The following is a 57,671-nucleotide window of genomic DNA, read 5'->3' as shown; positions in this document are numbered from 1 at the left end:
CGCCCGCCGACGCGCACACCGTGGCCTCGGTCGGGCCGTACGCGTTGACCATGCGGCGCCCTGCCGACCAGCGTTCCACCAGGTCGGCGGGGCACGTCTCGCCCGCCACGGCCAGCGAGACCAGGCCGGGCAGCGTGGCCCGCGGCGGCAGGGCGGCCAGCACCGACGGCGGCAGGGTGGCGTGGGTGACGCGCTGTGCGGCGATCAGTTCCTCCAGGCCCGCACCCGGCAGCAGCCGCTCCCCCGGTGCCATGACCAGGGCGGCGCCCGCCAGCCACGTCACGCACATCTCGGAGACCGACGCGTCGAAGCTGGGCGAGGCGAACTGGAGCACCCGGCTCTGCCCCGTCACCGCGAACCGCTCGGCCTGCGCGGCCGCCAGCGCGGCGAGGCCGGTGTGGGCGACGACGACGCCCTTGGGCGTGCCCGTCGAGCCGGAGGTGTGGATCACGTACGCGGGGTGGGCCGGGCGCAGCGTGGTCGCGGGGGCGGTGTCCGGGTACGCGGACAGGTCCCGGCGCATCGTCTCGGCGTCCAGGACGAGGACGGGCGCGGTGTCGGCCAGGACGAAGGCGCGCCGCTCGGCGGGGTAGTCCGGGTCCACGGGTACGTACGCGCCGCCTGCCTTCAGGACGGCGAGCAGCGCGACCGCCAGCTCCACCGAGCGCGGCAGCACCACGGCCACCAGCGTCTCCGGGCCGACGCCCTGGCCGGTCAGCCAGTGGGCCAGGCGGTTGGCGCGCGAGTCCAGTCCGGCGTACGAGAGGGCGGTGTCCTCGAAGACCAGCGCGGTGGCGTCCGGCGTGCGGGCCACCTGCTCGGCGAACAGTTCGGGCAGCGTGGCGTGCCGGACCGCGGGCCGGACGGCCGACGCGTCCCGGCGCAGCCGGTCGTGTTCCTCGGTGGTCAGCACGTCGAGGTGGGCGAGGGGCACGTCCGGTGTGGCGGCGGCCGTCTCCAGGACGCGGACGAGCTGGGTGGCGAGGGTGGCGACCGTGGAGGCGTCGAAGAGGTCGGTGCTGTACTCGACGAAACCGTCCAGGCCGAGCGGTTCGCCCTGCGGGCCCTGGCGCTCCCAGAGGCTGAAGAAGAGGTCGTACTTGGCGGTGCCGGTGCTGAGCAGTTCGGCGCGGGTGCGGACGCCGAGCCGGTCGAAGCCGCCTTCGGGGGCGTTCTGTACGGCGGCGACCACCTGGAACAGGGGCTGCCGGCCCGCGGACCGCACCGGGTTGAGGGCTTCCACCAGTTGCTCGAACGGCAGGTCCTGGTGGGACCAGGCGGCCAGGTCGGTGTCGCGGACGCGGCGCAGCAGGTCGCGGAAGGTCGGGTTGCCGGAGGTGTCCGTGCGCAGCACGAGGGTGTTGACGAAGAAGCCCACCAGGTCGTCCAGGGCCTGGTCGGTGCGGCCCGCGACGGGGCTGCCGACCGGGATGTCGGTGCCGGCGCCGAGGCGGGTGAGCAGGGCCGCCAGGCCCGCCTGCACGATCATGAACAGGCTGGTGCCGGTGTCGCGTGCCAGGGCGTGCAGGTTCTGGTGCAGTGCGGCGGGCAGTGTCAGGCCGAGCGCGTCGCCCCGGTACGTCGCGCGCCGGGGGCGCGGGCGGTCGTACGGGAGCGCGATCTCTTCGGGGGTGCCGTTCAGCTGCCGTGTCCAATAAGCGAGTTCCCGCGCTTGGACACTGTCCGGGTCCTCGGGGTCGCCGAGGAACTCGCGCTGCCAGAGGGTGTAATCGGCGTACTGGACCGGCAGCGGCGCCCACTGCGGTGCCCGGCCCTGGCGGCGCGCGTCGTACGCCGCCGCCAGGTCGCGCGAGAGCGGCGCCGCCGACCAGCCGTCACCGGCGATGTGGTGCAGCAACAGCAGCAGCACGTGCTCGTCGGGCGCGACCTGGAACAGCGTGGCCCGCAGCGGCAGTTCGGCGGCGATGTCGAAGGCGTGGCGGGTGGCCTCGTGGAGCAGGCGCCGTACGTCGTCGGGACCGGTCCGCACCACGGAGAAGACGGGCGGCAGGCCGGCCAGGTCCTCGGGGGCGAGGACGACCTGGTGCGGGGTGCCGGTGGCCGTCTCGTGGAAGACGGTGCGCAGGCTCTCGTGCCGGGCGAGCAGGTCGCCGAGCGCGGCGCGCAGCGCGTCGTGGTCCAGTTCGCCGGACAGGTGCAGCGCCGTCGGGACGTTGTACGTGGCGCTCGGGCCTTCCAGCCGGTGCAGGAACCACAGGCGGCGCTGGGCGTACGACAGCGGCAGCACGTCGGGGCGCGGCTGCGGCCGCAGGGCCGGGCGGTCCCCGGAGGCGGCGGCGTCGACGTGCGCGGCGAGCGCGGCGACCGTGGGCGCCTCGAACACGGCGGTGATCGGGAGGTCCACGTCCAGGGTGGTGCGGATGCGGCCGATCAGGCGGGTGGCGAGCAGCGAGTGGCCGCCCAGGGTGAAGAAGTTGTCGTCGATGCCGACCCGCGGCACGCCGAGGAGGTCGGCGTACAGCTCGCACAGCACGCCCTCGCGCGGGGTGCGCGGTGCCCGGCCGCCGGCCCCGTCGCCGAGGCGGGCCGGGTCGGGTGCGGGCAGCGCGGCGCGGTCGACCTTGCCGTTGGGCGTCAGGGGCAGGGCGTCCAGCGCGACGAGGGCGGACGGGACGAGGTGGGCGGGCAGCCGGTCGCGCAGGTGCCGGTGGAGGTCGGTGACCAGGGCGGCGGTGGTCAGGGCCGCGCCGGGGTCGGTGGTGTGGTCCGCGAGGGGGCCGGTGAGGTCGCCGGCGGGGCGGCAGAGGCCGACGGGGACCGCCGAGGCGAGGTCCTCCTGCGGCGCGAAGAGCACGTCGTACTGGCCTTCCGGGCTCTCCGGTGCCCAGGTGGCGGCCGTCCACAGGCCGAGGCGGGCACCCAGTGCGGTGAGCTGTTCCGGTTCGGCTCCGAGGGCGGCGGCTTCGGTGGCGGCCAGCCGGGCGCGGGCCTCGGTCAGCGGCAGGCCCGCCGTCACGGCGGCCGCGGCCGCCGCCTCGCCCGCCAGGCGCGGGTTGGGCACGCCGGTCAGCCGCAGCCGCTGTCCGGGCCGGTCGCGCAGGGCCTGTTCGAGGCCGGCTGCGTCGGTGACGTCGCGGCCCCAGGCCAGGGCCGGGACGTCGGCGAAGGAGACCGTGCGGGCCGGCCGCTTGTGCAGCACGACGTCGTAGCGGTGGCGGGTCAGCTCGTTGTGGTGGCGGGTGCCCTTGAGCTGGAGGCCGGTGCCGGTCACGTCCGGCAGTGCGGCGGGCAGGGCGGCGAAGAAGTCCGGGTCGACCAGGAGTTCCTTCTCCAGCCGGACGCTCTGGTCGATCGTCGCGGCGAGGGCGGCCGGCTCCGTACCGGTGCCGGCGCGGTGCAGCTCGACGGCCGTACGGAAGAGCCGGAGCAGGCGCCGGTTGCGGAGGTCGCCGACGAAGACCCGGCCGCCGGGGGCCAGCAGGCCGACGGCGTTGCGCAGGACGCGCAGGAAGTAGGCGGCGTTGGGGAAGTACTGGGTGACCGAGTTGATCACGATGGTGTCGAAGTACCCGGTGGGCAGTCCGTCGGTCACGTCGGCGGGCCGGCAGCTCAGCTCGACCTTGCCGGCCAGCTCCGGTACGGCGGCGACCTGGCGGCGCAGCCGCTCGACGGCGGGGGCGGAGAAGTCCGCGCCCCAGTACGCCTCGCAGGCGGGCGCCACCCGCGACAGCAGCAGGCCGCTGCCGACGCCCATCTCCAGCACCCGGCGGGGCCGGAGGTCGAGGATGCGCCGTACGGTCTCGGCGCGCCAGTCGCGCATCTCCTCGACGGGGAGGGGGGTGCCGTCGTAGCTGCTGTTCCAGCCGCTGAAGTCCTCGCCGAACGGCGGCTCGTCGTCCTGGGCCTTGGCGCCGTCGGCGTAGACCAGGTCGTGCATCTCCTGCCACTCGCCGACCTGGTGGGCGTCGTCCCCGGCGTCCGGCGCGGGGCCGTCGGACGGGACGACGTAAGCGACCAGGCGTACGTCGCCGGGGCGGTCCTCGCGGGCGGCGACCACGGCCTGGCCGACCGCCGGGTGGGCGCCGAGCACCTGCTCGACCTCGCCCGGCTCCACGCGGTGGCCGCGCACCTTGACCTGGTCGTCGGCGCGGCCGACGAACTCCAGCCCGCCGTCGTCCCGGCGGCGCACCACATCGCCGGTGCGGTACATCCGCGCGCCCGCCGGGCCGAACGGGCAGGCCACGAACCGCTCCGCGGTCAGCGCGGCGCGCCCGAGGTAGCCGCGGGCCAGGCCGCTGCCGGTGACGTACAGCTCGCCGGTGGCGCCGTCCGGCACCGGGCGCAGTGCCGCGTCGAGGACGTACAGGCGTACGTCGGCGATCGGTGTGCCGAGCGCGGGCACCACGCGGCCGGACAGCGGCTCGCCCACCGTCGCGCACACCGTGGTCTCCGTCGGGCCGTACGCGTTGACCAGGCGGCGGCCGGCCGACCAGCGTTCGACCACGTCCGGCGGGCAGGCCTCGCCCGCCACCGTCAGCGTGGTGATCTCCGGGAGGGTGGTGTGCGGCGGGAGCGCCGCCAGCACGGACGGCGGCAGCGTGGCGTGCGTGACGCGCTGCTCGGCGATCAGTTCCGCGAGGCCGGCGCCGGGCAGCAGGCGGGCGGCGGGCGCCATGACGAGGGCGGCGCCGGTCAGCCAGGCGACGCAGATCTCCGCCACCGACGCGTCGAAGCTGGGCGAGGCGAACTGCAGGACACGGCTCCCGGACGTCACCCCGAACCGCTCGGCGTGCGCGGCGGCCAGTCCGGCGAGGCCCGCGTGGGAGACGACGACGCCCTTCGGGACGCCCGTCGAGCCGGACGTGTGGATGACGTACGCGGCGTGGTGCGGGGTGAGCCGCACGGCGGGGCCGGTCGTGGGGTGGCCGGACAGGTCGCGGGGCAGGGTCTCCTCGTCGAGGACGAGGACGGGGGCCGCGTCGTCGAGGAGGAAGTCCCGGCGCGCCCGCGGGTACTCCGGGTCGACGGGTACGTACACGCCGCCCGCCTTCAGGACGGCGAGCAGCGCCACCGCCAGCTCGGCCGAGCGCGGCAGGACCAGCGCCACCCGGGTCTCCGGGCCGACACCCCGTTCGGCGAGCCAGTGCGCCAGGCGGGCGGCCCGTGCGTCCAGTTCGCGGTAGGACAGCTGTGTGTCCTCGAAGACCAGCGCCGTGGCGTCCGGGGTGCGCGCCGCCTGCCGGGCGAACAGGTCCGGGAAGGGCTCAGCGGCAACTGCCGCCTGCGTCATGTCGTTCACTGGTCCTCCACTCGTCGGCCGGCGCCTGGAGCGGGCCGTTCACAAGGTGCGAAAGCGCTGATGGGGGTGGGTTGCCCGGACCGTGGCCGCACTGGAAAGGTGCTCCCCGTGACAGGGACGGGCGGACCGCCGTCGGCGGTGGTGGCGGGCACGGACGAGGTGCTGGGGGCGGTCCCGGCGTACGAGCGGCTGCTCACCGCCGTGGAGCGGCGGCGCGCCGACGCGTTCCTGGCCCCGGCCCCGCGGGCCGACTTCGTCGCCGCGCACGTCCTGGTGCGGCTCTGCGCTGCCCGGCTGCTGGGCCGGCCGGCGGACTCCCTCGTACTGGAACAGCGGTGCCCCGGCTGCGGCTCGGACGAGCACGGCAGGCCGGGTCTCGCCGGGCTGCCGCAGGTGTCCGTGAGCCTGTCGCACACCACGGGCGTGGTGGCCGCGGCGGCGGGCCTCGCGCCGGTCGGCGTGGACGTGGAGCGGCGGACGCTGCCGGACAGTGTGCGGGGCGCGGCGGGCCGGGTGCTGAGCGCGGCCGAGCGGGCGGCGATGCGCGGACACGCCGACCCGGACGCGTACTTCCTGCGCCAGTGGGTCCGCAAGGAGTGCTTCGTCAAGCTGGGCCGGGCCACGCTGGGCGGGCTGGCCGCCGTGGACCTGTCGGGGCTGCCCGACGGTAGCGGCGGTCCGTCGCCCGGCCCGTCCCGCCACGGCGACCTGTACGTCCTCGACCACACGGACCCGCGCCGGGACGCGGTCGCCGCCGTGGTGAGCACGGCGCGGCCCCGGATCGGCGCGGCGGTCCCGCCAACCGATCCGGCACACCCCGCTGACCTGGGCCGGAGCATCTGACCGCGGCCCCTCACGCCAGCAGCTCGGCGAGCCGCTGCCGGTTCAGCTTGCCGTTGTCGTTGTGCGGCAGCTCCTCCAGGCGCCGGATGCGGCGCGGCACCATGTGCAGCGGTACGTGCTGCCGCAGCCAGTGGCTGAACTCGTGCGCCCGCATCTCCTTGCCCAGGTAGGCCGCCAGCAGCCGCACCTCGTCCTTGACCTTGACGACCACCACGGCCGCCTCGCTCACCTCGGGGTGGCGCCGCATCGCGGCCTCCACCTCGCCCAGCTCCACCCGGTGCCCCATGATCTTGACCTGGTTGTCCAGCCGACCGCGGTGCACCAGCAGGCCGTCCTCCCGGCGGACCCGGTCGCCGGTGCGGTACCAGTGGGCGCGGGTGAGCGGGCCGGTGCCGTCGTACGGTTCGGCGGGCGCGCCCGGCTCGTAGCGGACGAACCGCCCTGCGTTGTCGGCCGGGTCCAGGTAGCCGTCGAAGCGCTGGGCGCCGCGGACGCACAGTTCGCCGTCGTCGCAGGGCTGCCCCTGCTCGTCCAGGAGGACGGCTTCCATGTGCGGGTACGGCTGCCCGATGGGCACCGTGCCGTTGGTGCTGGCCGCCGCGGCGGACCCGCCGCCGGGGAGTTCGTGGTCGGTGCAGGTGATGGTCAGTTCGGTCGGCCCGTACAGGTTGTGGATGCGGCTGCCGGGCGCGACCTCGTGCCAGCGCGCGGTCAGCCGGGCGGTGACCGGCTCCGCGCTGAAGCAGCTGTGGCGCAGCGTGGTGACCTGGCCGGACGGCAGGTTGCCGTACCGCTCGGCGGTGGTGACCAGCGACGGTACGGAGAACCAGTGGGTGAGGCGGCGGCGTACCACGTAGTCCACGGGCCGGTACAGCTCGTCCTGGTCCGGTACGACGACGGTGGCGCCGGAGCCCCAGGCGACGAACAGGTCGTACACGGACGGGTCGAAGGTGAGGCCGAAGGTCTGCGACATGCGGCAGCCGGGGCCCGCCTCGTAGCGCGCGATGTTGTACGCCACGTACGGGGAGACGTTGCGGTGGCGGATCGGCACGCCCTTCGGACGGCCGGTCGAGCCGGAGGTGAACAGCAGGTACGCCTCGCGCTCCGGGTCGCCGTGGTGGGCGGGCAGTGCGTCGGCGGACGGCTCCGGGAGACCGGCGCCGTCCGCCGGTACGACGGTCACGGCGGGCCGGAAGTCCGCCGGCAGGCCGGTGAACGTGTCGCGGTGCTCCTCGCCGACGAGGACGGCGCCGACCCCGGCACGGCGCGCGATGTCGAGGTTGCGGGGCAGTGGGTGGTCGGCGTTGAGCGGCACGGCGGAGGAGCCGAGGCGCTGCACGGCCAGGTACGCGACGTACGCGGCCACCGTCCGGGAGGCGACCAGGGCGATCCGGGCCGGCGGGCGCACGGTGCCGCCGGTGGCGGGCTGCTCGTCGAGGACGCGGGCCGCCAGGGCCAGCGCCCTGCGGTGCAGTTCGCCGTAGGTCAGGGTGTGCCCGCCCAGTTCGAGGGCCGGGGCGTGCGGCCACCGGCGGGCGGAGTCGGCGAACCACTGGTAGAGGGTGCGGTCTTCCAAGGCGGGCTCCACGGGGACGGACGCGGCGGGAATGGGCTCGGCGGGGGAAGGCGGAAGGTGTGGTGCGGGGGCGCCGCCCGCTGCGGGCGGGTGGCTCACGGGGCGGCCCCCGCCGGTGCGTCCGGGGCCGCGGCGCGCTGCTCCAGGGCCGCACCCCTCCGTACGACGGGGCGCGCGACCACCGCGAACAGCAGCAGCACACCGGCGCCGGCCGCCACGTACGGGACGTTGACCTGGACCAGCTTGGCGAGCGCGCCGCCCGCCAGCGCGCCCAGCGGGATGGTGCCGGTGCCGATGAGCCGGTAGACGCCGTTGAGCCGGCCGAGCCGGTCGGGCGGGGTGGTGGCCTGGCGGAAGGAGACGGTCAGCGCCTGGTAGACGGCGGCGCCGAGGGCCATGACGGCGAAGCAGGCGGCCGCGACGAGCGCGTGCCGCACCAGGCCGGTGAGCAGCATCGCGACGCCCATCAGCACCATGCCGCCGAGCGCGGCCGGGAAGGTGCCGAACCGGCCGGCCAGCCGCGCGTTGAGCAGCCCGCCGACGATGCCGCCGAGCGCGCCGACGGCCAGGAACACGCCGAAGGCGGCTTCCGGCAGGCCCAGCCACCGTACGACGTAGAGGACTTCGAGCGTTCCGGTGACGCCCATGAAGAAGTTCAGCGCGCCGAGCATGCCCGCGAGCGTGGCCAGCAGCCGGTCGGCGCGGAGCAGCCGCATCCCGTCCAGCAGCATGGTGCGCCGGCGCGGTGCGTCACTCTTCCCCGTGCGGCCGGCGGACGCCCCGGGGTAACGCGGCAGCGTGGCCAGCAGGGCCACGCCCAGCAGGAAGGACACCCCGTCGATCAGGAACGGCAGTCCGGCGCCGGCGACGAAGGCCAGGCTGCCGAGCGGCTGCCCGGCGGAGTCGCGGAAGATCAGCTGGGCCACGTGCAGCCGCCCGTTGGCGGCGGCCAGCCGGCCGGTGTCCACCACCATCGGCAGGTACGACTGGGAGGCGATGACGTGCACCGTCTCGCCCAGCCCGAGCACCACCGCCACCGCGCAGACCACCGGCAGGCTCACCACGCCGGTGACCACCGTCAGCGTGAGGACCAGGACCGCGGCCGCGCGCATCAGGTCGACGCCGATCAGCAGCGCGCGCCGGTCGGCCAGGTCGGCCCAGACGCCGGCCAGCGGCGACAGCAGCAGCGGCAGCCAGTTGGCGACCGTCACCAGGGAGATCAGCAGCGGGTCGGTGGTGAGCGAGAGGGCGAGCAGCGGCAGGGCGGTCAGCCGTACGCCGTCGCCCAGTGCGGAGACCGCGGTGGAGGCCCACAGCCGCGCGAAGGCGCCGCGGCCGGCGCCGGCCGTCATGCCCACGGTTGCCCGGCGGCGTCGCCGGACCACAGGGCGGGGCCGGTCACGGTGAGTGTGGCGGGGGCGGGCTGCCGCTGCGGGACCAGGTGCAGGCGCTGGATGTCCGCCGGGGCCTCCGTGTCCGCCGCGCGGCCGTCCTGGCAGGCGCAGGGCTTGGAGTTGAAGCCCGCGAAGCGGTACGCGACCTCCATGATCCGGTTGCGTTCGGTGCGCCGGAAGTCGGCCTCCAGGTGCACCCCGGCCCGGGCGGCCCGGTCGGCGGTCCAGCGCAGCAGCTGCGTACCGATGCCGAAGTTGACCACCCGGCAGGAGGTGGCGAGCAGCTTCAGCCGCCAGCTGCCCGGCTGTCGCTCCAGCAGGACCACGCCGACCGCGCCGTGCGAACCGAAGCGGTCCTCGACGGTGGTGATCAGCACCTCGTGGTCCGGGTCGGTGAGCAGGACGCGCAGGTCGGCGTCCGAGTAGGGCACGCCGGTGGCGTTCATCTGGCTGGTGCGCAGGGTCAGTTCCTCGACGCGGGCGAGGTCGTCCCGGTCGGCGCGGGCGATGCGCATCCGCATGTCCAGGGAGCGCAGGAAGTCCTCGTCCGGGCCGTTGAACTCGCTCTGCGCGGCCTCGCGCCGGAACTTCTCCTGGTACATGGCCCGGCGGCGGCGGGCGTCGCTGGTGACGGTGGGCGCGAAGTCCGGCAGGTCCGGCAGGCCGGCCGCTTCCGGGGCGTCGTAGCAGCGGACGTCCGGCAGGTGGTACGTCACCTCGGCGCGCTCGGTGTGCTGGTCGTCGATGAAGGCGATGGTGTTCTGCGCGAAGTTCAGCTGCTCGGCGACGGCGCGTACGGCGTCGGACTTGCGGCCCCAGCCGATGTGCGGCAGCACGAAGTACTCGGCGACGCCGAGGCTTTCGAGGCGGGCCCAGGCGTCGTCGTACTCGTTGCGGCTGGCCACCGACTGGAGGATGCCGCGCTCGTCGAGGGCCTGGAGCGTCTTCAGGACGCCGGGCCGCAGGGCCAGTTCGTCGTTCTCCAGCAGGGTGCCCTGCCACAGGGTGTTGTCCAGGTCCCAGACCAGGCACTTCACCGCGGGGAGCGCGTCCGTCCCGGCCGCGTCCGTGGTGGGTGTGGTCTCCGTCGCCGTGCTGCCCGCCATGCCGGTCATACCTCCCAGAGGGTCACGGCCCAGGCCGCGACGGGGCTGTTGTTCAGGACGAGGACGAGGTCGCCGGGCGCCAGTTCGCCGCGGGACAGCAGCCGGTCCAGGTTGAGCACCACGTCCATGGCGCCCGTGTGGCCGTACGCCTGGAGGTGTTCGGCGCACACCGGGTGGACCGGCAGGCCGAGCAGGGTCTCGTAGAACTGGTAGGCCGGTGCGGTGACGTTCTGCATGAGGGTGGCGGCGACCTGCCGCCGTTCCACGCCCGCGTCCTCCAGCACCTCACCGACCAGGCGCTTGAGGTGCTGCTGGCTGTGCAGGGCCAGTTCGAAGCGGTAGCGGTCGGCGGAGCTGACCTCCTCGCGCCACTCGTACCAGGGGGCGTTCTTGTAGTCGACCTGGAGGAGGTCGTGGAACCGGCCGTCGGTGTGCTGGCGGTGGGCGCGCAGGACGGGGCGGCCGCCGCGTACCAGGGTCATGGCGAAGGCGCCGTCGCCGACGACGGTGACCGGGTGGCGCACCCGGTCCAGGGCGACCGGGCGGCTGGCGTGCGTGATCATGACGGACTGCCGGGCCGGGTCGGCGACGAGCAGGTCCCTGGCGAGCGCCCAGGCCGCGCTGGAGCCCGTACAGCCCAGGCCGTCCAGCACGAAGGAGAAGGCCCGGGTGAGCCCGGCCTCGTGGGCGACCTGGCCGGAGCCGGAGCCGAGCAGCACCTCGGGGGCGCGGGCGCCGACCACCACCAGGACGTCCGGGTCCGGGGCCGCCGGGTCCTGCGCGCGCAGGCCGCGTACGGCCTGGGCGGCGAGCGCGGCGGGCGTCGTCCCGTCGGCGAACCGGCCGACCGTGCGGATGCCGCAGTCGCGCGCGAACTCGGCCTCCTCGCGCGGCAGTCCGGCGATCTCGTCCAGCTTCTCGACGGGTACCAGCTCGTCGGGCAGGAGGCAGTGCACGGCCCCCACCCCGACGGCCGTGTCCGTGCTGCTGCCCGTGTCCGTCGTCGTCATCCCCGGCCCGTCCGTACGTGGTCCGCGAGGAGCAGCTGGCTGATCTCCGTGCTGCCCTCGATGATCTCCATGAGTTTGGCGTCGCGGTAGGCCCGCGCCACCGGGTGGCCGTCGCGCGCCCCGCGGGAGGCCAGCACCTGGACGGCCGTGGCGGCGCCCTGGGTGGCTTCCCGGGAGGCGACGTACTTGGCGACGACGGCCTGGGTGCCCAACTCCGGCCGGTTCTCGTCCCAGCAGGCGCTGGCGTGCTCGCAGCAGCGCAGCGCGACCTGTTCGGCGACGGTCAGTTCGGCCAGGTGCCGGGCGACGAGCTGGTGGTCGGCGAGCGGCTTGCCGAACTGTTCCCGGGTGCGCGCGTGCGCCGCCGCGCTGTCCACGCACGCGCGCAGGATGCCCGCGCAGCCCCAGGCGACCGAGAGCCGCCCGTAGGTCAGCGCGGCGGTGGCGAGCAGGGCGACCGGCAGGCCCGCGCCGGACAGCAGGTGGTCCGCCGGTACGCGGACGTCGTCGAGGTGCACGTCGGCGTGGCCGGCGGCCCGGCAGCCCGTCGGGTCCGGCACCCGCTCGACGCGGACGCCCGGCGCGTCGGCCGGTACGACCACCACGGCCGCGCCGGAGCCGTACGTCCCGAAGACCACCAGCAGGCTCGCGTAGGCGGCGCCGGTCACCCAGACCTTCGCGCCGGTGACGCGCACGGTGTCCCCGTCGCGGCGGATCTCCGTGCGCATCGCCGACAGGTCGCTGCCCGCGCCGCTCTCGGAGAACGCGACACCGGCCGTCCCACCCCCGGTGAGCCGGGGCAGGAACGTGCCGCGCTGCACGGCGGTGCCGAAGCGCTGCACGGTCCAGGCGGCCATGCCCTGCGAGGTCATCAACGAGCGCAGGGAGCTGCACAGCGACCCGGCGTGCGCGGTCAGCTCGCCGTTGGCGCGGCTGTCCAGGCCCAGTCCGCCGTGTTCCGTGGCGACCTGCGCGCACAGCAGGCCGCGCCGGGACGCCTCGCGTACCGTCTCCGCGGGGATCCGGCCGGTCAGGTCCCACTCCCCGGCGCGGTCGCCGACGAGCTCGCCCAGCGCGGCGCGGGCGTCCGCGGTCGCCCGTGCCGTCACTGCCCCGCCGCTCCCGCGCCGCGCAGCCGCTGGACCAGCGCGGTGATGGCGGGCACGGTACGGAAGTTGTCCAGGGTCAGGTCGTCGCCCTCGACGGTGACCTGGAACTCCTGCTCGACGTGCTGGAGCAGTTCCAGGGAGAACAGCGAGGAGAACGCGCCGGAGGCGAACAGGTCCTGGTCCACGGCCCAGTCGCCGCCGGTGCGGGAGCTGAGGAACGCCACCAGACGCTGCTGTACGTCCTCGGTGCCGGCCGCCGGGCCGGTCTGGTTGTCGACGGTGGTCATGCGCGCGTTCCTCCGTAGGAGTAGAAGCCGTTGCCGGTCTTGTGGCCGAAGTCGCCGGCCCGCACCTTGTCCAGGAGCAGGTCGCAGGCGAGGTATCCGTCGTCGCCGGTGCGGTCGTGCAGCACCTTGAGGGTGTCGACGATGTTGTCCAGGCCGATCAGGTCCGCGGTGGCCAGCGGCCCCGTACGGTGCCCGAAGCAGCCGGTGAAGACGCGGTCCACGTTCTCGGCGGAGGCGCGGCCCTCGGCGACCAGCCGGGCCGCGTCGTTGATCACCCGCATCAGGATGCGGTTGGAGACGAAGCCGGGGCCGTCGCCGACGACGATGGCCTCCCGGTCCAGGGCGGCCAGCAGCCGGTCCAGCGCGGCCATCGCCGCGTCGCCGGTGCGCGGGCCGCGGATCACCTCGACCGCCCTGATGAGGTAGGGCGGGTTCATGAAGTGGGTGCCGACGACGTCCGCCGGGTGCTGGGTCCAGCCCGCCAGCTCGTCGACCGGTACGGCCGAGGTGTTGGAGGCGATCAGCGTGCCGGGGCGGACCGCCGCCGAGATCGCGCCGAGCGCCTTGACCTTGGCGTCGGTGGTCTCGGTGACCGCCTCGACGACGGCCGCCGCGGTGTCCAGCTGGTCGTAGGAGGTGCTCAGGGTCAGCTCGCCCTCCGGCCCCTTGGGCAGCTTGCCCAGCATCCTGGCGTGCCGCAGCTGCTGGCGGACCCTGCCGAGGGCGCGCTCCAGCTGGTCGTCGGACACGTCGATCAGCAGCACCGGGAGGCCGCGGCCCACGGCGAGCGTGGCCAGCGCGGTGCCCATGACCCCGGCGCCGACGACGGCCAGCCGGCCGTCGCCCCATCCGTCGTCCATCGTCGTCCCGTCCGTCGTCCCGTCGGTGGTCACTGGGTCAGGCGCCTTCCGTCACATCGGTCAACAAGGCCGTGAAGGTGGGGTGTGCGGCGAGGTGGCGCAGGGCCAGCAGGGCCCGTTCACCGTCCAGGCGGGGGTCCAGGCCGCGCTCGCGCAGCCACGGCCCCCACAGCCGGGCTTCCACGTCCACCCGCGGTGTGTCCAGGTCGTGGGTCTCGTACAGGGCCATGGTCGAGAGCACCGGGTCGCCGGTCTCCAGCGCCCGCCGGCCCGCCAGGCGCGCCCACTCCGCGACCGGTACGCCGCGGGTCGGCACGCCCAGCGCGCCCAGTTCGGCGAAGAGCGCGGCGAGGGTGGTGGTCCGTTCGCCGACCATGTGGTAGGCACGGCCCGCCGAGCCGGGTTCCCGGCCGAGCTGGACGACGGCGCGGGCCACCAGGTCGACGGGCGCCACCGGCAGCGGCATGTCGTCGGCCGGGTGGGCGCCGACGGCCAGGCAGGCGGCGACCAGCCGCCAGAGCATGTCGAGGTCGTTGCAGGCGCCGGTGGTGGTGTCGCCGCCGATCAGGCCGGGGCGGAAGACCCGTACCCGCATGCCGTCCCGTTCGGCCTGGTCCAGGAGGCGTTCGCTGACCCACTTGGAGATGCCGTAGCCGCCGGCCTCGGGGTCCAGGGGCTGTTCTCGGCGTTCCAGCAGCCGGCCTTCGGAACCGAGGGCCTGGCCGCAGGCGGCGAGGGTGGAGATGTAGCTGATGTCGGTGATGCCGTGGCGGCGCATCCAGCCGAGCAGGTGGTACGTGGCCAGGGTGTTGGCCGGGCGCAGCACCTCGTACGGCTCGGTGAAGACGACGTGGGCGCCGCAGTGCACGACGTGGCCGGTGCGGCGGGCCAGTTCGCCGTCGCGGTAGGTCTCGCACACCTGGGCGGCGTCGCGCAGGTCGCCGGGGACGATGTGCACCCGCGCCGGGTCGGGTTCGGGGAGCCGGAAGCGGGCGGCGGCCTCGCGCAGGCGCCGGCGGCCGTGCTCCTCGCCGTCGGCGCGGACCAGGCAGTAGACGCGGCTGTCGCGGTAGCCGGGGTCCGTGAGGAGTTCGTGCAGCAGGAAGGCGCCGACGAAGCCGGTGGCGCCGGTGAGCAGCACGTCCGTGCCGGGCGGGGTGGCGCGCGGTGCCAGGGGCGGCAGTTCGAGGGCCAGGTCGGCGTCGATGAGGGCGGCGTCCGGCGCGGCGCCCGCCGCCTCTGCCGGTCCGCCGTCCGTACGGTCCGACGCGCCGCGGATCGCCTCGGCGACGCGGGCGACGGTGGCCTGGCTGCCGCCGGTGCGGTGCAGGTTGAGGAGTGTGCCGTAACGCTCCTGCACTTCCAGGGTCATGCGCAGGCCGAGCAGGGACGTGCCGCCGAGGGAGCCGAAGGTGTCGTGCGGGCCGATGCCTGCGGTGCCGAACAGTTCCTCCCAGAGGGCGATCAGTTCGCCTTCGAGACCGGCGGGCCGGCCGGCGGGCGCGCTCGGCCGGGCGGGCTCCTGGTACGCGGCGCCCGGCACGTCGAACACCGAGTCGTCCAGCGCCGAGCAGCGGCGCCGGGTGAACGGGTACGTGGGCAGCGTGACGCGCCGGCCCGTCCCGTCGTCGAGCGCGCGGGCGTCCACCGGGACGCCGTGCAGCCAGGCGTCCGCGAGGGCCGCGGCGATCCGGTCCCCGGGGTCGGTGCCGTCCTCCGCCGGGACCACGTGCCGGCCGGGGCCGCTCTCCCCCTCGCCGACGACGATCAGGTAGGCATCGGCGGGCAGCGCGGCGGGCACGGTGTCGTACTGCTCGGTACGGCGGCCGAGTGCCGCCAGCAGCGCGGCGCGCAGCTCCTCGGCCCGCTCGCCGGCCGCCGTGACGGCCAGGACGGGGCGGCGCGCCTCGGTACGGACCGTGCGGGCGGCGGGCGGCCGGGGCAGGCGCAGGGCGGCGGCCAGCTTGTCGGGGGCCGCGGTGACCACCCGGCGTTCGGTGAAGTCCTGCCGCCCGACGCGCAGGGTGTGGGCGATGTCCCCCGGCGCGGCGCGGTCCTGGTCGATCTCGTCGGCCAGGCCGCGGGAGAGCGCGTCCAGCTCGGTACGCGTCCGCGCGGAGAGCTGGAGCCGGACGACGGGCCGGGCGGGCGCGGACGGGCGTACCGGCTCCGGCGGCGGGGCGAGGACGACGGAGGCGTTGGCGCCGCCCAGGCCCATCGAGTTCACCAGCACCCGGCGGCCGGCGTCGGTGCACCGCTCCAGCTCGGTGGGGACGCGGAACGGGCTGTCGGCCAGCACGCCGGGATCCCGGGCGTGCTCGAACATCGGGTGCGGTACGAGGTGGCCGGTGCGCACGACGTGAATGGCTTTGATCAGGCCGGCGATGCCGGCGGCCGACCCGGCGTGCCCGATGTTGGCCTTGACCGTGCCGAGCGCGCAGTGGTTGCGGTCGGACGGGCGGGCGCCCGCCGCGCGCAGGCCGTCGATGAGGCCGCGCAGTTCGACCTGGTCGCCCAGGGGCGTGCCGGAGCCGTGTGCCTCGGCGTAGCGCAGGTCGGCCGGGTCGGTGCCGGCCACCGTGAGCGCGGCGGAGACGACCGAGGCCAGGCCGTCCGGGCTGGGGGCGGTGAAGCCGGGCCGGTGGGCGCCGTCGTTGCCGACCGCGCTGCCGCCGATCACCGCGAGGACCGGGTCGCCGTCGGCCAGCGCGTCGGCCAGGCGGCGCAGCACGACGACGCCGATGCCGGAGCCCGCGCCCGTACCGGTGGAGCGGATGTCGAAGGCCCGGCAGAAGCCGTCCTCGGACAGCACGCCGCCGGGCTGGTACCGGTAGCCCACGGACGGGTACGACAGTCCGCTGCCGCCCGCCAGGGCGATGTCGCACTCCTCCGACAGCAGGCTGAGGACCGCGTAGTGCACGGCGGTCAGCGAGGAGGAACAGGCGGTCTGCACGGCCGGCGAGGGGCCGCGCAGGCCGAGCTTGTAGGAGACCCGGGGCGCCATGAAGTCGATGCCGCCGCCCAGTTGGAGCGTCAGGTCGTCGAAGGCGGCCGGTCCTTCCGTACGGGCGCGGGCGTACTGGAGGAGGGTGTTGTACGAGCTGTTGCTCGCCCCGGCGAAGACACCGACCTGCGGTCCGTGCGCACCGTTCGGCAGGTGCCCGGCCCGCTCCAGGCCCTCCCGGCACGCCTCCAGGAAGAGGCGCTGCTGCGGGTCGATCAGCTCGGCCTCGACGGGGGTGTAGCCGAAGAACTCGGCGGCGAACAGCTCCGGGTCCTCGATCCAGCCGGACCGGGTCACGAAGCCCGGCGCGGCGGCCGTCTGTGCGGACACACCGCAGCGGCGCAGGTCCTCGGCGGGGATGTCCCGGAGCGAGACCACGCCCTTGTCGAGGTTGCTCCAGAACTCCTCCGGGGTCGCGGCCTCCGGGAACCGGCAGCCGACGCCCACCACCGCTACGGCGGTCTCGCTGTTCATCGCGCGGCGGACCCTTCCGGCTGCTGCGGGCCGGTGGCGCCCGCGGCGTCCGTACGGCCGCGGCGGGCACTGCCGAGCAGCCGGCCGCGGCCCGCCGGGGCCGCCGGGGCCGGTGCCTCGGGCTCGTACGACGGGTCCAGCAGCCGTGCCTGCGCGCGCACCGTGTCGTGCCGGAACAGCTCGGCGACCTCCAGCTCGCGCCCGGTCTGGTCGGACAGCTCGTCGCTGAGCATCACCAGCAGCATCGAGTTGCCGCCCGCTTCGAAGAAGCCGGTGTCCAGGGGCGCTTCGTCGATGCCCAGCACGTCCTGCCACGCCTGGCGGACGAGCTGGAGCGGGTCAGCGGGTATGGACGCGCTGTCTTCGGGGTTCACCACGGGGGCCTCCGGGAGGGTTTCGGATTCAGACACGCCGCGCCGCCGCGGTGTCGAAGAACGCGCGGGAACGGGCCATCGCCCGGCCGACCTTGTCGTACGCGTTCTCCGGGTCGGCGAACGGGCCGACCTCGACGCCGATCCATCCGGCGCCGACGGCGAGCAGCTGTTCGGTGAAGGCGGCCATGTCCGCGACGCCCTCGCCCGGCACCAGGTGCTCGTGGAAGGTGCCGTTGGAGTCGGAGTAGTCCACGCTGTTGACGCGGCCGGCCAGCCGGCCCACCTCGGACGCGGCCACTCCGGCGACGACCAGGTGCGAGACGTCGACATTGGCCTGGAGGGCCGGGGAGCCGACGTCGTCCAGCAGCCGTACGAGGTCGTCGACGTCGGTGACGAGGGAGGTCTCCATCGGCTCGGGCTTGACGCTGAGCGCGATGCCGCGCGCCTCGGCGTGGTCCGCGAGGCGGCGGACCGAGGCGGCCAGCAGCTGCCACTGGGCCTCCTCGGGCCACATGGCGCGCCAGAACCAGTCGCCGAGAAGCACTTTCATGACCTCGCCGCCGAGTTCCCGGGTGAGATCGATGTGCGCCTCGGCGCGCTGGAGGTGGAATTCCCGTACGGCATCACGGAAATCACTGAGCCCGAAGGCATGACATGCCGTCAGGCTGATCGGCAGGCCCACCGCGTCCGCGTCGTCACGGAATTGCCGCAGCCGTTCCGGCTTCAGTTCCATCGCCTCTTCGACGATGCAGATCCATTCGGCGCCCAGCTCGGCGGCGGCCCGCCACGCGTCCTTGCCCTGGTACGGGGAACCGTAGAACGCCTGGTCCACCAGCAGCCCGAGGCTTACTTGACTGGTCATGGATGGTTCCGCTCCTAGTCGGTGCGCGTCCCGGCAACTGGCCGGAAGGGCTTCGGTCTTCTTCCGCGGAAAGGACCCGGCGCGAGAATTCCGTCGTCCGCAGGGGTGGTCGTGCCGTGACGGGCGCGCCGGACGGGTGCGGGGCGGCGTGTTCCTGCCGCGCCGCGCACCGGCGCGTGTGCCGTCCGCCGCCGTTTCCGGCGCGGCACGGCCCGCTCACGGGGCTGGTCGGCTGTCGGTGTTCCGGTGGGAGAAGTCCGGCCCGGGGTCCGCTACGCGGCGGTGACCGCCGGGCGGTGCGGTGGTGCGGTGCGGCGGCCGGCAGCACACCGGATCGCGCCGTCGAAGCGGGCGGCGGCGCTCGCCACCGCGTCCGCTCTCTCGTTGCTTGCCATCATTTCGCGCCCCCGTCGGCCAACGATCCTGACGACCTGTTCCGGACCGGTCGAACACGGGGATGCTAGCACGCGGTCCGGTGCGCGCCCTATGCCGAAATGTCACCCGATGCCGTTGTGTCCAGCCCTGTAATCGCAGGTCAGCATGGGTAGTTGGACGAAGCGACCGAAAGCGGGAGCGGGCGGCCCGAAGGGGGTGGCGGCGCTGCCCGGGCGGCGTGGACAGCCCGGCGGCGCACGCCCGGCGGACACGGCGCGGCGGCCGTCCGCGCGCGGTCGGCGCCCGCGCGCGGCTCCCGGGAACGGGCGCCGGGCACAGCCCCCTTCGGGACACGGTGAGTTGCTACTGTGAAAACGCGGAGCGGCCGCAGGGGCGACTCCGGCCGACCGGGCCACGGAGCCCAAGGAGCAGGGGGAATCCATGCCGAGCCGCATCATGCTGAGTCCGGCTGACACAGCGACGCTGGACCTCACGGATCCGCGTACGCACGCCGAGTACGACCTGAGCGAGGTCTGGCGCCACCTGCGCAGGACGCAGCCGTTCTACTGGCATCCTTCCGTCGGCGGATCCCCGGGTTTCTGGGTCGTTTCCCGGCACGCCGATGTCTCCGAAATCTACCGGGACGACAAACGGTTCACCTCGGAGAAGGGAAATGTCCTCACCACGCTGCTGATGGGCGGGGATTCCGCGGCGGGCATGATGGCCGCGGTGACGGACGGACCGCGGCACTCCGACATCCGCAAGATTCTGCTCAAGGCGTTCTCGCCGCGCGCGCTGGAAGGCGTGGTGGACCATATCGAGCAGTCCACCCGCGCGCTGCTCCGCGCGGCGGTCGCCCGCGAGGAATGCGACTTCGCCCGGGACGTGGCGGCCGACATCCCGCTCACCGCCATCTGCGACCTGATGGGCGTGCCCGAGGCGGACCGCGCCAAGGTGCTGGAACTGACCGCGACGGCGCTCGGCAACGACGGCGCCGCCCAGTCACCCGCCGCCGCGTGGCAGGCCCGCAACGACATCCTGGCGTACTTCGGCACCCTGGCCGAGGAGCGCCGCAAGAACCCGGGCAGCGACGCGATCAGCGTGCTGGCCACCGGTCTCGTCGAGGGCCGGCCGCTGACCATGGACGAGATCGTGGTCAACTGCTACAGCCTGATCATCGGCGGTGACGAGACCAGCCGGATGTCGATGACCGGCGGGGTGCTCGCGCTCGTCGAACACCCCGCGCAGTGGCAGGCGCTGAAGAGCGGCGAGGTGGACATCCCCACCGCCGTCGACGAGATCCTGCGCTGGACGACGCCCGCGCTGCACTTCGGCCGTACGGCGCTGGAGGACGTCCCGGTCGGCGGGCAGGGGCAGGTGATCAGGGCCGGCGACGTCGTCACGCTGTGGAACGACTCGGCCAACATGGACGAGGAGGTCTTCGAGGCCCCGGAGCGGTTCCTGCTCGGCCGCACCCCCAACAAGCACCTGTCCTTCGGGTACGGCCCGCACTTCTGCCTCGGCGCCTACCTGGGCCGGGCGGAGATCGCCGCCATGCTGACCGGGCTGCGCGAGACCGTCGCCTCGGTGGAACTGCGCGGCGACATCCGCCGCAACTACTCCAACCTGCTGAGCGGCGTCACCAGCCTCCCGGTCGCCCTGCGGCCGGAATGAGACCGCGACCGGGTGCCCGGCCTTCCGGCCGGGCACCCGGTCGCCGAAGTGTGCTCCGCCCGCCCGGCGCACTGCCGGGGCAGGGACGGGAAGGCCCGGCTCAGCCGTCGAGGCGGACCGGCAGCGACTCGATCCCGTACACGATCGACAGCTTGCGGAACGCCAGCTCCTCGGGCCGCACCGCGAGCCGCATGGCGGGGAACCGCCGCACCAGCGCGGGGTAGGCGGCGCGCAGCTCCATCTTGGCCAGCTCGGCGCCGACGCAGCGGTGGATGCCGTAGCCGAACGCGAGGTGCGAGGGCACGTTGCGGGACGGGTCGAAGCGCTCCATGTCGGGTCCGAGCTTGCCGTCCCGGTCGGCGCCGCTCAGCGAGCACAGCACCACGTCCCCCTTGGAGATCGGCACGCCGGCGATCTCCAGGTCCTCCCGGGCGAACCGGGGGAAGGCCACCTGGACGACGGTGAGGTAGCGCAGCAGCTCCTCCACGTAACGCTCGGCCGCCTCGTCGTCGTCCTTGAGGGCCGCGAAGTGCGAGGGGTCCTGGAGCAGCACCAGGGCGCCCAGCGCCAGCATGCTCGCGGTCGTCTCGAAGCCGCCGGTCAGTACGCCGTCGGCCAGGCCCGCCAGCTCCTCGTCGCTGACCGAGTCGCCGTGCTCCTTGACGATCATGCCGAGCAGTCCGTCGCCCGGGTTCTGGCGCTGCTTCTTGACCACCTCACGGAAATACTGGAGCGATTCCGATATGGCGCCGAAGGACGCGTTGGCGCCGCTGAAAAGGTCGAAGCGGGCGGCGCTCAGCCGCTCGAAGTCGGCGCGGTCCTCGTAGGGCACCCCGAGGAGTTCGCAGATGACCAGCGACGGAATGGGCAGGGCGAAGTGCTCCACGATGTCGACCGGGTCGCCGGAGCAGCCGGCCTTCTCCATGGCGTCCAGCCGCTCCTCCACGATCTCGTGGATGCGGGGCGTGAGCCGGCTGAGGCGGCGCATGGTGAATTCGGGGGTCAGCAGCCGGCGCAGCCGGGTGTGCACCGGCGGGTCGGCGAAACCGAGGCCGCCGGGGTTCTGGTCGGTGCTGGCGCCGGCCTGTCCGATGAGGTTGGTGAAGTCGGAGCTGAAGGCGGTGCCCTTGCCCAGGACGGCCTTGACCTCGTCGTAACCGGTGACCAGCCACACATTGGCGGCTATCGGCACCGGCAGCTTGCTGATGGGCTCCTTCTCCCGCACCGCCGCCAGCTCGCCCACCGGGTCCAGTCCGTCCCGCCGCAGCGGCATCAGCACGGACTCGGGCAGGAAAGACATCCGCGACAGGTCGAAGCCCTTCTTGCGGGTCCTTGCCATATACAGGCGCCCGGCCCAGGCGATGATCCGGGAACGGAGAGTCGTCATGACGCTAATACTGCCTTTCGTCGAGGGGGACGGTCACCCGCCCTCGGCGGGCCCCGGTGAGGGCTGCCGAACGCCGGGACATCCGCTCGGCGTTCGCGGATGTGACGTGCGCCATGAACCGGTCGGCCGCATCCAGCGTGACGAGCTCAGCCTTGTACATATGTGTGCGCGTGGTCTGAGGGCGAGTTTACAAACTGCCATTGCGCGCAATCACGGAACAACCCCTGTTCGCCCCCTAGGGGCTCCCCCGGAGGCCGCCGGAGCGGGGCCCCGCCCGCACCGGCCGGACCCGCCCGCGGGCCGGTCGGCGACCGTGGCGCGAGGCGCCGCCGGAGCGCTGGGAGCGGTGGACGTCATGGGCGAAAGCCAACCGTACGCGGGGGTATGCGGCCCACCGGTTCCGTCATGGGCGAACGAGGCAACCCGTGCGCCGCGTATCGCGTCCGCCCCGCCCGAGCACCACCCGGCCCGCCCGTCCGGGACGCCGCCCGGCACCATCCGGCACTGCCCGGCACCCCCCGGCACCGGCGATCCGTGCCCGCCCGGCCCCGCGATCGTGCCCGCCCGGCCCTCCGGGCGGAGCGGCGCCCGGCCCGTTCGCCCGGCCGCCGTACCCGTGGGCCCCTTGCGCCCCGCCCGCGCCCGCGCCCCGTACGCCCGCACCCCCCTGCTCCGCCCGGCCGCCGACCGCCGGCCGGCGCCCACCACACTCCCCACCCACCAGCCCGACATAAAGGACATATGCCTCAACGCTTGCTACGTTGCCTGTCATGACCGCAACCACGGCGGACGCTCCCCCGCCGGGCCTGAGGACGCCCCGGCGCCGGGGCACCGAGCTGGCCCTGCTCGCCGGCGCCGTCCTCATCAGCGTCTGCGGGTACATCGACGTCGGGCTCGCCCGGCAGCACGCCGTCCCGGGCGACGCGGCGAGCTACGGGGCGGGCCTGGCCGCCCTGGCCCTCCTCGGACACCTCGCCGTCAGATTCCGTGCCCCCTACGCCGACCCCCTGCTGCTGCCCATCGCCATCCTCCTGAACGGGCTCGGACTGCTGCTGATCTTCCGGCTCGACCTGGAGACGCCCGAGAACCGGGCGGCACCCACCCAGCTGGTCTGGTCCGCCCTGGGGGTGGCCCTGTTCGCCGCGGCCGTCCTGCTGCTGCGTGACCACCGCACCCTCCAGCGCTACGCCTACGTGTCGGTCGCCGCCGGCCTCGTCCTGATGGTCGTGCCGATCGCCTTCCCCGCCGTGAACGGCGCCAAGATCTGGATCAGGGTGGCGGGCTTCTCCTTCCAGCCCGGCGAATTCGCGAAGATCCTCCTCACGGTCTTCTTCGCCGCGTATCTGGCGGCCAACCGCAACGCCCTCGCCTTCACAGGCAGGCGGATGTGGAAGTTCCAGTTCCCCACCGGCCGGGTGCTCGGCCCGGTCGTCGCCGTCTGGCTGGTCAGCGTCGGCGTCCTGGTCCTCGAACGCGACCTGGGCACCTCGCTGCTCTTCTTCGGCGTCTTCGTCGTCCTGCTGTACGTGGCCACCGGCCGTACCGGCTGGATCGCGGTGGGCCTGCTGCTCGCCGCCGCCGGCGCCGCCGCCGTCGGCGTCCTCGAACCGCATGTGCACAACCGGGTCGCGGACTGGCTGCACCCGTTCGCGAGCATCACGGCGGGCCGGGGCGCCGGCCAGCTCGCCCAGTCACTGTTCGCCTTCGCCGCCGGCGGCCTGCTCGGCACCGGCCTGGGCGAGGGCCACTCCGCCCTCATCGGCTTCGCCATGAAATCGGACTTCATCCTGGCCACCTACGGCGAGGAACTGGGCCTGACCGGCCTCACCGTGCTCTTCCTCCTGTACGCCCTCCTGGTCGCCCGCGGCTACCGGGCGGGCCTGGCGCTGCGCGACCCGTTCGGCCGGCTGCTGGCCGTGGGCCTGGCCTCCCTGCTGGCCGTCCAGGTCTTCGTCATCGCGGGCGGGGTGATGGGCCTGATCCCGCTGACCGGCATGGCGATGCCGTTCCTCGCCCAGGGCGGTTCGTCCGTGGTGACCAACTGGGTGATCGTCGCGCTGCTCGTCCGGGTCAGCGACAGCGCCCGCCGACCCCACCCGGACGCCACGGATACCGGGGTGATCGCGGCGGCGGGCCCGGGCGGCGCCCGGTCGGGAGCCTCGGCGTTCCCGTCCGCGGAGGACGACCTCCCGTACGGGTACGGGTACGGGAACCCCGGTGCGGCGAGCCCCGGCGGCGCTCCCGGAGAGGCCGACACCCTGGGCACCCCCGCCGCCTCCGCCGACCGCGACGACCAGGGCAGCGACCGGTGAACCGCTACATCCGCCGCGCCAGCGTCTTCTGCCTGGTGCTGCTCGTCGCGCTGCTCCTGAACGCCGCCCGCGTCCAGGTCTTCGAGGCCGACGGATACACCGGCAACCCCGCCAACCGGCGCACCGTCCTGACCCGTTACAGCCAGCCACGCGGTGACATCCTCGTCAACGGCGAGCCGGTCACCGGCTCCCGGGACAGCGGCGGGCAGCTGCGGTTCGAGCGGACGTACGCCGAGGGACCGCTGTACGCGCCCGTCACCGGCTACGCCTCCCAGCTCTACGGCGCCACGCTGCTGGAGAACGCCGAGGACGACGTGCTGTCCGGCACCGACCCCCGGCTCGCCCCGTTCCCGCTGTGGACGGACATCAGCCGCGAGCAGCAGCCGGGCGGTGACGTGGTCACCACGGTCGACGCGGCGGTGCAGCAGGCCGCGTACCAGGAGCTCAGCGGCAGGAAGGGCGCGGTGGCCGCCGTACAGCCGCGGACCGGCAGGATCCTCGCGCTGGTCAGCACCCCGTCGTACGACCCGGGGGCCCTCGCCGGCACCGGACGGTCGGTGACGGACACCTGGAACCGGCTCAACGGGAGCGGCAGCCGGCCGATGATCAACCGGGCCCTGAAGCAGACCTACCCGCCGGGCTCCACCTTCAAGGTCGTCACCGCCGCGGCGGCGCTGGACCACCACAAGGTCAACGGCGTCGACGCGGCCACCGGCACCCCGGACCCGTACATCCTTCCGGGGACGTCCACCCGGCTCACCAACGAGGCGGGCGGCTGCGCCGACGCGTCGCTGCGGTACGCCTTCGAGGTCTCCTGCAACACCGTCTTCGCCCGCCTGGGCGTGGCCGTCGGCCTGTCCGGCATGGCCCGGACCGCGGCGGCCTTCGGCTTCAACGACGAGGATCTGCGCGTTCCCTCCACCGCCGCCCGCAGCGTCTTCGACACCGACATGGACCAGGCGCAGCTGGCCCTCTCGGCCATCGGCCAGTACGACACCACGGCCACGCCGCTCCAGATGGCGATGGTCGCCGCGGCCGTGGCCAACGACGGCGAGGTCAAATCCCCCTATCTGGTGGACAGGGTGACCGACGCGCACGGCAGGACGGTCGCCACCACCCGGCAGAAGACCCTGCACCGGGCCATGAGCCGCGGCACCGCGCGCGCCCTCCAGGAGCTGATGACCGGCGTGGTCACCCGGGGTACCGGCACCGGAGCCGCGATCGACGGCGCCACCGTCGGCGGCAAGACCGGCACCGCGCAGCACGGGGTGGACAACAAGGGCACGCCGTACGCCTGGTTCGTCTCCTGGGCGCGGAAGGACGGCGCGGCCGACCCGGCGGTGGCCGTGGCGGTGGTCGTCGAGGACGCCGCCGCCGACCGTGCGGACATCAGCGGCGGCGGCAGCGCGGCCCCCGTCGCCCGCGCGGTGATGCAGGCCGCGCTACGGTGACGGACGGGGGCCGGGCCAGGAGGCACCGGCATGGAGCACAGGGGGACGCGTGGGACAGCCGGAGGACGGAACCCGGGGCGGCGACCGGGCGCTGCTGACCCTCGCCGAGGTCGAGGCGCTGGCCCGCCGGGCCCACCAGGGGCAGACGGACAAGGCGGGACGCCCCTACGCGGAGCACCTCGCGGCGGTCGCCGAGGGGGTACGGGCCCGCGGCGGCAGCGACGAACAGATCGCCGCCGCCTGGCTGCACGACGCCGTCGAGGACGGCGCTCTGCCGGCGGCCTGGCTGGACGGCGCCGCGCTCCCCGCGTCCACCAAGGCGATGGTCCGCGCGGTGAGCAAGCGTCCGGGCGAGCCGGTCGAGACGTACGCGGCGCGCATCCTGGCCACGCCGGGCGCGCTGCTGATCAAGGAAGCGGATCTGGCGCACAACACGGACCCGGCACGGCTCGCGGTGCTGGACGCGGCGACGCGGGAGCGGCTGGCCGTGAAGTACGCCCGGGTGCGCGGGCTGCTGGGGCTGGCGTAGGGCGCGGCCGGCGCTCTCCGACGCGCGCCCCGGAGCCGGCGCCGGGCACCGTCGCCCCGCTCCGGTCCACACCCCGGACACCGCCCCCGTAAAGCTGCCCCGTACAGCTAATCTGCCCGCCATGACGACCTCGGAGCCCTCGGAACCCACCGCCCCCTCGGCCCCCGGAAGCCGCGTGGTCGCGGCCCTCCACGACGCGGGCGTCCGCCGTTTCGCCACCGGCCAGGTCATCCTCGACAGCATCGGCTGGACCGTACGCACCGGTGAGCACTGGGCCCTGCTCGGCGCCAACGGCGCGGGCAAGACGACCGTCCTGCGGCTGGCCGGCGCGCTGATGTTCCCGACGACCGGCACGGTCGAAGTGCTCGGGCACCGCCTCGGCACCGTCGACGTACGCGAACTGCGCGCCGCGATCGGCCTGGTCTCCAGCGCGCAGAAGGTGCCCCAGGACGCGACCGGCCACACGGTCGTCCTGACCGGGGCGACCGGCACCGTGCAGCCGCTGTGGGGGAAGTACGACGACGCCACCCGCGAGCGCGCGCACGAGCTGCTGGCCGAGCTGGAGTGCAAGGACCTGGCGGACCGGCCGTACGGCGTGTGCTCCGGCGGTCAGCGGGCCCGCCTCCTCATCGCCCGCGCGCTGATGGCCGATCCGTCGCTGCTCCTCCTGGACGAGCCGTTCAACGCGCTCGACCTGCCGTCCAGGGAGGACCTGATCGACACCATGTACCGGCTGGCCGAGAGCCGCCCCGGCCTGTCGACGGTCACCGTCACCCACCACCTGGAGGAACTGTCCCCCGCCATCGGCCACGCGCTGCTGCTGCGCGAGGGCCGCGTACAGGCGCTGGGCCCGGTGGCGGACGTCCTGACCGGCGAGCGCATGACGTCGTGCTTCGGCCGGCCCATCGAGGTGTCCCGTCACGACGGCCGCTGGCTCGCGCGCTCGGGGCGCCGCTGACGGACGGCCGGGGCACGCGGGCCGGGGCCCGCGTCAGTCCGCGTCCTCGGCCCCCAGCGCTATCGCCTCCGTCACTTCCCCCACCCGTTCGCGCTCCTCCGCCGCGAAGCGTTCCGCGTCGAGCTGTTCGGCCAGTTCCTCGTCCTGGGCCATCAGCTGGTCCAGGTTGGAGTCGCCGAGGTCGAAGACGCCCATGTCCACGTACGCGCGCTGCAGGCGCTCGCCCCACAGGCCGATGTCCTTCACGCAGGGGACGATGCGGCTGAAGAGCAGTTTGCGGAAGAGGTGGAGGAATTCGGAGTTCTCGGTCATCTCGGCGGCTTCCTGCCGGGGGACGCCGAAGTTCTCCAGGACCTCCAGGCCGCGCAGCCGGTCGCGCATCAGGTAGCAGCCCTCGATGACGAATTCCTCGCGTTCGCGCCGTTCGGCGTCGGAGAGCTGTGTGTAGTAGTCGCGCAGCGCCAGCCGCCCGAAGGCGACGTGCCGGGCCTCGTCCTGCATGACGTAGGTCAGGATCTGCCGGGGCAGCGGCTGGGTGGTGGTGTCGCGGATCATGCCGAAGGCGGCCAGTGCCAGCCCCTCGATCAGGACCTGCATCCCCAGGTAGGGCATGTCCCAGCGGGAGTCTCTGAGGGTGTCCCCGAGCAGCGACCGGAGGCTGTCGTTGACCGGGTAGAGCATTCCGATCTTGTCCTTGAGGAACCGGCTGTAGATCTCGGCGTGCCGGGCCTCGTCCATGGTCTGGGTCGCCGAGTATAACTTCGCGTCGAGGTCGGGGACGGTCTCCACGATCCGCGCCGCGCACACCATCGCCCCCTGCTCACCGTGCAGGAACTGGCTGAACTGCCAGGACGCGTAGTGCTGCCGCAGTTCGCCGCGCTCCTTGTCCGACATCCGGTCCCAGTAGGGCGTGCCGTACAGGGAGACCGACTCGTCGGGGGTGCCGAGCGGGTCGTACGGATCCACCTCCTGCGCCCAGTCGATGCGCAGGTTCGCGTCCCACTGCTTGTCCTTGCCCTTCTGGTAGAGGACCAGCAGCCGTTCCCTGCCGTCGTCGTACTCCCAGCTGAAGCGGGCCGGGCTGCCCGCCGGCACGGTCCACGCGTACCCGCCCGGGTCCTGTGTGTACAGCTCGCGGCTCGACACCTGCGCCTCCTCGCTTCGCGTCCGACCCCCGTACCGGAGACGGTCGTTGGCAGGCTCACACGGACTTACCGGCGGGTCAACAATTCGCGCGCGGGGGATTGACGGGCTTGCTGACAAGCAGTCTCATAAGACGGTGACCGCGGGTAACCCACGAGCGAGGTAGCCACAGCCATGACAACCGTGACGACAGCGACGACCGTGACGGAGCCGGAGATCCTCCGGGACGCCCTCGGGCTGCTCAAGGACCGCGAGCAGGTGGCGGAACGACTGCTCGACTCCTCCGCGAAGCACTCCTTCGACCCGGACACCGAACTCGACTGGGACGCGCCCCTGGAAGAGGGCAAGTGGTTCTGGCCGCCGGAGCTGGTGTCCCTCTACGACACCCCGATGTGGAAGAAGATGTCCGAGGAGCAGCGGATGGAGCTGTCCCGGCACGAGGCCGCCTCCCTGGCCTCACTGGGCATCTGGTTCGAGATCATCCTGATGCAGCTGCTGGTACGGCACATCTACGACAAGTCCGTCACCAGCGCGCACGTCCGCTACGCGCTGACCGAGATAGCCGACGAGTGCCGGCACTCGAAGATGTTCGCGCGCATGATCCAGAAGGGCGAGGCGCCCGCGTACCCCGTCTCGCGCCTCAACCACAACCTGGCGCGCATCCTCAAGACGGTGTCCACCACGCCCGGTTCGTTCGCCTGCACGCTGCTCGGCGAGGAGATCCTGGACTGGATGCAGCGGCTGACCTTCCCGGACGAGCGGGTCCAGACGATCGTGCGCGGCGTCACCCGCATCCACGTCGTCGAGGAGGCCCGGCACGTCCGGTACGCGCGTGAGGAACTGCGCCGCCAGATGGTCACCGCGCCGCGCTGGGAGCAGGAACTGACCCGGCTCAGCTGCGGGGAGGCGGCCCGCGTCTTCTCCATCGCCTTCGTCAACCCGCAGGTCTACACGAACGTCGGCCTGGACCGGCGGGAGGCGGTCGCCCAGGTCAAGGCCAGCGGCCACCGCCGCGAGGTGATGCAGTCCGGCGCGGGGCGGCTGACGGACTTCCTGGACGACATCGGCGTCCTGCGCGGCGTGGGCCGCAAGCTCTGGAAGAGCTCGGGGCTGCTGGCGTAGCGGGCGGAACGCGCGGGCGGCAGCGGGCGGGCGGGGAGCGGCCGGCGACGCGGGCACGGCGCGGGGCCGGGGCGACCGGCCGCCGGGCCGGCCCGGCCCGGCCCGGCCCCGTACGCACCGGCGCAGCGCGGGGGATCGTGCCCGCGCACGCTCCCCGGGCCCCCGAACCCACCCCGGCGCTTTCCCGGTGCGCCGGTTACGCTGCTGGGATGAACGGCAGCGGCACCGCCCCAGCAGTACCCCGACCCGCCTACCGCAGGCTCAGCGTCGAGCAGCGCCGCTCCCAACTCCTGACCGCCGCCCTGGGGCTGTTCGCCCAGCGTGCCCCCGAGGACGTGTCCCTGGACGACGTCGCGGCCGCCGCGCAGGTGTCCCGGCCGCTGGTCTACCGCTACTTCCCCGGCGGCAAACAGCAGTTGTACGAGGCCGCGCTGCGCAGCGCGGCCGACATACTGGAGGGCTGTTTCGACGAGCCGGAGGACGGCCCGCTGACCCACCGCCTCGGCCGGGCGCTCGACCGCTACCTGGCGTTCGTCGACGAGCACGACGCGGGGTTCAGCGCCCTGCTCCAGGGCGGCAGCGTCGTCGAGACGGCCCGTACGTCCGCGATCGTCGACGAGGTACGGCGCACCGCCGCCGAGCAGATCCTGCACCACCTCGGCGCCCCGTCGCCGTCCCCCCGGCTGCGGATGGCGGTCCGTACCTGGATCACGGCGGTCGAGGCCGCCTCCCTGATCTGGCTGGACGAGGACAAGCGGCCGCCGCTGGACGAACTGCGGGACTGGCTCGTCGACCACTTCGTCGCGCTGCTGACCGCGACGGCGGCGACCGACGAACAGGCCGAGCGGGCGGCGCGGGCGGCGCTGGCGATGGAGTCCGCCGAGGGCCCGGTCGGCGTACTGGCCCGGCGGATCCTGCCGATCGTGGCCGACGCCGCCCACCTCCTGTGACCCGGGCTTCTTCGGACACGCCACCGCGACGGCTGGCCTGACCTGCGCTTTCATCGCGCCGTGCATCGATGTGAGACTGGTGGGGTGAGAAGCGAGAACACCCCGTTCGTCGGCGGCCCGCTGGACGGGCGCATCCTGCCGGTCCTCGTCGGCGCGACCGGCCAGCCGCCGAAGACGTACGAGATCCCGGTGCCGAACGACGACGGCACCCCGCCGACGGTGCACCTGTACCGCCGGGCACCGGGCCGGGTGGGGCGGCTGGGGCTGCCCCGGGGGTGGAAGTACGAGTACGACCCGGAGGGCAGGCCACCGGGCGGGCCGAAGTGGCCCTGGACGAAGCGGCGTTGAACGACTCCACCGGCGACCGGCTGGTGACCTGAGTCAGAGATCCGGTGGCAGTAGGCGGCTCCGACCGCCCGGCCGGCGCTCGGCGACAGCCCGGCGAAGCACCTCCGGACGCCCGGCGGGACGACTCCGGAAGCTCGCCGTCCACCTTGGTCCGGACCATTGACAGTACTGGTCTAGTCCTGTTTGCTGCCTGCCCAGGGGGAGCCGCGCCCGCGCCTCCCTGGCAAGGCCCCACCCCGCGGGGCGGCCCCCTCTCCCTCACCTCGGCACCCGGTACGTCCCCTCCGTACCGCCGTCGGCAAGGAGCCCCCCATGCGCCGCAGACGCCGCCCGTCCAAGAGATCCCTGACCGCCACCCTGGCCACCGTCACCGCCGGCCTGCTCGGCGCCACGGCCCTGGCCGTCTCCCCGGCCCAGGCCGGGGAGACGGCCGCGGTCGGCCGCACCGCTCCGGCCGCCCGCGCACAGGCCCTTCCCGAGCACGCTCTCGTCGGCTACCTCCACGCCGGCTTCGCCAACGGGTCCGGCTACACCCGCCTGGCCGACGTCCCGGACAGCTGGGACGTCATCAACCTCGCCTTCGGCGAGCCGACCTCCACCACCTCCGGTGACATCCGCTTCTCGCTCTGCCCGAAGACCGAGTGTCCGGGCGTGGAGAGCGAGGCGGAGTTCAAGGCCGCGGTCCGGGCGAAGCAGGCCGCGGGCAAGAAGGTGCAGATCTCGATCGGCGGGCAGAACGGGCAGGTGCAACTCACCACGGCCGCCGCCCGCGACCGGTTCGTGCAGTCGGTCGGCGCGATCATCGACCGGTACGGACTGGACGGCCTGGACATCGACTTCGAGGGCCACTCCCTCTCGCTGGCCACCGGCGACACCGACTTCAAGAACCCGAAGACGCCCTCGATCGTCCACCTGATCTCGGCGGTGAAGACCCTCAAGGCCCGGTACGGACCCGGGTTCACCCTGACCATCGCGCCGGAGACATTCTTCGTCCAGCTCGGCTACCAGTTCTACGGCTCCGGCCCCTGGGGCGGCCAGGACCCGCGCGCCGGCGCCTACCTGCCCGTCATCCACGCCCTGCGCGACGACCTGACCCTGCTGCACGTCCAGAACTACAACTCCGGCCCGGTCATGGGCCTGGACAACCAGTACCACTTCATGGGCGGCGCGGACTTCCCCATCGCGATGACCGACATGCTGCTGACCGGCTTCCCGGTCGCCGGCGACCGGAACAACGTCTTCCCGGCGCTCAGGCCGTCCCAGGTCGCCATCGGCCTGCCCGCCTCCCCGTACGCGGGCAACGGGCACACCGCGCCCGCCGAGGTCACCAAGGCCCTGAACTGCCTCACCCGGGGCACCGACTGCGGCAGCTACCGCACGCACGGCCGCTGGCCCGGCCTGCGCGGCCTGATGACCTGGTCGGTCAACTGGGACCGGTTCGGCGGCTGGGAGTTCCAGAAGAACTTCGACGCCTATTACGGCAGCTGACTGTATTTCAGGCGGCGGGACACGCTCCCGGCCGCCGATCGGGTGACCGTACCGCTCCGGTGGCCCCACCCCCACGGCGAAGATACGACCACCGTGGCACGATCCGAACGAACCGGGCGGCGGACCACGGGTCCGCCGGAGCCGCAGCTGTCCGTCGGAGGTGGGTTCGTGTCGCAGCGGTGCACGTCGGGTCGGTCCGTACCGGGTCGGTCGGTACCGGGGCGGTCCGTACCGGGGCGGATCGTACGGTCGGTCTGTGCGACGGCGCTGGTGGGCACAGTGGCCCTGACCCTGCCCGCCGCGCCCGTGCACGCCGCACCGGAGCCGGACCCGGCCGCCACCGGGGCGCTCCGGCCGGCGGACGGGCCGGGCGCGCCGGCTGAAGCAGACGCCGACACGTCCGACGGTTCCGGCGCTTCTGAGCCGCCCGAAGCACCCGGAGCATCCGAGGCACCCGATGCGCCCGAAGCCTCCGGTGACGCCTCCCTCCGCCGTCTGCTGGCCCGCCTCCAGGACCTCTACCACCGCGCCGAGCAGGCCACCGAGGCGTACAACGCGACCCAGGAAGACCTCAAGGCCCAGCGCGAGGAGTCGCGGGACCTCAATCTCCGGCTGGCCCGGGCCCGTACCCGGCTCGCCGACGGGCAGGCCGACGCGGGGCGGCTGGCCCGTATGCAGTACCAGGGCGGGGGCGCCGCCGGACTCTCCACCTACCTGCGCATGCTGCTCTCCGCCGACCCCCAAGAGGTACTGGAGGAGGGCCACCTCTTCAAAGAGGCGGCGGGCAGCCAGGCCGCCACCGTCGCCCGGCTCACCGGCGACGAGAAGCAGGCGGACGAACTGGCGAAGGCGGCCCGGGCCGCGCTGGACGAGCAGCAGGTGCTCACCGAGCGGCGGCGGCAGCAGCGCGACGCGGTGGAGGGCCGCCTCAAGGAGGTCGAGGAACTGCTCTCCGCCCTCTCCGACGACCAGCTCGCCGAACTGGGCCGGCTGGAACAGCAGGGCACCGACGACGCCCAGCGCAGTCTGCTGGCCTCCGGTGAGCTGCGCGGCTCCCGGGCGCCCTCGGCGAGCGGCGACCGGGCCGTCCGGTACGGCCTCCGGCAGGTCGGCAAGCCGTACGTCTGGGGCGCGCAGGGGCCCGGCTCCTTCGACTGTTCGGGCCTGACCTCGCAGGCGTGGTCGCACGCCGGGCGGCCCATTCCGCGCACCAGCCAGGAGCAGTGGCGGCAGTTGCCGCACGTGCCGCTGCGCGCGCTGCGCCCCGGTGACCTGGTGATCTACTTCCCCGGTGCCACGCACGTCGCGATGTACCTCGGCGACGGCATGGTGGTCCAGGCGCCCCGCCCCGGCGCCCGGGTCAAGGTCTCCCCCATCGCGGCGAACCCGCTGCTGGGCGCCGTCCGCCCGGACCGGGACGCGGCGGCCCTGCGCGCCTACGTACCGCCGCCACTGCCGGACGGCGCGACGGCGGGCGCCGACACGGGCTACGGCTCGGCGGCGGGCCCGGCCTGACGGTGGGGTGGTACTGGTGCCACCCGCACCAGTGAAGCCTGGGTGATCGATTCGCCCGCCCCCGTACCCCAGCATCGTTCCTGCACGGCAGTACGGCAGCACGGCCGTACGCGCGTCCAGGGGAGGAACGTATGCGGGTGTTCGGAAAGCGGCGGTGGCGCAGGGCCTCCGCCGCGGGACTGGTGACCGTGGCGGCGGCCGCGCTGCTGCCGGCGTCCACCGGGGCCGCCGCGGCTGCGGAGACGCGGGTTCCCGCCCGCTATGCGCAGCAGCGGCTCAGCTGGCACACCTGCGACGGCGCGCCGTCGCTGGAGTGCGCGACGATGACCGTGCCGCGCGACTGGCACCGTCCCGCGAACGGCCCGGACCTCAGCGTCTCGGTGTCCCGGCACCGGGCGGCGGGCCCGGCGGCCCGGCGCGGTGTGCTGATGATGGCGGCGGGCGGGCCGGGCGGGCGGGGTCTGCTCAGACCGGCGGCCCTCGCCGAGGACTCCCCCGCCGTGGCCGCCGCCTACGACATCGTCAGCTTCAACCAGCGCGGGCTGCCCCTCAGCACGCCCCTGCGCTGCCAGACCCGGGCGGAGTTCGACGCGTTCTTCGGCGACGACGCGCGGGACCGTTCGCCCGCGGCGGTCCGTGCCACGGTGGAGCGCTCGCGCCGGCTGGCCGGCGCCTGCCAGGAGCGGAGCGGCGGCCTGGCGCCGTACATCACCACCGATCAGACCGTGCGCGACATGGACCTGTTCCGCGCCCTGCTCGGTGTCCGCAAGGTCGCGTATTACGGGCCCTCGTACGCGACCATGATCGGCGCGTACTACGCGACGGATTTCCCGCACCGCGTGGACCGGCTCGTCCTGGACAGCCCGGTCGGCTTCGACGGCACCTGGCAGACCTTCCTGGAGGGCCAGCCGCGCAGCTTCCAGCGCCGCTTCGAGCGGGACTTCCTGCCCTGGCTGGCCGCGCGCGACGCCACGTACCACTACGGGCGTACGGCCGCCGCCGCGAAGGCGACGTGGGAGGCGCGGCGCCGGGCCCTGCGCGACCACCCGGCCGACCTGGGCAATGGGCGGCGGGTGACCCCGAACCGCCTGGACTTCGGCACCGGCCAGGCCCTGTACGACGCGTCCGGGGGCTTCGCCCCGCTGGCCACCGCGCTCGCCGCCCTCGACCACTGGGACACCGCCACACCGGCCGAGCGCGGCACGGTGCAGACGGTCTTCGGCGATTACCTCAGCCCGGAGTTCCTCGCCGAGTACACCGCCGTGACCTGCAACGACACCCCGTGGAGCCGCGATCTCGACGACTGGGTCCGCCGTACGGCCGGCTACACCGCGCGGTACCCGCTGGTCGGGGCGCGGGCGCTGGCCTTCTCGGCGGTCTGCGCCACCTGGCCCGCTTCCCGCGCCCCACGCGTCCACGTCACCGGCAAGGGCCTGCCGACGACGCTGATGCTCGCCTCCCGGCACGACCCCGCCACGCACTACGAGGGCGCCCTCCGCGCCCACCGGGCCCTGCGCGGCTCCCGCCTGGTCACCGTCGCGGGCGGCGACCACGGCCAGTACCGCAACGGCAACCGGTGCGTGGACGAACTGGTGAACCGCTACCTGCTGACGGGCGCGGCCCCGGCGGGAGACGTCGGCTGCCCGGCACCGGAGCCGGCCGACGGCTGATCGGCTGTCGGCTGTCGGCTGTCGGCTGTCGGCTGTCGGCTGTCGGCTATGCCAGCGAAGCCAGGTACTTCTCCGCCTTCTCCGGCTCGAAGAAGAAGTTGTCGAAGTCGGCCGGGTCGTTGAACCCGTTCGCGAACCGGTCGGCCACCGGCTGCAGCTGCCCCGCCGCCCCGATCAGGTCGAGCACGTGCTCGGGCGGCGGCGCCAGCATCGCGTTGGTCCACTTCACGACGTGCTGGGCGGTCTGCCAGTAACGGTCGAAGGCGGTCTGCATCCACTCCGCGTCGAAGGGACGGTCACCGTGCTCGACGATCGAGGCGAGGTACGAGGCGGCGCACTTGGACGCCGAGTTGGAGCCCTGGCCGGTGATCGGGTCGTTGGCGACCACGACGTCCGCGACACCGAGGACCAGCCCGCCGGAGGGGAGCCGGCCGATCGGCTTGCGCACGGTCGGCGCGTACCGCCCGGCCAGCGTGCCGTTGGCGTCGGTCAGCTCGACCTTCGTGGCCCGCGCGTACTCCCAGGGGGTGAAACGTTCCATGAGCTCCAGGGTCGTCGCCAGGTGCTCGTTGGGGTCGCGCATGCCCGCGAAGACGTCCAGCGGGCCGCCGGGTATGCCCTCCCAGAAGAGGATGTCGGCGCGGCCGGAGTTGGTCAGCGTCGGCATGATGAACAGCTCGCCGACGCCCGGTACGAGGTTGCAGCGCACCGCGTCGAAGTCGGGGTGCTCCGGGCGCGGGTCCAGGCCGTGCACGTACGCGACGGCCAGCGCGCGCTGCGGGGCGTCGTACGGCGAACGGGAGGCGTCCCGGCCGAACATCGACACCAGCTCGCCCTTGCCGGCCGAGACCAGCGTCAGGTCGTAGCGGCTCGCGAAGAAGTCGAGGTCGGAGACGGCGGCGCCGTGGATGACCAGCTGCCCGCCGCGCTGCGCGAAGGTCTCCATCCAGCCGGCCATCTTCACGCGCTGGTCGACGGACTGGGCGTACCCGTCCAGCTTGCCGACCCAGTCGACGGCCCGCTGCGTGCCGCCGGGCTCCGCGTGGCTGCCGGGGGCGGCGACGGAGACGCCCAGGCCCTCGATGCGCGGGGTCTGGCTCTCCCAGAAGTTCAGCGCCAGGTCGCGCTCGTGCTGGAGCGCGGTGTGGAACATGCACTGCGTGGACATGACCCGGCCGGCGCGGATCTCGTCCGCTGTGCGGTTGGACATGAGGGTGACCTCATAGCCCTGGGACTGGAGTCCGAGGGCGAGCTGGAGTCCGGACTGGCCGGCTCCGACGATGAGTATCTTCCGCATGGTGGTGCTCTCTTCCCAGGTACGGGGGGCGGCTCGGGCTATTCGGGAGTGGCTTCGAGGGCGTGGGCGACGAGCGCGAGCAGCGACTCGATGACGGTGAACCGCCGGCGCGCGTCCATGATCACGACGGGCACGTGCGGCGGCACGGTCAGCGCCTCGCGGACGTCCTCGACGGCGTACTCGGCCGTCCCCTCGAAGTGGTTGACCGCGACGATGTACGGCAGGCCGCAGCTCTCGAAGTAGTCCAGCGCGGGGAAGCAGTCGTCCAGCCGGCGGGTGTCGGCCATCACGACGGCGCCGATCGCGCCGCGTACCAGGTCGTCCCACATGAACCAGAAACGTTGCTGCCCCGGCGTACCGAACAGGTACAGCACCAGGTCGGAGTCGAGGGTGATCCGCCCGAAGTCCATCGCGACCGTGGTGGTGGTCTTCTCCGGGGTGGCGGACAGATCGTCCGTGCCCTCGCTGGCCTGCGTCATCACCGCCTCGGTCTGCAAGGGGGTGATCTCGGAGACCGAGCCCACGAACGTCGTCTTGCCCACGCCGAAGCCGCCCGCCACCACTATCTTGGTCGCGATGGGGGCGCGGGAACGATCCGTCTGCCAGCTCTGCAGCCCCGCCTCCTCGGCGGCCGCCGGCACCCCGGCGTCGGCGGACCCGTGAGGCGCTCCGGCCACCCCGGCCGCGGTGGCCGTCATCGTGTCAGAGCCTGCGAAGTCCACCCAGCACCCTTTCGAGCAGCGCGCGGTCGGGCCGGCCGGTGCCGTGCCCGGTGCCGTAGACGCGGATCTTTCCTTGGTCGGCGAGGTCGCTGAGCAGCACGCGGACCACGCCCAGCGGCATCTTGAGCAGCGCGGAGATCTCCGCCACCGAACGCATCCGGCGGCACAGCTCCACGATCGCCCGCATCTCCGGCATCACCCGGTCGCCCCAGCCGCCGGAGGTCAGCTCGCGCCGCTCCTCGGGGCCGTCCAGCGCGGCCACGAACGTCTCCACGAGCAGCACGTGGCCGAAGCGGGTGCGTCCGCCGGTAAGCGAGTACGGGCGCACGCGCGAAGGTTTGCGGTCCCCGCCGCGCACGGGGAGCTTCGGTGCGGTGCTCACTGGGCGCTCTCCATCGACTTGCGCAGCTCGCTGCGGAGTTCGGGGGTCAGGACGTGGCCAGCCCGGCCGACGAACAGCGCCATGTGGTACGCGATGACGCTCATGTCACAGTCCGGGGCGGCGTGCACCCCGAGCAGCGAGCCGTCGCTGACCGCCATGACGAACAGGCTGCCCTCCTCCATCGCGACCATCGTCTGCTTGACCGCCCCGCCGTCCATCAGCCGGGCGGCGCCCGCGGTGAGGCTGCCCAGCCCGGAGACGATGGTGGCGAGGTCCGCGCTGGACCCGCGGGGGCCCGACGGCACCCCGGGCTGCCCGGCCGTGAAGACCGCGGCGGCGGCTCCCGGGTCGGACGAGAGCAGCAGCAGTCCGTCGGAGGAGACCACGGCGACCGAGCGGATGCCCGGTACCTCGTCGACCAGGTTCGTCAGCAACCAGTGCAGATTCCGTGCCTCACTGCTCAGTCCGTAAGCAGCCGGCGCTTGCGCGTTCAATCGCGTGCCTCCTCGACAACGTGGCTCTGTCCCGGGGCCCCCGCTCCGTCGGTGTCCGTCTGTGGGATGGTCTGCTCCGCTGTACGTTCCGCGATCTCGGCCTCGACGTCGCGCCGGCCGTCCCGCGCCCCCTGCTGGAAGCCCCCGAGCCGGGCCCGCAGGGCCTCAGCGGTGGCCGCCGCGTTGCCCGTACGGGGTACGGCGGGCGGCTTCCGCGCCACGATCCGGGGCGTGCGCTTGGGCAGGCCCTGGGCGGTCAGCCGGGGCCGGGCGTCGGAGGTGCCGAGGCCGGTGGTCGTCTCCGCGCCGGGAGCCGCCGTACCGGAAGTCGCCGTACCGGAAGTCACTGTGCCGGACGTCGCCGTGCCGGGGTCGCCCGGGTCGGGCGCCGTCGTGCCGGGCGCCTGGGGCGCCGTTTCCGCGGGCCGCGTGTGCTCGGCCGTCTCCTTGGCGTACGGGCCGGGCGACTGCGGCCCGTACGGGCTCGCCCCGGCCGCCGGGCCGTCTCCTGCCGCGACACCCGCGGGCGCCTCGGAACCGGTGGCTTCCACGGCCCGCTCCGCCGCCTCGACCAGGGGGTCGGTGGCGGCGGGGGCGGGTACGTCCGCGCCGGGTGCCGCCGCGGCCTCCGTACCGGCTTCCGCACCAGGTTCCGTACCGGCTTCCGGGGCACTCGCCGTGACCGGTTCGGCGGCCGACGGCTCCGCGGCCGAGGGCTTTTCCGGACCGGCAGCAGTTCCGGCGCCCCCCGCGCCCTGCTCCAGGCGCGGCAGCCGCGTCTGGAGCGTGTTGGAGTTGGCCTCGGCGACCGAGCCGGGCAGGTTCTGGACGCCGCCCTCGCCGGGCAGCGGCGGCGCGACGGAGCCCGGCGCCGGGCGGGTGGGCAGGATGGCCGCGGGCAGCACGACGACCGCCGTGATGCCGCCCTGCTTCTGGTCGCGCAGCTGTACGCGCACACCGTGCCGGGCGGCGAGCCGTACGACGACGTAGAGGCCGAGCCCCAGCGTCTCGTCCGCCGCGTCCAGCGCGTCGTCGCCCTCGGCCCCGTCCGCCAGGCGCGCGTTCAGCTCCGCCAGCCGGTCGGCGGTCATCCCTATGCCCTCGTCCTGCACGGAGAGCATCACCTCGCCGCTCTCCAGCAGCCAGCCGGACAGCTCGACATGGGCGTCCGGCGGGGAAAACGCGGTGGCGTTCTCCAGGAGTTCGGCGACCAGGTGGCTGATGTCGTCGGCGGCGAACCCGGCGACCTGGGCGTGCGGCGGCAGCGACTGGACGCGGACCCGCTCGTACCGCTCGATCTCGCTGATCGAGGCGCGCAGCACGTCCAGCAGCGGCACCGGCCCCGGCTGTCCGGCGCTGTGCTCCGTACCGGCCAGGACCAGCAGGTTCTCGCTGTTGCGGCGCATCCGCGCGGCGAAGTGGTCCAGCGTGAAGAGGGTCTCCAGCCGCTCCGGGTCCGCTTCCTTCTGCTCCAGCGACTCGATGACGGTCAGCTGGCGTTCCACCAGGTTCAGGGTGCGCAGCGCCAGGTTGACGAACCGGCCGTGCACGCCGGTACGCAGTGCCGTCATCCGCTCGGTGAGGCCGGCGACCTCCTGGCGCAGCGACTCCCGCTCCTGCTGGAGCGCCTCGCGCTCGGCGGCCAGCCGCTTGCGCCCGCCGACCAGCCGGGCGCGTTCGCCCTCCAGTTCGGCGGCCCGGCGCGTGGCCTGGCCCACCTGGGCGTGCAGGGCGTTGACGGACCGTACGGCGTCGGCGAACTCGTCGTTGCGGCCCTTGAACGCGACCGGCGGCTCGCCCGCCGGGTCGGCCGCCACCCGCTTGGCACCCAGCCGCAGCGCCGCGAGCGGCCGGGTCACCGAGCGCCACGCGGAGACGCTGGCGCCGATCGCCAGCAGCAGGCAGACGCCGACCAGCGCGATCCGGATCTCCAGCGTCGTCACGTCGTCGTCGCGCAGCGTGCCCAGCCGGTCGATGTCGGCGGTGGCCATCGACGCCTCGACACCGCGCATCAGGCCGATCCGGGCGGTGAGCGCGGTCTTCACGCGCGCGCTGCTCAGCTTCTGGTCGTCGGCGTCCAGCCGCGGCTGGTCGGTGAGCTCGGCGAGGTAGCGCTCGGCGGTGGTGACGTCGCCGCCGTTGACGGTGCGGTCGTAGGCGTCGCGGGCCTTGGGGCTCGCGGTCTGCTTGAAGGCGGCCAGTGCGGCCTGTTCGCGGACGTACGCCTGCTGTGCGGCGCCCGTCAGCCGGGCCTGCGGGCCGCCGGCGGCGAGGGCCGGGACGAGCAGGGCGCGGGCCGCGGCCGCCTGGTCGGTGGCGCGGCCGAGCTGCGGCAGGGCCCGGAGGTCCGGGGCGACGGCGTTCGCGCGGGCGGGCAGGTCGCGCGCGATGGCGTCGGACAGCGCGCCGAGCGCCTGTACGGCGGCCGTGTACGCCTCGAAGGTCTCGGTGACCTGCCCCGGCCCGGACAGTGCCTGCTGGCGGGTCCGCGGCAGCGCGGCGAGCAGCTTGTCGGCCGCCCGGTACGTCGCGGTGGCGCCGGCGGCACCGTGCGAGGCGGCCCGCAGTTCGGCGATCTGCCGGTCCACGCGGGCCCGCTGGGACTCCGTGACCCCGGCGCCGCCCGCCTTGGCGGCGCGTCCGCCCGCGACGTACTCGGTCATCGCGTCGCGTTCGTCGGCGAGGGAGTGCGCGAGGGTGACCGCCTGCGCGTTCAGCCCGGCGAGGTCGACGAGCCGCTGGGAGGCGTGGGTGTCGTCCACGGCCGAGACGACGGCGGGCGCGCCGGCGCCGAGCACGGCGAGCGCGGCGACGGCCACCGCGCCGACCAGCCGGTTGCGCACGCGCGCGGGGCGGCCTGCGGGCGTGGGGGGCACGGACGCGTCGCCGAAGGCGTCACCGGCTCCCGGGCCCGCGCCCGGAGCCGTGCCCGAAAGCGAACCGGCCGGTGATCCCGGCCCGGCCGCGCCGTCCCGAAGCCGCTTCTTGCGCACCGCTGCTCGCATTCCTGTCTCGCCTGCCCACACCGTGTGGTCCCGCGGACCCGAGTCGCTCTCGCCCGCGGCGCGTACCTGTGCGAAGACCGCAGCAATCGACACGTCCGCAAGGGAAGCAGCCCGGCTCTGCGCGTCGCGACGAGTGTTCCGGCGCCTCCCATGATCCGGGCCACGACCATTCCACCGGCATCGCGCAGTGGCCCGGCAACGTACACCCGGCCACTCGAATGAGTGAACATCAATCGGAAGTTGACCATCAACTTCCGATCAAGGCCGCCCCGGGATGCAACCTCGCGCAACCCCCGAGCGGGTTTGGAGAACCGTGCGGCTCCTGAAAAGATGCCCGCCCGCACCTCCCGGGGCCGCACTTTTCAGCCCCATGTCACGTCCCTGACCTGCTGATACGCCTCGGAGCCCGGCGAAGACGGCACACCGCGGGAAACCGGACGCGCTCCGGCACACTGGCCGTCATGCGCATCGAACTGGCCACCGAGCCGGGAGACCCCCAACACCCGAACGAGGACTACGCGTCCGTCGCCCTGCCCGCCTCCGGCCAGGGCGGAGTCCTGGTCCTCCTGGACGGCGTGACCCCGCCGCCGCACGAGACCGGGTGCACCCACGGGGTGCCGTGGTACACCGCGCGACTCGGGGGAGCAATGCTCGAACTGTCCGGTTCATTCCGGGATATGACGCTCCCTGAGACACTTTCGGCCGCCATCTCCCGGACGGCCGAAGTTCATCGCTCGACCTGTGACCTTTCTCACGCCCGTACGCCGCAGGCAACCGCGGTGGCCGTCCGGTGGTCGCCGACGACCGTCGAGTACCTCGTCCTGTCCGATTCCGCCCTGCTCGTCGAGCATCCGGACGGTACGGTCCGCCCCGTCCTGGACACCCGCCTGGACGAACTGCCGCCCGCCGTACAGGCCCTGCGCGACGCCGTACGGGCCCTGCCGCGCGGCTCCGCCGAACGCGCCGTCGCCGGCCGTGAGTACGGCGCGGCGGTCGAGGCGCTGCGCAACGCCGAGGGCGGCTTCTTCACCGCGGCGGCCGACCCGGCGGTGGCCGCCCGCGCGGTCACCGGCTCCGTCCCGCGCGCCGAGGTACGGGCGCTGGCCGCGCTCAGTGACGGCGCGTCACGGTGGGTCGAGGTCTTCGGGGAGGGGTCATGGGCGGACTGCCTCGCGGTGGTGCGCAAGGAGGGGCCCCAGGCGCTGGTCGACCGGGTACGGGCCCTGGAGGACGCCGACCCGCACGGGGCGCGGTTCCCGCGCGGCAAGTCCCACGACGACGCGACGGTGGTGCTGGTCGAGCCGTGAACCGGGGGCGAGGGCCGGGGACCGGGGCGGGTCGCCGGCTGCTGGCTGCTGGCTGCCGTCTGCCGTCTGCCGTCTGCCCTCCGCCCTCCGCCCTCCGCCCTCCGCCCTCCGCCCTCCGCCGGACGTTTCGCGCCGTACGGCCGGAAACGGCCTTCCCCCGGCTGTCGCCTCCTGCCTACCGTTGACTCCATGACCGGATGAGAAATCCGGTCATGGAGTCAACGGAGTCAGGGGGAGCCGTGCAGGCCGACGCGCGTACGGAACGGGGCGAACGCATCCTGGACGCCGCGTGCGAGCTGCTGCTCGCCTGGGGCTACCGCCGCGTGACCGCGGACGAGATCGCCCGCCGGGCGGACGTCGGCAAAGGCACCGTCTATCTGCACTGGAAGAACAAGGACGCGCTGCTGCTCGCCGTGGTGCTCCGCGCCAAGGCGGCCGACCACCGCCGGCAGGTGGAACGGATGCGGGCCGACAGCCGCAACATCCTGCCCAGCCGCGCACTGCGCGGATCCCTCCTGGACTTCATGGACGACCCGGTACTGCGCGCCCTCTACCTGGACGACTCCGACATCCTCGGGCGGCTGAACGACATCGCCAGGAAGGAACTGGCGGAGCTGGTCGAGGCAGGAACCGAGACCCTGCGGTGGCAGCTGTCCACCCTGCGCGCCCACGGCCTGGTACGCGAAGACCTCGGCATCGACCAGCAGATGTACGTCTGCATGTCGACGGCCACCGGCTTCTTCCAGGCCGAGGTGCTGTTCCCCGAACGCGCCCCGGCCCGTGCGGAGGAGCGGGCCGACCTGCTGTGCCACACGGTCCGTACCGCGCTGGAACCGCCCGGCGAGCCCGACCCACAGGTCACCGCCGCGGCGGCCCCCGGCATCATCACGCGCTTCGCGCGCCTGGAGGAGCTGAGCCGGCAGGAAGTGCGGCGTCAACTCCGCCAGTGACCCCCGGTCACACCCTGATCAGGAGGAGAACGCACGATGACCACATCGCCCACCGGGTCCGCGGCGGCCACCCCGCCCGCCTCCCCCTCGACCGCCGGCGCCGACAGCAAGCCCGGCGCCCTGCCCTCCTACGTAGGCCTGCACCCCGGCGAGCCGAACGTCATGGAGCCGGAGCTGCTGGACGACCCGTACACCGGTTACGGCACGCTGCGCGAGCAAGCGCCGCTCGTCCGCGCCCGGTTCATCGACGACCTGCCCGTCTGGCTCGTGACCCGCTTCGACGTGGTCCGTGAGGTGATGCGTGACCCGCGGTTCGTCAACAACCCGTCGCTGGTGCCCGGCATCGGTACGGACAAGGACCCGCGCGCCCGTCTGATCGAGCTGTTCGGCATCCCCGAGCATCTGGCCCCGTACCTCACGGACACCATCCTCACCAGCGACCCGCCGGACCACACCCGGCTGCGCCGCCTGGTCTCCCGGGCCTTCACCGCACGCCGTATCCAGGACCTGCGGCCGCGCGTCGAGCGGATCACCGACGAGCTGCTGGAGGGGCTGCCCGGCCATGCCGAGGACGGCGTCGTCGACCTCATCGAGCACTTCGCGTACCCGCTGCCCATCACGGTCATCTGTGAGCTGGTCGGCATCGACGAGGCGGACCGGGCGCTGTGGCGGCGGTTCGGTGCCGACCTCGCCTCGCTGGAACCCCGGCGCATCGGCGGCACCATGCCGGCGATGATCGAGCACATCCACGGCGTGATCCGCGAGCGGCGCGCCGCCCTGCGGGACGACCTGCTCAGCGGGCTCATCCGGGCGCAGGACGACGACGGCAGCCGGCTGAGCGACGTCGAGATGGTCACCATGGTCCTCACCCTGGTGCTGGCCGGCCACGAGACCACCGCCCACCTCATCGGCAACGGCACGCTCGCCCTGCTCACCCACCCCGACCAGCGGCGCCTGCTGGACGCGGACCCGGCCCTGCTGCCGCGCGCGGTCCATGAGCTGATGCGCTGGTGCGGGCCGATCCAGACCACCCAGCTGCGGTACGCCACCGAGGACACCGAGGTGGCCGGCGTCCAGGTCCGCCAGGGCGACGCGCTGATGTTCAGTCTCGTCGCGGCCAACCACGACCCGCGGCACTACACCGAGCCGGAACGGCTCGACCTGACGCGGCAGCCGGCCGGCCGCGCCGAGGACCACGTCGGCTTCGGGCACGGGATGCACTACTGCCTGGGCGCCTCGCTCGCCCGGCAGGAGGCCGAGGTCGCGTTCGGCAAGCTGCTCGCCCGCTACCCGGACCTGGCGCTCGCCCTGCCCCACGGAGAGCTGGAGGAGCGGGAACGCATGCGGCAGCCCGGTGTCTGGCGGCTGCGGCGGCTGCCGCTGCGGCTGCACGCGGCGGACTGACCCGTACCGGATGCCGGCCGTCCGCGGAGGAGACGGCCGTCACGGACGACCGGCCGGGAGCCGGTGCGCACCGCCCCGCCGGGGCCCGCGCACCGGCTCTCAGCCGTTGTCGCCCTTCCCGCCGCGCGCGCCCCTGCCGAGCGCCCCGCACCCCTCCTCCGCGTCCTGCTCACCGTTCAAGCGGTGCAGGAGGCGGGCCAGTTCCGCCACCTCGCGGCGGTCCCAGGAGGCGAGCCGCCGCGCGTACTGGGCGCGGCGGCTGTTGCGTACGCGGCCGAACCGGTCGTGCCCCTCGTCGGTGAGGCGGACCAGGACGGCCCGGCCGTCGGCCGGGTCCGGCTCGCGGGCGATCAGACCGAGGTCCTCCAGGGCACGCAGCTGCCGGCTCATCGTCGCCTTGCCCACGCCGAAGAAACTCGCCAGTTCGGTGGCCCGCTGCTGCCCCGCGTCGGCGAGGCGCACGAGCAGGCCGTACGCGGCCGACTCCAGCTCCGGGTGCACCTGGCGCGCCAGCTCGCCGGACGTGGCACGGGCCCGGCGCAGGAAGACCGCCAACTCCCGCTCCAGGGAGAGGAACACCTGGTCCACACCGTGGGACTCGTCCGTCCCTGCCATGTCGTCGGGTCTGGTGTTGTGCACGTCAGCGCCCTCTCCCGCTTTCCGGACCGTGAAAGTTTCCCGCGGCGGCGGCCGAAGCCGCAGCTTGTCCAGTATTTCGCAGGATTAGACCAACGGAAGCCCGGCGCCCCTCTTTGCCCCGCGTATCTACGCGCGTACCGTCGTCCGCACGTTTTGGCATGACCACACCATCCGGGCCCGGCCGCGCCACTCACCCCCCTCGTTCCGCTCCGCGCGCCCCGCGGCGCGCAGCGGCCTGCCCGGCCGGTCCCCCTCAGGTCAGTTCACCGAGATCCTCGGAGGCACGTATGCCCGTGCACAGATCCGGCCCCGCCAACCGTCGCCGCCCGCGCCCGGCGATGCCCCTGACAGGCATCCTCCTCACCGTCCTGGCCCTCCTCCTCGGGCTGCCGGGCACCGCCGGCGCCGCTTCGTACGGACCGGCCCCCGAACCCACCCATCCCGGCCAGGACTGGGCCGGCTCCCAGGTCGCCCGGCACGAGGGGGACGCGCCGGGTGAGGCGCCGCCGCCCACCCGCGCCTCCGTCGAAGGCGTCGACGTCAGCAGCCACAACGGCAACGTCCCGTGGCAGACGCTGTGGAACGCCGGGGTCCGCTTCGCCTACGTCAAGGCCACCGAGTCCACCAGCTACACCAACCCGTACTTCGCGCAGCAGTACAACGGCTCCTACGACGTCGGCATGATCCGCGGCGCGTACCACTTCGCCACCCCCGACACCTCCAGCGGCGCCGCCCAGGCCGACTACTTCGTCGACCACGGCGGCGGCTGGTCCAAGGACGGCCGCACCTTGCCCGGCGCCCTCGACATGGAGTACAACCCGTACGGCTCGACCTGCTACGGCAAGAGCGCGTCCGGCCTGATCAGCTGGATGAAGGACTTCTTCGCCACGTACAAGGCGCGCACCGGCCGGGACGCCGTCATCTACACCTCCACCAGCTGGTGGAAACAGTGCACCGGCAACTACGCCGGCTTCGGCTCCGTCAACCCGCTGTGGATCCCCCGCTACGGCAGCTCCGTCGGCGAACTCCCGGCCGGCTGGGACTTCCACACGATCTGGCAGTACACGTCGTCGGGCACCACGGTCGGCGACCGGAACCGGTTCAACGGGGCGTACGACCGGTTGCAGGCGCTGGCCGACGGGTGAGGGACGCGGGCCCCGGCGCGGCCCGCCCTCGTCCGGGGCCCGTATCCGGCCGGACTCTCAGTCCTGTGGCTCCCTCGGGAAGCCGTCGGTCGCCAGGATCATTCCGAGCGGGGTGTCGGTGAGGTCGATCGGCATCCCGAAGTCGAGCGTGCGGTACGCGCGGTACTCGTCGTCCTTCGGCATCGTGTGGAGGTGGCACAGCCCCGTATACGGATCCGCGATCAAGTACACGGGGATGCCACCGGCGGCGTAGGCGGCCTTCTTCGGGCCGTAGTCGTTCACGGCGGTCCCTCGCGAGATGACTTCGAGGACGAACTCCACATCCTGGTACCGCCAGCGTCCCTTGGCGTCCGGTTCGGCACCGTCCGCGATCTTGTACAGGTCCGGAGCGAAGCCGTTGCAGTAGCCAGGAAGGTCCAGACGGACGTCCGTGTCGATTCCCGCCTCATCACCGAAGCGGTCTTCCAACTGCCGCAGCACCCGCCTGATGATCGTCCAGTGCACACGACGCTGGGGTGACATATGGATGGCCCCCCCGACGATCTCCGCTTTGTAGCCCTCGGGGACGATGTCGCACAGAAGCTCGAACAAGGTGTCCAGGTTCTGCTGGTCGCTGTCGGCCATCTCGGTCCTGTCGGTCGCTGCGATGGTCACCGTGCCGCTCCTCCCCGCTGCCGCTGTGCCGCGGGCAGTCGCGCAGTACAACGATACGTACGGCGTTCGAGACACGCGCGGCCCGGAGCCCCGGGTCAGGGGAGCTCCGGGCCGCCGTGGCTGGCCGCGTCCGTCACGCCGCGACCGGGACCTCCGGGGCGGCCGGGGCCGAGGCCGGGGTCAGAGCCAGGTCGAGGACCTGGCGGACGTCGGAGACCGGGTGGACGTCCAGCTTGTCCAGGATCTCGGCGGGGACGTCGTCCAGGTCCGGCTCGTTGCGCTTGGGAATGACCACGGTCGTGATGCCCGCCCGGTGCGCCGCGAGCAGCTTCTGCTTGACGCCGCCGATCGGCAGCACCCGCCCGGTCAGCGAGACCTCACCGGTCATCGCCACGTCCGGGCGCACCTGCCGCCCCGACAGCAGCGAGGCCAGCGCCGTCGTCATCGTCACGCCCGCGCTCGGGCCGTCCTTCGGCACGGCCCCCGCCGGTACGTGCAGATGGACGCCTCGTTCCTTCAGGTCACCGACCGGCAGCTCCAGTTCCGCGCCGTGCGAGCGCAGGAAGGACAGCGCGATGTGCGCGGACTCCTTCATCACATCGCCGAGCTGACCGGTGAGCTGGAGGCCGGACGCGCCGGTCTCCGGGTCGGCGAGCGACGCCTCGACGTACAGCACGTCGCCGCCCGCGCCGGTCACCGCGAGGCCGGTGACCACGCCCGGTACGGACGTCCGCCGCTCGGCCGGGTCCTGGGCCGACTCCGGGGTGTGGTGCGGACGCCCGATCAGCGGGCGCAGTTCGTCCACACCCACCGTGAACGGCAGTTCGCGCTCACCCAGTTCGCTCTGGGCCGCGATCTTGCGCAGCAGCCGGCCGACGGCCCGCTCCAGGTTCCGTACGCCCGCCTCGCGGGTGTACTCCCCGGCCAGCTTGTGCAGCGCCTCGTCCGTGAGCGTGACCTCGCCGGGCTCCAGGCCGGCCCGCTCCAGCTGGCGCGGCAGCAGGTGGTCGCGGGCGATGACGACCTTCTCGTCCTGGGTGTAACCGTCCAGCCGGACCAGCTCCATCCGGTCGAGCAGCGGCTCCGGTATCGCCTCCAGGACGTTGGCGGTGGCCAGGAAGACCACGTCGCTCAGGTCCAGCTCGACCTCCAGGTAGTGGTCCCGGAAGGTGTGGTTCTGCGCCGGGTCGAGGACTTCGAGGAGGGCCGCGGCCGGGTCGCCCCGGAAGTCCGAGCCGACCTTGTCGATCTCGTCCAGGAGGACGACCGGGTTCATCGAGCCGGCCTCCTTGACCGCGCGCACGATGCGGCCGGGCAGCGCGCCGACGTACGTACGCCGGTGGCCGCGGATCTCCGCCTCGTCCCGTACGCCGCCGAGCGCGACCCGCACGAACTTGCGGCCCATCGCACGGGCCACGGACTCACCCAGCGACGTCTTGCCGACACCGGGCGGCCCGACCAGCGCCAGCACCGCGCCCCCACGGCGCCCGCCGACCAGGCCCAGACCGCGGTCCGCGCGCCGCTTGCGCACGGCCAGGTACTCGGTGATGCGCTCCTTGACGTCCTCCAGGCCGGCGTGGTCGGCGTCCAGGATCTCCTTGGCGCCGGGGATGTCGTACGCGTCCTCCGTACGCTCGTTCCACGGCAGTTCCAGCACCGTGTCCAGCCAGGTCCTGATCCAGCTGCCCTCGGGGCTCTGGTCGCTGGACCGCTCCAGCTTGTCGACCTCCTTGAGGGCCGCCTTGCGGACGTCCTCGGGCAGCTGGGCGGCCTCGACGCGGGCGCGGTAGTCCTCGCCCTCGTCCTCCGGGTCGCCGTTCAGCTCCGCCAGCTCCTTGCGGACGGCCTCCATCTGGCGGCGCAGCAGGAACTCGCGCTGCTGCTTGTCGACGCCTTCCTGGACGTCCTTGGCGATGGACTCCGCCACGTTCTGCTCGGCGAGGTGGTCGCGCAGCGCCTCGGTGGCGAGCTTGAGCCGCGCCACCGGGTCGGTGGTCTCCAGCAGCTGCACCTTCTGCTCGGTGCTCAGGAACGGCGAGTAGCCGGAGTTGTCGGCGAGCTGCGCGACGTCCTCGATCTGCTGGACGCGGTCCACGACCTGCCAGGCGCCGCGCTTCTTGAGCCAGTCGGTGGCCAGCGCCTTGTACTCCTTGACCAGCTCGGTGACGGCACCGGGCAGGGGGTCGGGCACCGTCTCGTCGACGGTGGTGCCCTCCACCCACAGGGCGGCGCCGGGGCCGGTGGTACCGGCGCCGATCCTGACCCGGCCGAGGCCGCGGATCAGTGCGCCGGGGTCGCCGTCGGACAGGCGGCCGACCTGCTCGACGCGGCCGAGCACTCCGATGTCCGCGTACGAGCCGTCGACCCGGGGCACAAGCAGCACTCGCGGCTTGTTACCCGGAGCAGCAGCGGACTGCGCGGCCTCCACGGCGGCGCGGACGTCCGCTTCGGACAGGTCCAGGGGCACCACCATGCCGGGGAGGACGACCTCGTCATCCAGGGGCAGTACGGGCAAGGTGAGCGGTGTGGACGACGAAGCCATGATCTCCCCTTCGGCAGGCAAGTTGAGCTATGTCCACTCAATGCTTGGGGGTGCGCGGTTGTTCCCTGCTCCTTGTTCGCTGTGAGCGATCAGCTGGGGTTTGTTGTGGCTGGGGTTCCTGTTGTCCTCAATCGCCGGACGGGCTTTGGGGTGCGCCGGCCTGGTGTGGGGGTGTGGGGGCCTTGTGGGGGTGCGCGTTGTGCGCGATGGGTCCGGTGGGTGGGGGCTCGGGGCCACACAGGGGTCACTCCTCGGCACCGTGTACGTCGCCCGGGGCGTGAAGTGAACCCAGGCTCCCGGCTGACCTGCGGGGAGACCCCTGTATGTCCCCGAGCCCGCGCCGTTTGCGGGTATCCCGCCATCGGGGCGAAAATTCCACAAGCTCACTCGCGCGCAGCGCGAGGGGATCTTGCTCGCACGCAGCACGGGGAGGCCTTGCTCGCGCGCAGCACGGGGGACCTTGCTCGCGCGCAGCGGGGGACCTTGCTCGCGCGCAGCGCGAGGGAGGCGGGCAGGCATCCGGGCCGCCTTATGACGCTCACGTGACGCGGAATGACGTGCCGGCCCCGGCGTGAGCCTCACCATATGGTCAGGGCACACCAGAGTGATCGACACCCTCCCCCCAGCTGTCCCGGCCTCGCCAAACGGCCTGAGGGGGCGTGTAGGGGGCCATCCCCGCAGGTCAGCCGGGAGCCCGGGTTCACCTCACGTCCCGGGCGACGTACACGGTGCCGAGGAGTTGGCCCCCTGCGCGCCCCCGCCCCGGCACCTACCTATGCGAGCCGCGCGACAGCGCAAAACCTCGCGCGAAGCGCGAGGGAGGCGGGCAGGCATCCGGGCCGCGATTCAGGGCGCGTGCAGTGGGGCCACGCCCCTGCCCCGGCGTGAGCCTCACCATGTGGTGGGGGTACACCAGGGTGATCGACAGACTCCCCCCAGCTGTCCCGGCCTCGCCAAACCGGCCTGAGGGGGCGTGTAGGGGGCCATCCCCGCAGGTCAGCCGGGAGCCCGGGTTCACCTCACGTCCCGGGCTGCGTACACGGTGCCGAGGAGATGGCCCCCTGCGCGCCCCCGCCCCCGGCACCAACCTCTGCGAGCCGCGCGACAGCGCAAACCCTCGCGCGAAGTGCGAGACCGACCCGCTACCCCTGAGCCATGTGCATCAACTCCCACACATGCCCGTCCAGATCCTGGAAGCTCGCCCCATACATGGGCCCCGCCTCCATCACGGGCTTCCACACGCTCGCCCCAGCCCCGCGAGCCTTGGCGAGCATCTCATCGACCTCCGAGCGGCTGTCGCAGGACAGGCACGTGAGGACTTCCTTCGTCTTCGCGGCGTCGGCGATGTCGCCGTTGATGAAGTCCCGGAAGCGCTCTTCCTGGAGGAGCATGACGCAGATGTTCTCCTCGACGACCATGCACAGGGTGTGCTCGTCGGAGAACTGCGGATTGAACGTGAAGCCGAGGCGGGCGAAGAACTCGCGGGACGCGGCGATGTCCTTGACCGGCAGATTGACGAAAATCATGCGCATGCTCAGCAAGCTAGCAACGGCCACTGACAACCGTCCCGGCCCGCGGCACGCGCGGGCGCCGCAGCAGGGGCCAGCTGAGGGTGCCGAGGACGAGGGCGAGCAGGTGGCCCGAGTCACTGACGGGATCCGCCGAGTCCAGCAGGGTGCTGACGGTGTACCAGGCCACGCCCGCCAGGAGGGGCCACCGGGCCCAGGTCGGGAGCAGCCCCGCCAGGGCGCCGGTGCAGGCCATCACGCCGAAGCTGATGCCGTAGTCGAGGCGCTGGAGGGAGTCGGCGGGGAGCTGGCCGAGGGCGACCGCGGCGCCGACCGGGAGTTCGGTGGCGAGCGTCGCGACCACGTGGCCGCCGAAGAAGACGGCGGCCGTCCGCAGGGCGCCGGCCCGGCGCTCCAGGGCCGTCAGGACGAACAGGAAGGCGATGGCGTACGCGGAGGTCATGCCGCCGGCGATCCACAGGGCGCTGGCGACGAGCACCAGCAGGGGCGCGTGGGCCAGGTGTTCGACGTCGGTGCTGGAGCCCTGGAGGAGGGTGAGGACCAGGTCGGGGTCGGCGTACTCGGCGAAGAGGGAGGTCGCTACGAGGAGGAGGGTGTAGAGGAAGGTGAAGGGGGTGCTCCGGGGCCCGGGGAGCAGACGCCAGGGTCTGGGCATCCTCCGGGCGGTCCGGGCGGTCCGGGCCGGCCAGGTCGCCCCGGCGGACGACGGCGCCACGGCCCCGGCAGGCGGCACGCCCCCGGCGAGCGGCACCGCCCGGGCGCACGGCGCGACCTCAACGCACGGCACCGTCCCGGCGAGCGGCACCTCCCCAACGCGCCGCGCGACCCCAACGCACCGCGCGGCCCCAGCGCCCGGCCCCCCGCCCAGCGCCTCCCCGCCGCAAGGCGGTTTCTCTGCCGCGTTCGCCCGGCTCACTGGTGCCCGGCCCCTTTCGTTCGCTGGCCTTCTGGAGGTCTACGTGGGGCACAGCCTGCACGTTCAACCCATGAGTGAGCTGTGGCCGTGATGTGCGTCACCCACCGCCGCGTCGGGGGGGCGCGGCCATCGGCTGGACCCGTCCCGGCTCGATTGGTCAGGATGGCCGTCATGTCTCATCCCGCACACGCCATGCCTGACTCCGTGCATGCACCCGCCGAGCCGCGGGTGCTCGACCGCCGGGAGGGCCCGTACGGCGAAGTGGTCCTGCGGCAGCGGGGCGCGCACTTCGAGATCATCGCCAACGGGTGTTTTCTGATGGACACCTCGGACGGGCGGTCCGAGCGGCTGCTGGTGGATGCGGCGCTGGCGGAGCTGGGGGCCGGGCGGACCTCGGCCAGTGTGCTGATCGGCGGGCTGGGGGTCGGGTTTTCTCTGGTCAGGGCCGCGGAGGAGGCCCGGTGGGGGCGGATCACGGTGGTGGAGCGGGAGGCCGCGGTCATCGACTGGCACCGGGACGGGCCGCTGTCCGCCGTGTCGGGGGCGGCGCTCGCCGACCCTCGCACGGAGGTCGTGGCGGCCGATCTGGTGGCGTACGTACGGGAGGGCGCCGGGCCGCGGGTGTTCGACGCGCTGTGTCTGGACATCGACAACGGGCCGGACTGGACCGTCACCGAGGACAACGGCGGCCTCTACTCCCCCGCCGGTCTCGCGGCCTGCCGGGAGCGGCTGACGCCCGGCGGCGTGCTCGCCGTGTGGTCGGCGCAGCCGTCCGCCGCGTTCGAGGACGCTCTGCGAAATGCCGGGTTCACCGGCGTACGTACCGAAGAGATCCCCGTTGTCCGAGGCGTCCCGGACGTGGTGCACCTCGCGCGCAAGGGCGCGTAGCCGACGGTCGCGGCCTGCCCTTACGCTGCTGCCCAGCAGTACGCGACCATGCAGCACGGGGACACGCAGGGGCGGGCGATGGATCAGACGCAGACCACCCAGGGCGGCACCGCCGCGGCCACGCCCGGCGCCCAGCGCCGGATCCTCGTCGTGGAGGACGACCCGACGATCGTGGACGCCATCGCGGCCCGGCTGCGCGCCGAGGGTTTCCAGGTGCAGACGGCGACCGACGGCCCGGCCGCGGTGGACACCGCGGAGGCCTGGCAGCCGGACCTGCTGGTCCTGGACGTCATGCTGCCGGGTTTCGACGGGCTGGAGGTGTGCCGCCGGGTGCAGGCGCGGCGTCCGGTGCCCGTCATGATGCTCACCGCGCGTGACGACGAGACGGACATGCTGGTCGGTCTCGGTGTCGGCGCGGACGACTACATGACCAAACCGTTCTCCATGCGGGAGCTGGCGGCCCGGGTGCACGTGCTGCTGCGGCGGGTGGAGCGGGCGGCGCTGGCCGCGCACACGCCGCGCAGCGGCATCCTGCGCCTGGGTGAGCTGGAGATCGACCACGCGCAGCGCCGGGTGCGGGTGCGCGGCACCGACGTGCACCTGACGCCGACCGAGTTCGACCTGCTGGTGTGCCTGGCGAACACGCCGCGCGCGGTGCTCTCCCGTGAGCAGCTGCTGGCCGAGGTGTGGGACTGGGCGGACGCCTCCGGCACCCGTACGGTCGACAGTCACATCAAGGCGCTGCGCCGCAAGATCGGCGCGGAGCGCATCCGTACGGTGCACGGCGTCGGGTACGCGCTGGAGACCCCGCCGGTATGACGGCCCCCACCCGTCAGAGGGAGCGGGCCGGACGCCAGGACCGCGAGCACCCGCCGGACGGGTTGCGGGAGCGGGTCTGGGCGCCGTTCTGGCGGCGGGTCTGGGAGGGGCTGCGGCCGCTGGATCCGTACCGCTCGGTCAAGGCGGCGCTCGGCGCGCTGGTCATCGTCTCGGTGATCATCACGACGCTGCTGGTGTTCGTCGCGATCCACTCCGACACCGAGCTGCGGGTCATCACGGTCTTCTCGATCATCGCTTCGCTGCTGGTCACCCAGTTCGTCGCGCAGGGCCTGACGGCGCCGCTGGACGACATGACGGACGTGACCCGGGCGATGGCGGACGGTGACTACACCCGCCGGGTGCGCGGCGGGCGGCGGGACGAGTTCGGTGACCTGGCGGACGCGTTCAACCGGATGGCCGCCGACCTGGAGGCGGTGGACACCCACCGCAAGGAGCTGGTCGCCAACGTCTCGCACGAGCTGCGTACCCCGATAGCGGCTCTGCGCGCCGTGCTGGAGAACGTGGTGGACGGGGTCTGCGAGCCCGATCCGGAGACGATGCGTACGGCGCTGAAGCAGACCGAGCGGCTGGGGCGGCTGGTGGAGCACCTGCTGGACCTGTCGCGGCTGGACAACGGGGTGGTGCCGCTGCACGCCCGCCGTTTCGAGGTGTGGCCGTATCTGTCGGGGGTGCTGAAGGAGGCCAACATGAGCCGGGGCGCCTCCACGCTCTCGGGGCTGGCCGGCTCCGGCACCCACACCCGTACGGACGTCCATCTGCATCTGGACGTCTCACCGCCGGAGCTGACCGCGTACGCGGACGCCGAGCGGCTCCACCAGGTGGTGGCGAACCTGATCGACAACGCCATCAAGCACAGCCCGCGGCACGGCCGGGTCACGGTGCTGGCGCGGGGCGGCGAGACGCCCGGCGGTCTGGAGCTGGAGGTGCTGGACGAGGGTCCGGGCATCCCGGAGGCGGAGCGGCACCACGTCTTCGAGCGGTTCAACCGGGGCGACCCGGCGGCGTCGGGTCCGGGCAGCGACGGCGGTACGGGGCTGGGCCTGGCGATCGCGCGCTGGGCGGTGGATCTGCACGGGGGGCGGATCCGGGTGGCCGAATCACCGCGCGGCTGCCGCATCCGCGTCACTCTTCCGGGTAGCGACTCCGTACGGGGTTGACCTCGGGTGTCGTAGGGTCGGTGGCGGAGGCACACAGTCCTGGGTGCGGCGGCGATGCCGCGTACCCGAATGCAGAGGAACCTGGTGTGTTTCCCGCCCAGTCATGCCCCGAAACCCCTGTACGAATGTGACGTGCACGACGACTGACGGCCCCGGACTGCACCAAAGGTCCGGAGAGGCGTAGCCTTTATTCCCGCTGTCCACCACCTTAGGAAGCGGAAGAGGGCGGTTGCCGCCGTGTCGCCACAGTCCCCCAACAGTTCGAGCACTTCGACTGACCAAGAGGGGCAGGGTAAGAACCCTGCTGCCGCGTTCGGTCCGAATGAGTGGCTCGTCGACGAGATCTACCAGCAGTACCTCCAGGACCCGAACTCGGTAGACCGAGCCTGGTGGGACTTCTTCGCCGACTACAAGCCGGGAGCGGGCGCCGCCGCGCAGGCTCCGGCGAGTGGCGGCAGCCCCGCCACTCCGGCCGCCGAACCGGCCCAGGCCGCCACCGCGGCTCCGAGCGCGCCCGCGGCCCCTGCCGCGCAGCCCGCCGCCGCCCCGGCGCAGCCGGCCGCGAGCGCCCCGGCGCCCGCCCAGCCCGCCCCGGCGAAGGCCGAACCCGCGAAGACCGCCAAGCCCGCTGCAAAGCCCGCTGTCAAGAAGGACGATGTGAAGGCCGACGAGGCGCCCGCAGGCCCGGAACTGGTCACCCTCCGTGGCCCCTCCGCCGCTGTCGCGAAGAACATGAACGCCTCTCTGGAGCTGCCCACGGCCACGTCCGTGCGCGCCGTCCCGGTGAAGCTGCTGTTCGACAACCGCATCGTCATCAACAACCACCTCAAGCGCGCCCGCGGCGGGAAGGTCTCCTTCACCCACCTCATCGGGTACGCGATGGTGCAGGCCCTCAAGGCCATGCCGTCGATGAACTACTCCTTCCAGGAGAAGGACGGCAAGCCGACGCTGGTCAAGCCCGAGCACGTCAACCTCGGTCTGGCCATCGACCTGGTCAAGCCCAACGGTGACCGCCAGCTCGTCGTCGCGGCCATCAAGAAGGCGGAGACGCTCAGCTTCTTCGAGTTCTGGCAGGCGTACGAGGACATCGTCCGCCGCGCCCGCAACAACAAGCTGACGATGGATGACTTCACCGGGGTCACCGCGTCGCTGACCAACCCGGGCGGCATCGGCACCGTCCACTCCGTGCCCCGCCTGATGCCCGGTCAGGGCCTCATCATCGGCGTCGGCGCGATGGACTACCCGGCGGAGTTCCAGGGCACCTCCCAGGACACCCTGAACAAGCTGGGCATCTCCAAGGTCATGACGCTGACCAGCACCTACGACCACCGCGTGATCCAGGGCGCCGCCTCCGGCGAGTTCCTGCGCATCATGAACCAGCTGCTGCTCGGCGAGAACGACTTCTTCGACGACATCTTCAAGTCGCTGCGCATCCCCTACGAGCCGGTGCGCTGGCTGCGTGACATCGACGTCTCCCACGACGACGACGTCACCAAAGCGGCCCGGGTCTTCGACCTGATCCACGCCTACCGGGTGCGCGGCCACGTCATGGCCGACACCGACCCGCTGGAGTACGAGCAGCGCAAGCACCCCGACCTCGACATCATCGAGCACGGGCTGACGCTGTGGGACCTGGAGCGGGAGTTCGCCGTCGGCGGCTTCGCCGGCAAGACCATGATGAAGCTGCGCGACATCCTGGGCGTGCTGCGCGACTCGTACTGCCGCACCACCGGCATCGAGTTCATGCACATCCAGGACCCCAAGCAGCGCAAGTGGATCCAGGACCGGGTCGAGCGCGGGCACTCCAAGCCGGAGCGCGAGGAGCAGCTGCGCATCCTGCGCCGCCTGAACTCCGCCGAGGCGTTCGAGACCTTCCTGCAGACGAAGTACGTCGGCCAGAAGCGGTTCTCGCTGGAGGGCGGCGAGTCCGTCATCCCGCTGCTGGACGCGGTCATCGACTCGGCCGCCGAGTCGCGCCTGGACGAGGTCGTCATCGGCATGGCCCACCGCGGCCGCCTGAACGTGCTCGCCAACATCGTCGGCAAGTCGTACGCGCAGATCTTCCGCGAGTTTGAGGGCAACCTCGACCCGAAGTCGATGCACGGCTCCGGCGACGTGAAGTACCACCTGGGCGCCGAGGGCACCTTCACCGGCCTGGACGGCGAGCAGATCAAGGTCTCGCTGGCCGCCAACCCCTCGCACCTCGAAGCGGTCGACCCGATCGTGGAGGGCATCGCCCGCGCCAAGCAGGACATCATCGGCAAGGGCGGCACGGACTTCACCGTCCTGCCGGTCCAGCTGCACGGTGACGCGGCCTTCGCGGGCCAGGGTGTGGTCGCCGAGACGCTGAACATGTCGCAGCTGCGCGGCTACCGCACCGGCGGCACGGTGCACATCGTCATCAACAACCAGGTCGGCTTCACCGCCGCCCCGGAGTCGGCCCGCTCCTCCATGTACGCCACCGACGTGGCCCGCATGATCGAGGCGCCGATCTTCCACGTCAACGGTGACGACCCCGAGGCCGTCGTCCGGGTCGCGCGCCTCGCGTTCGAGTTCCGCCAGGCGTTCAACAAGGACGTCGTCATCGACCTGATCTGCTACCGGCGCCGCGGTCACAACGAGACCGACAACCCGGGCTTCACGCAGCCGCTGATGTACGACCTGATCGACAAGAAGCGCTCGGTGCGCAAGCTCTACACCGAGTCGCTGATCGGCCGCG

At 73.2% G+C, this 57,671-nt stretch carries 43 protein-coding genes and 1 pseudogene (2 of these 44 running past the window's edge); 20 read left to right on the top strand and 24 right to left on the bottom strand.

The annotated features are described in order from the left end of the window. Positions 1 to 5,251, bottom strand: the beginning of a protein-coding gene (locus AB0L45_RS05255; RefSeq protein ID WP_365836383.1) for an amino acid adenylation domain-containing protein. 5,441 nt of this gene lie to the left of the window's left edge; 5,251 of the gene's 10,692 nt are visible here — the first part of the coding sequence; its start codon is at positions 5,249 to 5,251; its stop codon lies beyond the left edge, outside the window. A gap of 117 nt (positions 5,252 to 5,368) precedes the next feature. Here AB0L45_RS05255 and AB0L45_RS05250 point away from each other — a divergent pair, with 117 nt between their 5' ends. Next, positions 5,369 to 6,103 carry a 4'-phosphopantetheinyl transferase superfamily protein gene (locus AB0L45_RS05250; RefSeq protein WP_365836272.1) on the top strand — a complete coding sequence of 245 codons (735 nt, stop codon included), beginning with the start codon at positions 5,369 to 5,371 and terminating at the stop codon, positions 6,101 to 6,103. 10 nt (positions 6,104 to 6,113) lie between these two features. Here AB0L45_RS05250 and AB0L45_RS05245 read toward each other — a convergent pair whose 3' ends face one another. The 11 genes from AB0L45_RS05245 to AB0L45_RS05195 form a co-directional block, all read right to left on the bottom strand. Beyond that, positions 6,114 to 7,679 (bottom strand): amino acid adenylation domain-containing protein, encoded by a 1,566-nt coding sequence (locus tag AB0L45_RS05245; protein WP_365836270.1) that lies wholly within the window; start codon positions 7,677 to 7,679, stop codon positions 6,114 to 6,116. A 95-nt stretch (positions 7,680 to 7,774) separates the two neighbouring features. Next, complete coding sequence (locus AB0L45_RS05240; RefSeq protein ID WP_365836268.1) at positions 7,775 to 9,031, bottom strand: MFS transporter; 1,257 nt, start codon at positions 9,029 to 9,031, stop codon at positions 7,775 to 7,777. Next, the gene (locus AB0L45_RS05235; protein WP_365836266.1) at positions 9,028 to 10,188 is read right to left on the bottom strand and encodes an HAD-IIIC family phosphatase; all 1,161 of its coding nucleotides are present in this window, start codon (positions 10,186 to 10,188) and stop codon (positions 9,028 to 9,030) included. The genes AB0L45_RS05240 and AB0L45_RS05235 overlap by 4 nt, the downstream gene beginning before the upstream one ends. Continuing rightward, positions 10,185 to 11,189 carry a 3-oxoacyl-[acyl-carrier-protein] synthase III C-terminal domain-containing protein gene (locus AB0L45_RS05230; protein WP_365836264.1) on the bottom strand — a complete coding sequence of 335 codons (1,005 nt, stop codon included), beginning with the start codon at positions 11,187 to 11,189 and terminating at the stop codon, positions 10,185 to 10,187. Before AB0L45_RS05230 ends, AB0L45_RS05235 begins: the two co-directional genes overlap by 4 nt. Continuing rightward, positions 11,186 to 12,298, bottom strand: a complete 1,113-nt coding sequence (locus AB0L45_RS05225; RefSeq protein WP_365836262.1) for an acyl-CoA dehydrogenase family protein — start codon at positions 12,296 to 12,298, stop codon at positions 11,186 to 11,188. The genes AB0L45_RS05230 and AB0L45_RS05225 overlap by 4 nt, the downstream gene beginning before the upstream one ends. Further along, the gene (locus AB0L45_RS05220) at positions 12,295 to 12,585 is read right to left on the bottom strand and encodes an acyl carrier protein (RefSeq protein WP_365836260.1); all 291 of its coding nucleotides are present in this window, start codon (positions 12,583 to 12,585) and stop codon (positions 12,295 to 12,297) included. The genes AB0L45_RS05225 and AB0L45_RS05220 overlap by 4 nt, the downstream gene beginning before the upstream one ends. Then, the gene (locus AB0L45_RS05215; RefSeq protein WP_365836381.1) at positions 12,582 to 13,445 is read right to left on the bottom strand and encodes a 3-hydroxyacyl-CoA dehydrogenase family protein; all 864 of its coding nucleotides are present in this window, start codon (positions 13,443 to 13,445) and stop codon (positions 12,582 to 12,584) included. The genes AB0L45_RS05220 and AB0L45_RS05215 overlap by 4 nt, the downstream gene beginning before the upstream one ends. Positions 13,446 to 13,482: 37 nt before the next feature. Then, positions 13,483 to 16,923: a thioester reductase domain-containing protein gene (locus tag AB0L45_RS05210; protein WP_365836258.1), complete on the bottom strand. Its 3,441-nt coding sequence runs from the start codon at positions 16,921 to 16,923 to the stop codon at positions 13,483 to 13,485. Continuing rightward, on the bottom strand, positions 16,920 to 17,300 hold the full coding sequence (locus tag AB0L45_RS05205; RefSeq protein ID WP_365836256.1) for an acyl carrier protein: 381 nt from the start codon (positions 17,298 to 17,300) through the stop codon (positions 16,920 to 16,922). Before AB0L45_RS05205 ends, AB0L45_RS05210 begins: the two co-directional genes overlap by 4 nt. A 25-nt stretch (positions 17,301 to 17,325) precedes the next feature. Beyond that, on the bottom strand, positions 17,326 to 18,159 hold the full coding sequence (locus AB0L45_RS05200) for a sugar phosphate isomerase/epimerase family protein (protein WP_365836254.1): 834 nt from the start codon (positions 18,157 to 18,159) through the stop codon (positions 17,326 to 17,328). A gap of 272 nt (positions 18,160 to 18,431) precedes the next feature. After that, positions 18,432 to 18,554, bottom strand: a complete 123-nt coding sequence (locus tag AB0L45_RS05195) for a hypothetical protein (protein ID WP_365836252.1) — start codon at positions 18,552 to 18,554, stop codon at positions 18,432 to 18,434. 421 nt (positions 18,555 to 18,975) lie between these two features. On the opposite strand from AB0L45_RS05195, the gene AB0L45_RS05190 reads away from it, so the two are divergent. Beyond that, positions 18,976 to 20,208, top strand: coding sequence for a cytochrome P450 (locus AB0L45_RS05190; RefSeq protein ID WP_365836250.1), 1,233 nt, complete (start codon positions 18,976 to 18,978; stop codon positions 20,206 to 20,208). A 100-nt stretch (positions 20,209 to 20,308) separates the two neighbouring features. Here the strand turns inward: AB0L45_RS05190 and AB0L45_RS05185 are convergent, their stop codons facing one another. Further along, positions 20,309 to 21,547, bottom strand: coding sequence for a cytochrome P450 (locus AB0L45_RS05185; RefSeq protein WP_365836379.1), 1,239 nt, complete (start codon positions 21,545 to 21,547; stop codon positions 20,309 to 20,311). Between the two features lie 818 nt (positions 21,548 to 22,365). On the opposite strand from AB0L45_RS05185, the gene AB0L45_RS05180 reads away from it, so the two are divergent. The 4 genes from AB0L45_RS05180 to AB0L45_RS05165 all read left to right on the top strand — a co-directional run bounded on the left by AB0L45_RS05180 (position 22,366) and on the right by AB0L45_RS05165 (position 26,845). After that, the gene (locus tag AB0L45_RS05180; RefSeq protein WP_365836248.1) at positions 22,366 to 23,907 is read left to right on the top strand and encodes an FtsW/RodA/SpoVE family cell cycle protein; all 1,542 of its coding nucleotides are present in this window, start codon (positions 22,366 to 22,368) and stop codon (positions 23,905 to 23,907) included. After that, the gene (locus AB0L45_RS05175; RefSeq protein WP_365836246.1) at positions 23,904 to 25,358 is read left to right on the top strand and encodes a penicillin-binding transpeptidase domain-containing protein; all 1,455 of its coding nucleotides are present in this window, start codon (positions 23,904 to 23,906) and stop codon (positions 25,356 to 25,358) included. The genes AB0L45_RS05180 and AB0L45_RS05175 overlap by 4 nt, the downstream gene beginning before the upstream one ends. A gap of 49 nt (positions 25,359 to 25,407) precedes the next feature. Beyond that, positions 25,408 to 25,887, top strand: a complete 480-nt coding sequence (locus AB0L45_RS05170; RefSeq protein WP_365836244.1) for an HD domain-containing protein — start codon at positions 25,408 to 25,410, stop codon at positions 25,885 to 25,887. Between the two features lie 121 nt (positions 25,888 to 26,008). Then, complete coding sequence (locus AB0L45_RS05165) at positions 26,009 to 26,845, top strand: ATP-binding cassette domain-containing protein (RefSeq protein ID WP_365836242.1); 837 nt, start codon at positions 26,009 to 26,011, stop codon at positions 26,843 to 26,845. A gap of 33 nt (positions 26,846 to 26,878) precedes the next feature. On the opposite strand, the gene AB0L45_RS05160 is transcribed toward AB0L45_RS05165, so the two are convergent. Then, positions 26,879 to 27,991, bottom strand: a complete 1,113-nt coding sequence (locus tag AB0L45_RS05160) for a ferritin-like domain-containing protein (protein ID WP_365836240.1) — start codon at positions 27,989 to 27,991, stop codon at positions 26,879 to 26,881. Between the two features lie 171 nt (positions 27,992 to 28,162). Here AB0L45_RS05160 and AB0L45_RS05155 point away from each other — a divergent pair, with 171 nt between their 5' ends. From AB0L45_RS05155 to AB0L45_RS05130, 6 genes and pseudogenes are all read left to right on the top strand, one after another. Then, positions 28,163 to 29,110 carry a diiron oxygenase gene (locus AB0L45_RS05155; protein ID WP_365836238.1) on the top strand — a complete coding sequence of 316 codons (948 nt, stop codon included), beginning with the start codon at positions 28,163 to 28,165 and terminating at the stop codon, positions 29,108 to 29,110. 209 nt (positions 29,111 to 29,319) lie between these two features. Further along, a complete protein-coding gene (locus tag AB0L45_RS05150; RefSeq protein WP_365836236.1) occupies positions 29,320 to 30,060 on the top strand; it encodes a TetR/AcrR family transcriptional regulator in 741 nt (246 codons plus the stop codon). 84 nt (positions 30,061 to 30,144) lie between these two features. Further along, the gene (locus AB0L45_RS05145; protein ID WP_365836234.1) at positions 30,145 to 30,408 is read left to right on the top strand and encodes a hypothetical protein; all 264 of its coding nucleotides are present in this window, start codon (positions 30,145 to 30,147) and stop codon (positions 30,406 to 30,408) included. Between the two features lie 339 nt (positions 30,409 to 30,747). Further along, positions 30,748 to 31,896, top strand: a pseudogene (locus tag AB0L45_RS05140) (chitinase); the annotation flags it as partial. A 270-nt stretch (positions 31,897 to 32,166) separates the two neighbouring features. Continuing rightward, positions 32,167 to 33,411 carry an NlpC/P60 family protein gene (locus AB0L45_RS05135; RefSeq protein ID WP_365836232.1) on the top strand — a complete coding sequence of 415 codons (1,245 nt, stop codon included), beginning with the start codon at positions 32,167 to 32,169 and terminating at the stop codon, positions 33,409 to 33,411. Between the two features lie 131 nt (positions 33,412 to 33,542). Next, positions 33,543 to 35,081 (top strand): alpha/beta hydrolase, encoded by a 1,539-nt coding sequence (locus AB0L45_RS05130; RefSeq protein WP_365836230.1) that lies wholly within the window; start codon positions 33,543 to 33,545, stop codon positions 35,079 to 35,081. Positions 35,082 to 35,127: 46 nt separating this feature from the next. On the opposite strand, the gene AB0L45_RS05125 is transcribed toward AB0L45_RS05130, so the two are convergent. From AB0L45_RS05125 to AB0L45_RS05105, 5 genes are read right to left on the bottom strand one after another with little or no spacing between them, the layout of a single operon-like run. Next, positions 35,128 to 36,378 (bottom strand): styrene monooxygenase/indole monooxygenase family protein, encoded by a 1,251-nt coding sequence (locus tag AB0L45_RS05125; RefSeq protein ID WP_365836229.1) that lies wholly within the window; start codon positions 36,376 to 36,378, stop codon positions 35,128 to 35,130. Between the two features lie 38 nt (positions 36,379 to 36,416). Next, positions 36,417 to 37,076: an ATP/GTP-binding protein gene (locus tag AB0L45_RS05120; RefSeq protein WP_365836227.1), complete on the bottom strand. Its 660-nt coding sequence runs from the start codon at positions 37,074 to 37,076 to the stop codon at positions 36,417 to 36,419. A 4-nt stretch (positions 37,077 to 37,080) separates the two neighbouring features. After that, positions 37,081 to 37,482 (bottom strand): DUF742 domain-containing protein, encoded by a 402-nt coding sequence (locus tag AB0L45_RS05115; RefSeq protein WP_365836225.1) that lies wholly within the window; start codon positions 37,480 to 37,482, stop codon positions 37,081 to 37,083. Further along, complete coding sequence (locus tag AB0L45_RS05110) at positions 37,479 to 37,976, bottom strand: roadblock/LC7 domain-containing protein (RefSeq protein ID WP_365836223.1); 498 nt, start codon at positions 37,974 to 37,976, stop codon at positions 37,479 to 37,481. Before AB0L45_RS05110 ends, AB0L45_RS05115 begins: the two co-directional genes overlap by 4 nt. Then, the gene (locus AB0L45_RS05105) at positions 37,973 to 41,074 is read right to left on the bottom strand and encodes a nitrate- and nitrite sensing domain-containing protein (RefSeq protein WP_365836221.1); all 3,102 of its coding nucleotides are present in this window, start codon (positions 41,072 to 41,074) and stop codon (positions 37,973 to 37,975) included. The genes AB0L45_RS05110 and AB0L45_RS05105 overlap by 4 nt, the downstream gene beginning before the upstream one ends. A gap of 368 nt (positions 41,075 to 41,442) precedes the next feature. Between AB0L45_RS05105 and AB0L45_RS05100 the strand changes: the two genes are divergently transcribed. From AB0L45_RS05100 to AB0L45_RS05090, 3 genes are all read left to right on the top strand, one after another. Further along, the gene (locus AB0L45_RS05100; protein WP_365836219.1) at positions 41,443 to 42,288 is read left to right on the top strand and encodes a protein phosphatase 2C domain-containing protein; all 846 of its coding nucleotides are present in this window, start codon (positions 41,443 to 41,445) and stop codon (positions 42,286 to 42,288) included. A gap of 212 nt (positions 42,289 to 42,500) precedes the next feature. Beyond that, a complete protein-coding gene (locus AB0L45_RS05095) occupies positions 42,501 to 43,238 on the top strand; it encodes a helix-turn-helix domain-containing protein (RefSeq protein WP_365836217.1) in 738 nt (245 codons plus the stop codon). Positions 43,239 to 43,274: 36 nt separating this feature from the next. Continuing rightward, positions 43,275 to 44,642, top strand: a complete 1,368-nt coding sequence (locus AB0L45_RS05090; protein ID WP_365836215.1) for a cytochrome P450 — start codon at positions 43,275 to 43,277, stop codon at positions 44,640 to 44,642. Positions 44,643 to 44,741: 99 nt separating this feature from the next. Here AB0L45_RS05090 and AB0L45_RS05085 read toward each other — a convergent pair whose 3' ends face one another. Further along, a complete protein-coding gene (locus AB0L45_RS05085; RefSeq protein ID WP_365836377.1) occupies positions 44,742 to 45,257 on the bottom strand; it encodes a MarR family transcriptional regulator in 516 nt (171 codons plus the stop codon). A gap of 311 nt (positions 45,258 to 45,568) precedes the next feature. Between AB0L45_RS05085 and AB0L45_RS05080 the strand changes: the two genes are divergently transcribed. Further along, positions 45,569 to 46,426: a lysozyme gene (locus AB0L45_RS05080; protein WP_365836213.1), complete on the top strand. Its 858-nt coding sequence runs from the start codon at positions 45,569 to 45,571 to the stop codon at positions 46,424 to 46,426. 57 nt (positions 46,427 to 46,483) lie between these two features. Here the strand turns inward: AB0L45_RS05080 and AB0L45_RS05075 are convergent, their stop codons facing one another. The 4 genes from AB0L45_RS05075 to AB0L45_RS05060 form a co-directional block, all read right to left on the bottom strand. Then, on the bottom strand, positions 46,484 to 47,080 hold the full coding sequence (locus tag AB0L45_RS05075; protein WP_365836211.1) for a Uma2 family endonuclease: 597 nt from the start codon (positions 47,078 to 47,080) through the stop codon (positions 46,484 to 46,486). A 133-nt stretch (positions 47,081 to 47,213) separates the two neighbouring features. Then, positions 47,214 to 49,622, bottom strand: a complete 2,409-nt coding sequence (lon, locus tag AB0L45_RS05070; RefSeq protein ID WP_365836209.1) for an endopeptidase La — start codon at positions 49,620 to 49,622, stop codon at positions 47,214 to 47,216. 1,142 nt (positions 49,623 to 50,764) lie between these two features. Continuing rightward, positions 50,765 to 51,154 carry a VOC family protein gene (locus tag AB0L45_RS05065; RefSeq protein WP_365836207.1) on the bottom strand — a complete coding sequence of 130 codons (390 nt, stop codon included), beginning with the start codon at positions 51,152 to 51,154 and terminating at the stop codon, positions 50,765 to 50,767. 10 nt (positions 51,155 to 51,164) lie between these two features. Continuing rightward, complete coding sequence (locus tag AB0L45_RS05060) at positions 51,165 to 51,806, bottom strand: rhomboid-like protein (RefSeq protein WP_365836205.1); 642 nt, start codon at positions 51,804 to 51,806, stop codon at positions 51,165 to 51,167. Between the two features lie 432 nt (positions 51,807 to 52,238). On the opposite strand from AB0L45_RS05060, the gene AB0L45_RS05055 reads away from it, so the two are divergent. From AB0L45_RS05055 to AB0L45_RS05040, 4 genes are all read left to right on the top strand, one after another. Next, positions 52,239 to 52,955 (top strand): spermidine synthase, encoded by a 717-nt coding sequence (locus AB0L45_RS05055; protein WP_365836203.1) that lies wholly within the window; start codon positions 52,239 to 52,241, stop codon positions 52,953 to 52,955. Between the two features lie 78 nt (positions 52,956 to 53,033). Then, on the top strand, positions 53,034 to 53,774 hold the full coding sequence (locus tag AB0L45_RS05050) for a response regulator transcription factor (RefSeq protein WP_031001263.1): 741 nt from the start codon (positions 53,034 to 53,036) through the stop codon (positions 53,772 to 53,774). Beyond that, positions 53,771 to 54,952 (top strand): HAMP domain-containing sensor histidine kinase, encoded by a 1,182-nt coding sequence (locus AB0L45_RS05045; protein WP_365836201.1) that lies wholly within the window; start codon positions 53,771 to 53,773, stop codon positions 54,950 to 54,952. The genes AB0L45_RS05050 and AB0L45_RS05045 overlap by 4 nt, the downstream gene beginning before the upstream one ends. Positions 54,953 to 55,189: 237 nt before the next feature. Next, positions 55,190 to 57,671, top strand: the 5' portion of a protein-coding gene (locus AB0L45_RS05040) for a multifunctional oxoglutarate decarboxylase/oxoglutarate dehydrogenase thiamine pyrophosphate-binding subunit/dihydrolipoyllysine-residue succinyltransferase subunit (RefSeq protein WP_365836199.1). It continues 1,328 nt past the right edge of the window; the window shows 2,482 of its 3,810 coding nt (coding positions 1–2,482); it begins with the start codon at positions 55,190 to 55,192; the stop codon falls past the right edge of the window.

The sequence above is a fragment of the Streptomyces sp. NPDC052496 genome (assembly GCF_040679095.1).
In the GTDB taxonomy this organism is placed as follows: Bacteria; Actinomycetota; Actinomycetes; order Streptomycetales; family Streptomycetaceae; genus Streptomyces.
Note: the sequence above shows the minus strand (reverse complement) of the source record. Positions and strands in the feature narration are given on the sequence as shown.

Excerpts from the sequence above, each read along its gene's own strand:
- AB0L45_RS05240 (WP_365836268.1), bottom strand. The coding sequence starts at position 9,031 with ATGACGGCCGGCGCCGGCCGCGGCGCCTTCGCGCGGCTGTGGGCCTCC.
- AB0L45_RS05235 (WP_365836266.1), bottom strand. The coding sequence starts at position 10,188 with ATGACCGGCATGGCGGGCAGCACGGCGACGGAGACCACACCCACCACG.
- AB0L45_RS05230 (WP_365836264.1), bottom strand. The coding sequence starts at position 11,189 with ATGACGACGACGGACACGGGCAGCAGCACGGACACGGCCGTCGGGGTG.
- AB0L45_RS05220 (WP_365836260.1), bottom strand. The coding sequence starts at position 12,585 with ATGACCACCGTCGACAACCAGACCGGCCCGGCGGCCGGCACCGAGGAC.
- AB0L45_RS05215 (WP_365836381.1), bottom strand. The coding sequence starts at position 13,445 with ATGGACGACGGATGGGGCGACGGCCGGCTGGCCGTCGTCGGCGCCGGG.
- AB0L45_RS05210 (WP_365836258.1), bottom strand. The coding sequence starts at position 16,923 with ATGAACAGCGAGACCGCCGTAGCGGTGGTGGGCGTCGGCTGCCGGTTC.
- AB0L45_RS05200 (WP_365836254.1), bottom strand. The coding sequence starts at position 18,159 with ATGACCAGTCAAGTAAGCCTCGGGCTGCTGGTGGACCAGGCGTTCTAC.
- AB0L45_RS05195 (WP_365836252.1), bottom strand. The coding sequence starts at position 18,554 with ATGGCAAGCAACGAGAGAGCGGACGCGGTGGCGAGCGCCGCCGCCCGC.
- AB0L45_RS05190 (WP_365836250.1), top strand. The coding sequence starts at position 18,976 with ATGCCGAGCCGCATCATGCTGAGTCCGGCTGACACAGCGACGCTGGAC.
- AB0L45_RS05185 (WP_365836379.1), bottom strand. The coding sequence starts at position 21,547 with ATGGCAAGGACCCGCAAGAAGGGCTTCGACCTGTCGCGGATGTCTTTC.
- AB0L45_RS05180 (WP_365836248.1), top strand. The coding sequence starts at position 22,366 with ATGACCGCAACCACGGCGGACGCTCCCCCGCCGGGCCTGAGGACGCCC.
- AB0L45_RS05165 (WP_365836242.1), top strand. The coding sequence starts at position 26,009 with ATGACGACCTCGGAGCCCTCGGAACCCACCGCCCCCTCGGCCCCCGGA.
- AB0L45_RS05155 (WP_365836238.1), top strand. The coding sequence starts at position 28,163 with ATGACAACCGTGACGACAGCGACGACCGTGACGGAGCCGGAGATCCTC.
- AB0L45_RS05150 (WP_365836236.1), top strand. The coding sequence starts at position 29,320 with ATGAACGGCAGCGGCACCGCCCCAGCAGTACCCCGACCCGCCTACCGC.
- AB0L45_RS05130 (WP_365836230.1), top strand. The coding sequence starts at position 33,543 with ATGCGGGTGTTCGGAAAGCGGCGGTGGCGCAGGGCCTCCGCCGCGGGA.
- AB0L45_RS05125 (WP_365836229.1), bottom strand. The coding sequence starts at position 36,378 with ATGCGGAAGATACTCATCGTCGGAGCCGGCCAGTCCGGACTCCAGCTC.
- AB0L45_RS05120 (WP_365836227.1), bottom strand. The coding sequence starts at position 37,076 with ATGACGGCCACCGCGGCCGGGGTGGCCGGAGCGCCTCACGGGTCCGCC.
- AB0L45_RS05100 (WP_365836219.1), top strand. The coding sequence starts at position 41,443 with ATGCGCATCGAACTGGCCACCGAGCCGGGAGACCCCCAACACCCGAAC.
- AB0L45_RS05095 (WP_365836217.1), top strand. The coding sequence starts at position 42,501 with ATGGAGTCAACGGAGTCAGGGGGAGCCGTGCAGGCCGACGCGCGTACG.
- AB0L45_RS05090 (WP_365836215.1), top strand. The coding sequence starts at position 43,275 with ATGACCACATCGCCCACCGGGTCCGCGGCGGCCACCCCGCCCGCCTCC.
- AB0L45_RS05085 (WP_365836377.1), bottom strand. The coding sequence starts at position 45,257 with ATGGCAGGGACGGACGAGTCCCACGGTGTGGACCAGGTGTTCCTCTCC.
- AB0L45_RS05080 (WP_365836213.1), top strand. The coding sequence starts at position 45,569 with ATGCCCGTGCACAGATCCGGCCCCGCCAACCGTCGCCGCCCGCGCCCG.
- lon (WP_365836209.1), bottom strand. The coding sequence starts at position 49,622 with ATGGCTTCGTCGTCCACACCGCTCACCTTGCCCGTACTGCCCCTGGAT.
- AB0L45_RS05065 (WP_365836207.1), bottom strand. The coding sequence starts at position 51,154 with ATGCGCATGATTTTCGTCAATCTGCCGGTCAAGGACATCGCCGCGTCC.
- AB0L45_RS05060 (WP_365836205.1), bottom strand. The coding sequence starts at position 51,806 with ATGCCCAGACCCTGGCGTCTGCTCCCCGGGCCCCGGAGCACCCCCTTC.
- AB0L45_RS05055 (WP_365836203.1), top strand. The coding sequence starts at position 52,239 with ATGTCTCATCCCGCACACGCCATGCCTGACTCCGTGCATGCACCCGCC.
- AB0L45_RS05050 (WP_031001263.1), top strand. The coding sequence starts at position 53,034 with ATGGATCAGACGCAGACCACCCAGGGCGGCACCGCCGCGGCCACGCCC.
- AB0L45_RS05045 (WP_365836201.1), top strand. The coding sequence starts at position 53,771 with ATGACGGCCCCCACCCGTCAGAGGGAGCGGGCCGGACGCCAGGACCGC.